Source organism: Nonomuraea helvata, from assembly GCF_039535785.1.
In the GTDB taxonomy this organism is placed as follows: domain Bacteria; phylum Actinomycetota; class Actinomycetes; order Streptosporangiales; family Streptosporangiaceae; genus Nonomuraea; species Nonomuraea helvata.
In genome coordinates this window covers 679,169-736,079 of the sequence record NZ_BAAAXV010000008.1, presented here as the reverse complement: position 1 = coordinate 736,079, position 56,911 = coordinate 679,169, and the positions used below count along the sequence as shown (strand labels likewise).

The 56,911-nt window shown below is 69.3% G+C and carries 47 protein-coding genes, 3 rRNA genes and 1 pseudogene (2 of these 51 cut by a window edge); 20 read left to right on the top strand and 31 right to left on the bottom strand.

What is annotated here, in order from left to right; genetic code table 11:
* On the bottom strand, positions 1–869 hold the 5' portion of the coding sequence (locus tag ABD830_RS30905; protein ID WP_344995032.1) for an HAD-IIA family hydrolase. It extends 103 nt beyond the left edge of the window; 869 of the gene's 972 nt are visible here — the first part of the coding sequence; the start codon lies at positions 867–869; its stop codon lies beyond the left edge, outside the window.
* A gap of 173 nt (positions 870–1,042) precedes the next feature.
* Positions 1,043–1,465: a tetratricopeptide repeat protein gene (locus ABD830_RS30900; protein WP_344995029.1), complete on the bottom strand. Its 423-nt coding sequence runs from the start codon at positions 1,463–1,465 to the stop codon at positions 1,043–1,045.
* 120 nt (positions 1,466–1,585) lie between these two features.
* Between ABD830_RS30900 and ABD830_RS30895 the strand changes: the two genes are divergently transcribed.
* Positions 1,586–3,256 carry a DUF1015 family protein gene (locus tag ABD830_RS30895; RefSeq protein ID WP_378520776.1) on the top strand — a complete coding sequence of 557 codons (1,671 nt, stop codon included), beginning with the start codon at positions 1,586–1,588 and terminating at the stop codon, positions 3,254–3,256.
* A 136-nt stretch (positions 3,257–3,392) separates the two neighbouring features.
* Here the strand turns inward: ABD830_RS30895 and ABD830_RS30890 are convergent, their stop codons facing one another.
* Positions 3,393–3,812 (bottom strand): single-stranded DNA-binding protein, encoded by a 420-nt coding sequence (locus ABD830_RS30890; protein WP_344995023.1) that lies wholly within the window; start codon positions 3,810–3,812, stop codon positions 3,393–3,395.
* Positions 3,813–3,895: 83 nt separating this feature from the next.
* Here ABD830_RS30890 and ABD830_RS30885 point away from each other — a divergent pair, with 83 nt between their 5' ends.
* Positions 3,896–4,855, top strand: a complete 960-nt coding sequence (locus tag ABD830_RS30885) for an MBL fold metallo-hydrolase (protein ID WP_378520775.1) — start codon at positions 3,896–3,898, stop codon at positions 4,853–4,855.
* Between the two features lie 205 nt (positions 4,856–5,060).
* Here ABD830_RS30885 and ABD830_RS30880 read toward each other — a convergent pair whose 3' ends face one another.
* Positions 5,061–6,086 (bottom strand): prolipoprotein diacylglyceryl transferase, encoded by a 1,026-nt coding sequence (locus ABD830_RS30880; RefSeq protein WP_344995016.1) that lies wholly within the window; start codon positions 6,084–6,086, stop codon positions 5,061–5,063.
* Positions 6,087–6,092: 6 nt separating this feature from the next.
* Here ABD830_RS30880 and ABD830_RS30875 point away from each other — a divergent pair, with 6 nt between their 5' ends.
* Complete coding sequence (locus ABD830_RS30875; protein WP_344995013.1) at positions 6,093–6,350, top strand: hypothetical protein; 258 nt, start codon at positions 6,093–6,095, stop codon at positions 6,348–6,350.
* A gap of 1,660 nt (positions 6,351–8,010) precedes the next feature.
* Here the strand turns inward: ABD830_RS30875 and rrf are convergent.
* The 4 genes from rrf to ABD830_RS30855 form a co-directional block, all read right to left on the bottom strand.
* Positions 8,011–8,127 (bottom strand): 5S ribosomal RNA (gene rrf / locus ABD830_RS30870).
* A gap of 80 nt (positions 8,128–8,207) precedes the next feature.
* A 23S ribosomal RNA gene (locus ABD830_RS30865) occupies positions 8,208–11,311 on the bottom strand.
* Between the two features lie 296 nt (positions 11,312–11,607).
* Positions 11,608–13,126, bottom strand: a 16S ribosomal RNA gene (locus ABD830_RS30860).
* Together the 16S, 23S and 5S rRNA genes form the textbook arrangement of a ribosomal RNA operon.
* 663 nt (positions 13,127–13,789) lie before the next feature.
* A complete protein-coding gene (locus tag ABD830_RS30855; RefSeq protein WP_344995010.1) occupies positions 13,790–14,233 on the bottom strand; it encodes a MarR family winged helix-turn-helix transcriptional regulator in 444 nt (147 codons plus the stop codon).
* Positions 14,234–14,309: 76 nt separating this feature from the next.
* Between ABD830_RS30855 and ABD830_RS30850 the strand changes: the two genes are divergently transcribed.
* Both ABD830_RS30850 and ABD830_RS30845 read left to right on the top strand, forming a co-directional pair.
* Entirely contained in the window at positions 14,310–14,693 is a 384-nt protein-coding gene (locus tag ABD830_RS30850; protein ID WP_344995007.1) for a PPOX class F420-dependent oxidoreductase, read from the top strand.
* Positions 14,694–14,897: 204 nt separating this feature from the next.
* Positions 14,898–16,154 (top strand): glycosyltransferase family 39 protein, encoded by a 1,257-nt coding sequence (locus ABD830_RS30845; protein WP_344995004.1) that lies wholly within the window; start codon positions 14,898–14,900, stop codon positions 16,152–16,154.
* A gap of 58 nt (positions 16,155–16,212) precedes the next feature.
* On the opposite strand, the gene tyrS is transcribed toward ABD830_RS30845, so the two are convergent.
* On the bottom strand, positions 16,213–17,481 hold the full coding sequence (tyrS, locus tag ABD830_RS30840) for a tyrosine--tRNA ligase (RefSeq protein ID WP_344995001.1): 1,269 nt from the start codon (positions 17,479–17,481) through the stop codon (positions 16,213–16,215).
* A gap of 92 nt (positions 17,482–17,573) precedes the next feature.
* Here tyrS and ABD830_RS30835 point away from each other — a divergent pair, with 92 nt between their 5' ends.
* Entirely contained in the window at positions 17,574–17,975 is a 402-nt protein-coding gene (locus ABD830_RS30835) for a PH domain-containing protein (protein ID WP_344994998.1), read from the top strand.
* Here ABD830_RS30835 and ABD830_RS30830 read toward each other — a convergent pair.
* From ABD830_RS30830 to argC, 9 genes are all read right to left on the bottom strand, one after another.
* Positions 17,915–18,706: a DNA-3-methyladenine glycosylase gene (locus tag ABD830_RS30830; RefSeq protein ID WP_344994994.1), complete on the bottom strand. Its 792-nt coding sequence runs from the start codon at positions 18,704–18,706 to the stop codon at positions 17,915–17,917. The genes ABD830_RS30835 and ABD830_RS30830 overlap by 61 nt on opposite strands.
* Entirely contained in the window at positions 18,688–20,109 is a 1,422-nt protein-coding gene (gene argH, locus ABD830_RS30825; RefSeq protein WP_344994991.1) for an argininosuccinate lyase, read from the bottom strand. The genes ABD830_RS30830 and argH overlap by 19 nt, the downstream gene beginning before the upstream one ends.
* 113 nt (positions 20,110–20,222) lie before the next feature.
* Positions 20,223–21,416: an argininosuccinate synthase gene (locus tag ABD830_RS30820; protein WP_344994988.1), complete on the bottom strand. Its 1,194-nt coding sequence runs from the start codon at positions 21,414–21,416 to the stop codon at positions 20,223–20,225.
* A 36-nt stretch (positions 21,417–21,452) separates the two neighbouring features.
* Positions 21,453–21,956 carry an arginine repressor gene (locus ABD830_RS30815; RefSeq protein ID WP_344996029.1) on the bottom strand — a complete coding sequence of 168 codons (504 nt, stop codon included), beginning with the start codon at positions 21,954–21,956 and terminating at the stop codon, positions 21,453–21,455.
* Positions 21,956–22,903, bottom strand: a complete 948-nt coding sequence (gene argF / locus ABD830_RS30810) for an ornithine carbamoyltransferase (RefSeq protein ID WP_344994985.1) — start codon at positions 22,901–22,903, stop codon at positions 21,956–21,958. The genes ABD830_RS30815 and argF overlap by 1 nt, the downstream gene beginning before the upstream one ends.
* Positions 22,900–24,066, bottom strand: coding sequence for an acetylornithine transaminase (locus tag ABD830_RS30805; protein ID WP_344994982.1), 1,167 nt, complete (start codon positions 24,064–24,066; stop codon positions 22,900–22,902). The genes argF and ABD830_RS30805 overlap by 4 nt, the downstream gene beginning before the upstream one ends.
* A 70-nt stretch (positions 24,067–24,136) precedes the next feature.
* Complete coding sequence (argB, locus tag ABD830_RS30800; RefSeq protein ID WP_344994978.1) at positions 24,137–25,009, bottom strand: acetylglutamate kinase; 873 nt, start codon at positions 25,007–25,009, stop codon at positions 24,137–24,139.
* Entirely contained in the window at positions 25,006–26,157 is a 1,152-nt protein-coding gene (argJ, locus tag ABD830_RS30795) for a bifunctional glutamate N-acetyltransferase/amino-acid acetyltransferase ArgJ (RefSeq protein WP_344994976.1), read from the bottom strand. Before argJ ends, argB begins: the two co-directional genes overlap by 4 nt.
* Positions 26,154–27,176 (bottom strand): N-acetyl-gamma-glutamyl-phosphate reductase, encoded by a 1,023-nt coding sequence (gene argC / locus ABD830_RS30790; protein ID WP_344994973.1) that lies wholly within the window; start codon positions 27,174–27,176, stop codon positions 26,154–26,156. Before argC ends, argJ begins: the two co-directional genes overlap by 4 nt.
* 146 nt (positions 27,177–27,322) lie before the next feature.
* On the opposite strand from argC, the gene ABD830_RS30785 reads away from it, so the two are divergent.
* Positions 27,323–27,859, top strand: coding sequence for a hypothetical protein (locus tag ABD830_RS30785; protein ID WP_344994971.1), 537 nt, complete (start codon positions 27,323–27,325; stop codon positions 27,857–27,859).
* A 4-nt stretch (positions 27,860–27,863) separates the two neighbouring features.
* On the opposite strand, the gene ABD830_RS30780 is transcribed toward ABD830_RS30785, so the two are convergent.
* The 5 genes from ABD830_RS30780 to ABD830_RS30760 form a co-directional block, all read right to left on the bottom strand.
* Positions 27,864–29,903, bottom strand: a complete 2,040-nt coding sequence (locus ABD830_RS30780; RefSeq protein ID WP_344994968.1) for a bifunctional aldolase/short-chain dehydrogenase — start codon at positions 29,901–29,903, stop codon at positions 27,864–27,866.
* A 6-nt stretch (positions 29,904–29,909) separates the two neighbouring features.
* Positions 29,910–31,067 carry an L-rhamnose isomerase gene (gene rhaI / locus ABD830_RS30775; protein WP_344994965.1) on the bottom strand — a complete coding sequence of 386 codons (1,158 nt, stop codon included), beginning with the start codon at positions 31,065–31,067 and terminating at the stop codon, positions 29,910–29,912.
* Positions 31,068–31,078: 11 nt separating this feature from the next.
* Positions 31,079–31,396: an L-rhamnose mutarotase gene (locus ABD830_RS30770; RefSeq protein WP_344994963.1), complete on the bottom strand. Its 318-nt coding sequence runs from the start codon at positions 31,394–31,396 to the stop codon at positions 31,079–31,081.
* A 158-nt stretch (positions 31,397–31,554) separates the two neighbouring features.
* Positions 31,555–34,251: an exo-rhamnogalacturonan lyase family protein gene (locus ABD830_RS30765; RefSeq protein ID WP_344994960.1), complete on the bottom strand. Its 2,697-nt coding sequence runs from the start codon at positions 34,249–34,251 to the stop codon at positions 31,555–31,557.
* A 67-nt stretch (positions 34,252–34,318) separates the two neighbouring features.
* Positions 34,319–36,250 carry a beta-galactosidase gene (locus ABD830_RS30760; RefSeq protein ID WP_344994958.1) on the bottom strand — a complete coding sequence of 644 codons (1,932 nt, stop codon included), beginning with the start codon at positions 36,248–36,250 and terminating at the stop codon, positions 34,319–34,321.
* A 338-nt stretch (positions 36,251–36,588) separates the two neighbouring features.
* Between ABD830_RS30760 and ABD830_RS30755 the strand changes: the two genes are divergently transcribed.
* Genes ABD830_RS30755 through ABD830_RS30745 form a run of 3 tightly spaced genes read left to right on the top strand, consistent with a single transcriptional unit; the run spans position 36,589 to position 39,563 of the window.
* Positions 36,589–37,590 carry a LacI family DNA-binding transcriptional regulator gene (locus ABD830_RS30755; RefSeq protein ID WP_344994955.1) on the top strand — a complete coding sequence of 334 codons (1,002 nt, stop codon included), beginning with the start codon at positions 36,589–36,591 and terminating at the stop codon, positions 37,588–37,590.
* Entirely contained in the window at positions 37,587–39,005 is a 1,419-nt protein-coding gene (locus tag ABD830_RS30750; RefSeq protein WP_344994952.1) for a rhamnulokinase, read from the top strand. Before ABD830_RS30755 ends, ABD830_RS30750 begins: the two co-directional genes overlap by 4 nt.
* A gap of 45 nt (positions 39,006–39,050) precedes the next feature.
* A complete protein-coding gene (locus ABD830_RS30745) occupies positions 39,051–39,563 on the top strand; it encodes an SET domain-containing protein (RefSeq protein ID WP_344994949.1) in 513 nt (170 codons plus the stop codon).
* 15 nt (positions 39,564–39,578) lie between these two features.
* Here the strand turns inward: ABD830_RS30745 and ABD830_RS30740 are convergent, their stop codons facing one another.
* Complete coding sequence (locus ABD830_RS30740; protein ID WP_344994946.1) at positions 39,579–40,355, bottom strand: nucleotidyltransferase family protein; 777 nt, start codon at positions 40,353–40,355, stop codon at positions 39,579–39,581.
* Between the two features lie 93 nt (positions 40,356–40,448).
* On the opposite strand from ABD830_RS30740, the gene ABD830_RS30735 reads away from it, so the two are divergent.
* Positions 40,449–41,312: a class I SAM-dependent methyltransferase gene (locus tag ABD830_RS30735; protein WP_344994944.1), complete on the top strand. Its 864-nt coding sequence runs from the start codon at positions 40,449–40,451 to the stop codon at positions 41,310–41,312.
* Positions 41,313–41,316: 4 nt separating this feature from the next.
* Here ABD830_RS30735 and ABD830_RS30730 read toward each other — a convergent pair whose 3' ends face one another.
* A complete protein-coding gene (locus ABD830_RS30730) occupies positions 41,317–41,460 on the bottom strand; it encodes a hypothetical protein (protein WP_344994941.1) in 144 nt (47 codons plus the stop codon).
* 121 nt (positions 41,461–41,581) lie between these two features.
* Here ABD830_RS30730 and ABD830_RS30725 point away from each other — a divergent pair, with 121 nt between their 5' ends.
* A complete protein-coding gene (locus ABD830_RS30725) occupies positions 41,582–42,019 on the top strand; it encodes a nuclear transport factor 2 family protein (protein WP_344994939.1) in 438 nt (145 codons plus the stop codon).
* Positions 42,020–42,045: 26 nt separating this feature from the next.
* Here ABD830_RS30725 and ABD830_RS30720 read toward each other — a convergent pair whose 3' ends face one another.
* On the bottom strand, positions 42,046–42,609 hold the full coding sequence (locus ABD830_RS30720) for a dihydrofolate reductase family protein (protein ID WP_344994936.1): 564 nt from the start codon (positions 42,607–42,609) through the stop codon (positions 42,046–42,048).
* Between the two features lie 213 nt (positions 42,610–42,822).
* Between ABD830_RS30720 and ABD830_RS30715 the strand changes: the two genes are divergently transcribed.
* Positions 42,823–43,359 carry an NUDIX hydrolase family protein gene (locus ABD830_RS30715; RefSeq protein ID WP_344994934.1) on the top strand — a complete coding sequence of 179 codons (537 nt, stop codon included), beginning with the start codon at positions 42,823–42,825 and terminating at the stop codon, positions 43,357–43,359.
* 503 nt (positions 43,360–43,862) lie between these two features.
* Here the strand turns inward: ABD830_RS30715 and ABD830_RS30710 are convergent.
* The 4 genes and pseudogenes from ABD830_RS30710 to ABD830_RS30695 form a co-directional block, all read right to left on the bottom strand.
* On the bottom strand, positions 43,863–44,402 hold the full coding sequence (locus ABD830_RS30710; RefSeq protein ID WP_344996026.1) for an RNA-guided endonuclease TnpB family protein: 540 nt from the start codon (positions 44,400–44,402) through the stop codon (positions 43,863–43,865).
* Positions 44,399–45,064: a helix-turn-helix domain-containing protein gene (locus ABD830_RS30705; protein WP_344994932.1), complete on the bottom strand. Its 666-nt coding sequence runs from the start codon at positions 45,062–45,064 to the stop codon at positions 44,399–44,401. Before ABD830_RS30705 ends, ABD830_RS30710 begins: the two co-directional genes overlap by 4 nt.
* Positions 45,061–45,634 (bottom strand): annotated as a pseudogene (locus ABD830_RS30700) (IS607 family transposase). The gene ABD830_RS30705 and the pseudogene ABD830_RS30700 overlap by 4 nt, the downstream one beginning before the upstream one ends.
* A gap of 160 nt (positions 45,635–45,794) precedes the next feature.
* Positions 45,795–46,679, bottom strand: a complete 885-nt coding sequence (locus tag ABD830_RS30695; protein ID WP_344994929.1) for a MurR/RpiR family transcriptional regulator — start codon at positions 46,677–46,679, stop codon at positions 45,795–45,797.
* Positions 46,680–46,764: 85 nt separating this feature from the next.
* On the opposite strand from ABD830_RS30695, the gene ABD830_RS30690 reads away from it, so the two are divergent.
* The 7 genes from ABD830_RS30690 to ABD830_RS30660 all read left to right on the top strand — a co-directional run bounded on the left by ABD830_RS30690 (position 46,765) and on the right by ABD830_RS30660 (position 54,397).
* Complete coding sequence (locus ABD830_RS30690) at positions 46,765–48,306, top strand: ABC transporter substrate-binding protein (RefSeq protein ID WP_344994927.1); 1,542 nt, start codon at positions 46,765–46,767, stop codon at positions 48,304–48,306.
* The gene (locus ABD830_RS30685; RefSeq protein WP_344994925.1) at positions 48,306–49,259 is read left to right on the top strand and encodes an ABC transporter permease; all 954 of its coding nucleotides are present in this window, start codon (positions 48,306–48,308) and stop codon (positions 49,257–49,259) included. Before ABD830_RS30690 ends, ABD830_RS30685 begins: the two co-directional genes overlap by 1 nt.
* On the top strand, positions 49,256–50,074 hold the full coding sequence (locus ABD830_RS30680) for an ABC transporter permease (protein ID WP_344994922.1): 819 nt from the start codon (positions 49,256–49,258) through the stop codon (positions 50,072–50,074). Before ABD830_RS30685 ends, ABD830_RS30680 begins: the two co-directional genes overlap by 4 nt.
* A gap of 64 nt (positions 50,075–50,138) precedes the next feature.
* A complete protein-coding gene (locus tag ABD830_RS30675; protein WP_344994919.1) occupies positions 50,139–51,302 on the top strand; it encodes an anhydro-N-acetylmuramic acid kinase in 1,164 nt (387 codons plus the stop codon).
* Complete coding sequence (locus ABD830_RS30670; protein WP_344994916.1) at positions 51,299–52,333, top strand: serine hydrolase domain-containing protein; 1,035 nt, start codon at positions 51,299–51,301, stop codon at positions 52,331–52,333. The genes ABD830_RS30675 and ABD830_RS30670 overlap by 4 nt, the downstream gene beginning before the upstream one ends.
* Positions 52,330–53,919: an ABC transporter ATP-binding protein gene (locus ABD830_RS30665; RefSeq protein WP_344994913.1), complete on the top strand. Its 1,590-nt coding sequence runs from the start codon at positions 52,330–52,332 to the stop codon at positions 53,917–53,919. Before ABD830_RS30670 ends, ABD830_RS30665 begins: the two co-directional genes overlap by 4 nt.
* Before the next feature lie 49 nt (positions 53,920–53,968).
* Positions 53,969–54,397 (top strand): winged helix-turn-helix transcriptional regulator, encoded by a 429-nt coding sequence (locus ABD830_RS30660; protein WP_344996024.1) that lies wholly within the window; start codon positions 53,969–53,971, stop codon positions 54,395–54,397.
* A gap of 90 nt (positions 54,398–54,487) precedes the next feature.
* Here the strand turns inward: ABD830_RS30660 and ABD830_RS30655 are convergent, their stop codons facing one another.
* On the bottom strand, positions 54,488–56,911 hold the 3' portion of the coding sequence (locus tag ABD830_RS30655; protein WP_344994910.1) for a S8 family peptidase. 1,305 nt of this gene lie beyond the right edge of the window; only the last 2,424 of its 3,729 coding nucleotides appear in the window; its start codon lies off the right edge, out of view — the gene reads right to left on this strand; it ends in the stop codon at positions 54,488–54,490.

The following is a 56,911-nucleotide window of genomic DNA, read 5'->3' as shown; positions in this document are numbered from 1 at the left end:
CGGCTCCCGTCACCGTCGAGGCGCAGAACACCGTCCTGCCACCGGGCCTGCCATCCTCCGCAGGCCCCGTCCCGCACCTCGGGATACGGGAGGAGCACGGCGCTCAGGTCATCACCGACATAGGTGGGCCGATGCCGCGGAGCGGCCGTCAGCACATCGACGGCCGTGGCCACCCCGGTCAGCACCAGCAGGCTGCCGACGCCCGCGTTGGACGCCCCCTCGATATCGGTGTCCAGCCGATCCCCCACGACCAGCGGCCGCCGCGCCCCCGTTCGGATCATGGACTCCCGATGCAGCGGCGGATCGGGCTTGCCCGCGTAAACCGGCTCGACCCCGGTGGCAGCGGCGATCACCCGGACCATCGCGCCGTTCCCCGGCAGCTCCCCCCGCTGGGTGGGCATCGTGCTGTCCCCGTTGGAGGCCACGAACCACGCCCCCTGCCGCACGGCCAGCGCCCCTTCCGACAGCAGCCCGTACGACAGGCCGGGGGCGATCCCCTGCACCACGGCGACAGGCGACTCGGCGGCGGTCGAGACAGGCCGCAACCCTCGATCCCGTACGGCCAGCCGCAGCCCCGACCCGCCGACGACGAGCACGTTCGAGCCGGGTGACACCCTTTCCGCGATCAGCCGGGCCGCCGCCTGCGCCGAGGTCACCACGTCATCGGCCGTGGCGGGCGCCCCGAGCTCGCGGAGGTGGGTGGCGATGGCGGCGGGCGTACGGGAGGCGTTGTTGGTGACGTACGCGAGCCGAGCCCCACGCCGCTGAGCCTCCTCCAACGCCGCAGGCGCACCTGGCACCGCATGACTGCCGAGGTAGACCACGCCGTCGAGGTCGAGCAGCAGGGTGTCATAGCCGTCGATCAGCACAGTGCCGCCTCTCCCCGTTCGCCTTTCACGCCGCGTGTGACTCTAGCGCCGTGCTCACGTCCACCTGCAGGAGGCCCGACCATGAACGATCCACCGGGATCGTGGACGCTACGCGGCCACGAGAGCAAGAACAACAACGGGAACGACATCACAGGGCGAAAGAATCGGCCCGCCTACATTTCCCGGCGGGCCCGCAAGGTAGCGCGAACACTCTTCAAGGCCGAAACATAATGCCGCTCATCCGGACGCATGGCCACCGCGATCGCCAGTGGCTCCTGGGCGCCCTCCACATCCCCGGTCCGCCACAACGCCAGCCCCAGCCCGAAGTAGGCATAATCCTCAGCCGGATTGGCATCGACGATCTGCCGGAAGCTGGCCGCTGCCTCCGCGTACTGCCGTGAGTTGAACTGCGCCCGCGCCAACCCCTCCAGGATGCTGCGCGACTCCGGTTCGGCCGCGGCGGCACGCTCCAGCAACGCGGCAGCGGCAGCCGGACTGCCTTCCTTGAGCAACTTCATCCCACGCTGATACCAATCGTAAATATTTCCTCTAGGAGCGCCAGAGTTGTCGTCGTGAACGTTTCCATCGTGGGTCATGCGCGAGGACTCCTTCGGCGCTGAGGGGGCGGTCCCGCTCCGCCCTGCTGCGGAACGGGCACGACTGCAACCAAGGGGCGACTTCCGGAAGGCACAAGCATTTATGGGAGCATGCCCGGTATGGGGATTCCTGAACTGCCGTTGCCGGATGGACTCGTGCTACGGCCCTTCCGAGGCGTACGTTTCGCTGTCGAAGATCCCGCCAAGGTGACCTCCCCACCGTACGACCTGATCTCCGATGCGGACGTGGACGCCCTCCTGGACTCCCATCCGAACAACGTCGTCCGTCTCATCCTTCCCCGCTCGCCCCGCGGCGACTCCCCGGCCCAGGACCCGACCGCCCGCCGGCAAACCCCGCCTCAGCACACCCCTTCCGCACCGGCCCCCACGCCACCGGCCGCCGCGCCCCATCGCGTCGCTTCCCCACCGGCCGAGGCGGCGGTCGCAAGCCGATACATCGAGGCCAGGGACACGCTGAGAGCGTGGCTGGACTCGGGCGTCCTGGTCCCGGACAAGGCGCCGGCGCTTTACGTGTACGAGCAGAGCGGGCCGGGTGTCCTGCAACGCGGCCTGATCGGCGATGTGGGCCTCGCCGACCCGGGGCAGCGCATCATCCTGCCCCACGAGGATGTCGTGCCGGGACCCATCGCCGACAGGCTCGCCCTCATGAGCACCACCCAGGCCAACCTCGAACCCATCTTCCTCCTCTATGACGGCGACCAGGGCACGGCCACCCGCATGGTGGGCGAGGTGGCCTCGACGCGGCCTCCCCTCGTGTCCGCGCACACGGAAGACGGGCTCACGCACCGTCTCTGGGCAATCACGAACACGTCCGAAATCGAGGCCATCAACGCCGACCTCCACCACCGCCAAGCTCTGATCGCCGACGGCCACCACCGGTACGCGACGTACCGCGTACTCCAACGCCAGGAGCACGCCACCCGCCACCGCGCGCACCCTGAGCCACTGCCCCACCCGGAAGAGCCATCCCCCAGCCCGACCTCCACCGCTCGGCAAACACCGCCACCGCGCACCGCCACACCCGGGGGTCGCCCTCTCGCTGAGGGACCCGACACTGGGGGAAGCGCCGATCCTGTCGGAGGGTCCGCCCCCGAGCGCCCCACACCGGAGCGCCCCGCACGCGAGCCCGCCACGGCGGAGGGCGCCGCTGCTGGGGGCGCCGGGAGGGACGATTCGGCTCCGGGGCACGCGGGGCCGGCCGTCGGGCCGTGGGACTTCGGGTTGGCCTTGCTCGTCGACTCCACCGCGTACCCGCCCAATCTCCAGGCCATCCACCGCGTGATCCCCGGGCTTCCCCTGTCCGAGGCCGCCGCCAAGGCGAAGGGCGCGTGGCGGGTCCGCGACTTCGACGACCTGGCGCAGGGCTTGGCGGCGCTCGAGGAGGCTCCGGAGCCGGCCTTTCTGCTCGCCGGCGGAGGCGGCTCCCACCTGCTCACCGACCCCGATCCGATGCAGCTCGCCCACGCCATGCCGCCCGACCACTCCGAGCGTTGGAACTCCCTCAACACCTCCGTCCTCACAGAGTTCGTGCTGCCCAAGGTGTGGGGCATGCACGACGACGAACAGACCGTACGGATCGTGCACCACGACACGGATGCCGCGGTGCGGCTGGCCATCCGTACCGGCGGCACCGCGGTGCTCATCAAGCCCCTGGCGGTCGACGACGTGCTGGCCGTCGCCGCCGGCGGCGAACGAGTGCCCCGCAAATCCACCTCCTTCGGCCCGAAGCCCAGAACCGGCCTGGTGCTCCGTACGTTCGCCATCGACTGACGCGCAACCGCTCTCCCCTGCCGACAGACGCCATGGTCCACAGCGCCCACTGCCAGCACATCCCTCGTAGTAGCCCGCAACGCGCATCCCGGTCGTAAACCCTCGGGACAACGGACCCGCGCACGAGCGACGGAGGTCAGATCGCTGGTGCCAGGTAGGCCACCTGGCGGGGGATCAGGGCGGCGAGGCCCCCATGAGGGCTGAGGGTAGGGTCGTCGGGGAGGGCGTCGGGTTGGGGCAGGTCGGCCTCGTACGGCTTGGCGGAGCTCACTTCCACCTCGTATCGCCAGGTCTTGGCCGCGGACGGGCCGAACACGCGGCAGCGGAAGGAGCCCGCCACCTCCATGTAATCGCGCGGCTTGAGACTGCGCACTATGGCGGCCGTCTCCGGGTCGAAGGTGACGCACGGGATGCTGTCCGTCAGGGCGGCTCCGCGTCTGTGGCGACGGCGGCGCACGATGATGCGCCACTTCGTCACGGTGTCGCCGCTGGGCAGGGGCTGCTCCTCGACTGCCGCCGAGAGCCGGCCCACCAGCAAGACTTCGTTTCGGTCCACTGTCGTCCTCCTGTCGGTGCTCTGGTGGAGATCACTCTCTACGATGAGGAGGAGCCCGGATCGGCTCGAATGCCGTTCTGGGGATGACGGCTGGACGCTCGGGAGTTCCTGTGGACAACATCACCGCGCTGGGCGGCGACGTCTATGAAATCGACACCAAAATGGCGGGATACACAGGCATCACCGCCGGTTACCTGATTCTGGGTGATCGGCCGTGCCTGGTGGAGACGGGTACGTCGACGTCGGCACCCGTGGTCCGTGACGCACTCGCCTCGCTCGGCGTCGGACCGGAGGACCTGGCCACCGTCGTGGTGACCCACATCCACTTGGATCATGCGGGCGGGGTGGGCGACATCGCCAAGTTCTTCCCGTCCGCGCAGATCGTCGTACACGAGAAGGGCGCCCGCCATCTGGCTGATCCGTCACGGTTGATGGCCAGCGCGCGGATGGTGTGGGGTGACAAGCTCGACGTGCTTTTCGGCGAACTGTCCCCCACCGAGGCCGAACGCATCGTCGCCCTCGGCGACACCGGAGCCATCGACCTGGGCAACGGCCGTACGCTGAACAGCCACTACTCGCCCGGTCATGCGAAACATCACGTGGGCCTCGTCGACTCCGTCACCGGCGATCTGTACGTCGGCGACGCGGCCGGCGTCTACCTGCCCGAAACAGGCGATCTTCGCCCCGCGACCCCTCCGCCGGACTTCGACCTGCAGACCGCACTCGACTCGATCGCGCTGTTCGAGGCTCTTGGGCCGCAACGGCTGCTGTTCAGCCACTACGGGCCGGTCGACGCCGTACAGGAGACTCTCGAACGGTCCGCGGAGGAGCTCCGCGTCTGGGTGGATCTCACCAAGCAGGCGCGTTCTGAGGGGATGGACCTGGACCACGCCGTGGCCATGGTCAGGGACCGTACGAAGGAGCGTTACAGCCCGGTGCAGTCCGATGCGGACGCTGGGATGAACGAGCAGCTCGAGCTGCTGAGCGGTGCTCCCTCGAACGTCGCGGGAATCCTCCACTGGCTGGACCGCGTCTCACCGTAGGCCGCGCGGTGTCGTCTCGCCGCCCACGCGCACACCGCCGCATCACCGGTTCCGTTGGAAGGGGAGCCGGCACCTCGCCGTCCCCAATGTGATCCCTCTACGAGGAGCGCCGCGAGAGGCCGCGCCCGCCACGTCCCGCCGTACCGAGCGCCGCGACAGCAGCGGCAGTACGGCGGGACGTGCGGAAGCCCTCGAGCCTCGGGCGTCAGTTGTCGGTCTTGGGCTTGTCGTCCGAGGCCGGGTCGTCGGGCTCATCGGGCTCGTCGAGCACGTCACCGAAGTTCGGCTCGATGAACGCGGGGTTGATGCTCGGCGCCTGGAGCTGAGGCGTCACCTCGGGCGTGTCCTGCTGTCCGGCCGAGCCCTCGTCGGCCTCCGTCAGGCTCTCCTCGACGCCGGCCGGGCCGTCCTGCTGCTCGAAGCCCTCGTCACGCACCGCGGCCGCGCCGGCCTGCTGCGGCTCCTGATCCGGTACGGCAGCCGAACCTTCCCGGTCCGGGACAGCGGCTGAACTCTCCTGATCCGTTGCGGCAGCCGGGCTCTCCTGATCCGACACCTCAGCCGGACCCTCTTGCTCCGGCCCGTCGGACGGCTCCTCTGCTGCCGGCTCTCGATCGAGCACGTCGGCAGGCTCTTCCGCGACCCTGCCCTCCGAGACCGGCGCGTCCTCCAGAACGTCACCCGTCTCGTCGGCATCGGCGTCGTCGAAGTCCTCCTCGACGTCCTCGATGACGGCGCCGGTCAGCTCGGCGTAGCGCTCCGCCGCGTCCGTCTCCCCGTCCTCGTCGAACGCCATCGCCCTTCCGAACCAGGCCGCGGCCGCCTCCTGCTGCCCCGCGTCGGCCAGCGCGTCGGCGTACGCGAACGCCAGCCGCGCCGACCAGGGCTTCGGCTGCGGATCCCGCAGCTCGGGGAGCCGCTGCAAGGTGATCACGGCGGCGTCGTGCTGGCCGAGGTCGCGGCGGGCGCCGGACTCGACGATGGTCAGCTCGATGCGTCCGGCTCGGTCGAGGCGCTCGGCCTCCGGTGAACGTACGAGGTCGATCGCCCGCTCGGGACGCCCGAGGCCGCGTTCACAGTCGGCCATGACCGGCAGGTACGCCTCCGAACCCGTCATCCTCCTGGCCGCGCGCAGATCGCTCAGCGCCTCGGAGAAGTGCCCGGCGCGGTAGGCGACGATGCCGGCGGCCTCGCGTACGACGCCGATCCTGGCCGCGAACCTACGCGCCACCTTCGTGTGCTCGTGCGCCCGGTCCGGGTCGTCGTCCTCGAGCGCCCGCTCGGCGGCGACGAGGTGCCGGCCCACCAGCTCGGCGAGGTCGCCGGGGAGGGAACGCAGCTCTTCGCGGACCTCCTTGTCGAGCTCCTCCGCGGTGACGTCGGCCGGGACATCGGGCAGCTTCTCGCGCTGCGGAGCGTCCGACTCGCGATCGGGCCTGCCGTACCTGGCGCGGGTGCCGGAGGAGCCAGGACGCTCGGCGCGGTCGTCGCGTGAGAACGGGCGGCCGGCGCCACCTTCGCGGCGGGGACCCTGGTCGCCCTCACGACGGCCACCGTAGCCACCCTCACGGCGCGGACCCCGATCATCGCGGAAACCACCCTCACGACGGCCACCGAAGCCACCCTCGCGACGCGGACCCCGATCATCGCGGAAACCACCCTCACGACGGCCACCGAAGCCACCCTCACGACGCGGACCCCGATCATCGCGGAAACCACCCTCACGACGGCCACCGGAGTCGCCTTCGCGACGCGGCCCACGATCGCCGTAGCCGCTGTCGCGACGCGGCCCACGATCACCGTAGCCGCCTTCCCGGCGGGGACCGCGGTCGTCGCGCGAGCCCGGGCGTGCGGGGCCACCCTCGCGGCGGGCGCCGAACCCACCCTCACGACGGTCGCCGTAGCCACCCTCGCGACGCGGACCACGATCATCCCGATCCCGGAACGAACGACGCTCGTCACCCTCAGGGCGCGGACCCCGATCGTTGCGGAAGCCACCTTCGCGGCGGTCCCCGAACCTGCCCTCACGACGGTCCCCGTATCCGCCCTCACGGCGCGGCCCACGATCACCGTAGCCGCCTTCCCGGCGCGGACCCCGATCGTCGCGGAAGCCACCCTCACGGCGCGGACCACGATCGTCCCGGGAACCACCCTCACGCCGCTCCCCGAACCTGCCCTCACGACGGTCGCCATAGCCACCCTCGCGACGATCGCCGAAGCTACCCTCGCGACGCGGACCACGATCATCCCGATCCCGGAACGAACGACGCTCATCGCCCTCACGGCGCGGACCGCGATCGTCGCGGTCCCGATAGGTACGACGATCGTCACTACGAGGTCCGCGATCGTCACCTTCGCGCCGAGGGCCACGGTTGTCCCGGTATCCGCCCTCACGGCGCGGCCCACGGTCCCCCTGGTCGCTGTCGCGGCGCGGCCCACGATCGCCGTACCCGCCTTCCCGGCGCGGACCCCGATCATCCCGGGAACCACCCTCACGCCGGTCCCCGAACCTGCCTTCACGACGGTCGCCGTAGCCGCCTTCACGACGGTCGCCGTAGCCACCTTCGCGACGGTTGCCGAAGCCACCCTCGCGTCGAGGGCCACGATCGTCCCGATCCCGGAACGAACGGCGCTCGTCACCTTCGCGACGCGGGCCGCGATCGTCCCGATGGCCCTCGTCCCGCCGGGGCGCCCGGTCTCGGTCGTAGGAGCGCGACCTGTCGTCGGAACGGAACGGACGGTCGCCGCCGGAGTCTCGCCCACGAGAGCTGTACCCGCCGCTCCTGCCGTCTCCGCTGGAGCGCCTATCCCCGTAGTCGCCGCGCCCGCGCTGTCCGCCGTCCGATCCGTTATCTCTGTTCACTTCTGGTCCATTTCGTTGGCTCACCCAGCGGACTCACAATGACGGTCCACCGTGGCTGGGTCGCCGCCCGTCCTCGGGCCTTACGCGACGAAGGCCACCTGTGGGGTGGCCCGGTTCCTCCAGCCTAGCAAGCCCAGCAGCGTCCATGAGCCCAGATGAAAGCCGCTTCCCCGGTGGAGGGCCGGTTCACGGCGCCCAGGAGCCGGCGTGGACGTCGGCAAGATCTTTCTCAGCGTGCGGAGGAAAACAAAAAGAGGGGGTCCGACGCCGTCGGACCCCCTCCATAAGTATTGTGCGGCGGTGACCTACTCTCCCACACCCTCCCGAGTGCAGTACCATCGGCGCTGGGAAGCTTAACTTCCGGGTTCGGAATGTAACCGGGTGTTTCCTTCCCGCCATAACCGCCGCAACCCCTCGAGCAGCAACTGTTTGCTGTCTCAGAATTGCCTAGTGGACGCGAGCAAGAACGACTTTCAAAAAGTCTGCTTTGTGGTCAAGTCCTCGGCCTATTAGTACCGGTCAGCTCCACACGTTACCGTGCTTCCACCTCCGGCCTATCAACCCGGTCGTCTACCGGGAGCCTTACCCACTCTCGTGGTGGGAGACCTCATCTCAAGGCAAGCTTCCCGCTTAGATGCTTTCAGCGGTTATCCCTCCCGAACGTAGCCAACCAGCCGTGCACCTGGCGGTACAACTGGCACACCAGAGGTTCGTCCGTCCCGGTCCTCTCGTACTAGGGACAGCCCCTTTCAAGTCTCCTGCGCGCGCAGCGGATAGGGACCGAACTGTCTCGCGACGTTCTAAACCCAGCTCGCGTACCGCTTTAATGGGCGAACAGCCCAACCCTTGGGACCTACTCCAGCCCCAGGATGCGACGAGCCGACATCGAGGTGCCAAACCATCCCGTCGATATGGACTCTTGGGGAAGATCAGCCTGTTATCCCCGGGGTACCTTTTAGCCGTTGAGCGACACCGCTTCCACACGCCGATGCCGGATCACTAGTCCCAGCTTTCGCTCCTGCTCGACCCGTCAGTCTCACAGTCAAGCTCCCTTGTGCACTTACACTCAACACCTGATTGCCAACCAGGCTGAGGGAACCTTTGGGCGCCTCCGTTACTCTTTGGGAGGCAACCGCCCCAGTTAAACTACCCACCAGACACTGTCCCCGATCCGGATCACGGACCAGAGTTAGACATCCAAAACGACCAGAGTGGTATTTCACCAATGACTCCACCCGAACTAGCGTCCGAGCTTCCCAGTCTCCCACCTATCCTACACAAGCCGTTCCAAACACCAATGTCAAGCTGTAGTGAAGGTCCCGGGGTCTTTCCGTCCTGCTGCGCGAAACGAGCATCTTTACTCGTACTGCAATTTCACCGGGTCTGCGGTTGAGACAGCGGGGAAGTCGTTACGCCATTCGTGCAGGTCGGAACTTACCCGACAAGGAATTTCGCTACCTTAGGATGGTTATAGTTACCACCGCCGTTTACCGGCGCTTAAGTTCTCACCTTCGCGTGATCACTCACACTAAGCGGTCCCCTTAACGTTCCGGCACCGGGCAGGCGTCAGTCCGTATACATCGTCTTACGACTTCGCACGGACCTGTGTTTTTAGTAAACAGTCGCTTCCCCCTGGCCACTGCGACCCCCACCAGCTCCGAGTGCAAAACTCATCACCAGCAGAGGTCCCCCTTCTCCCGAAGTTACGGGGGCAATTTGCCGAGTTCCTTAACCACAGTTCACCCGATCGCCTTGGTATTCTCTACCTGACCACCTGAGTCGGTTTAGGGTACGGGCCGCCACAACACTCACTAGAGGCTTTTCTCGGCAGCATAGGATCATCCACTTCGCCACAATTGGCTCGGCATCACATCTCAGACATAAAGAACGCGGATTTGCCTACGTTCCGCCCTACATGCTTACCCCAGGACAACCATCGCCTGGGCTGGACTACCTTCCTGCGTCACCCCATCGCTTACCTACTACCCGATCGGTTCGAGCGTTCACTCTGACCCCAAGCCCGAAGGCTCAAGCGAGTTAAGGACTCTTAGCATCACGAGGTTCAGTATGGGCGCATTGAAGCGGGTACGGGAATATCAACCCGTTGTCCATCGACTACGCCTGTCGGCCTCGCCTTAGGTCCCGACTTACCCTGGGCGGATTAGCCTGCCCCAGGAACCCTTGGTCATCCGGCGCGAGGGTTTCTCACCCTCGATTCGCTACTCATGCCTGCATTCTCACTCGCACAGCTTCCACAACTAGATCACTCTGCTGCTTCACCAGCTGCACGACGCTCCCCTACCCACCAACAGCTCATAGCTGTCAGTGCCACGACTTCGGCGGTGTACTTGAGCCCCGCTACATTGTCGGCGCAGAATCACTTGACCAGTGAGCTATTACGCACTCTTTCAAGGGTGGCTGCTTCTAAGCCAACCTCCTGGTTGTCTCTGCGACTCCACATCCTTTCCCACTTAGCACACGCTTAGGGGCCTTAGTCGGTGATCTGGGCTGTTTCCCTCTCGACTACGAACCTTATCGCCCGCAGTCTCACTGCCACGCTCTCACTTACCGGCATTCGGAGTTTGGCTGACGTCAGTAACCTTGTCGGGCCCATTAGCCATCCAGTGCTCTACCTCCGGCAAGAAACACGCGACGCTGCACCTAAATGCATTTCGGGGAGAACCAGCTATCACGGAGTTTGATTGGCCTTTCACCCCTACACACAGATCATCCCCCAGGTTTTCAACCCTGGTGGGTTCGGTCCTCCACCCAGTCTTACCTGAGCTTCAACCTGCCCATGCGTAGATCACTCCGCTTCGGGTCTACAGCATGCGACTCAAACGCCCTATTCAGACTCGCTTTCGCTACGGCTCCCCCACACGGGTTAACCTCGCCACACACCATAACTCGCAGGCTCATTCTTCAAAAGGCACGCAGTCACATCACACAACAGCAAGCTGCTGTAAGCTCCTACGGCTTGTAGGCACACGGTTTCAGGTACTATTTCACGACCCCTCACCGGGGCACTTTTCACCTTTCCCTCACGGTACTCGTGCACTATCGGTCATCAGGGAGTATTTAGGCTTACCAGGTGGTCCTGGCAGATTCACACAGGATTTCTCGAGCCCCGTGCTACTTGGGATCCCCTCCAGCAGTCGACAAGGTTTCGCCTACCCGGCTCTCACGGTCTACGGCAGCCCTTCCCAGAGCTTTCAACTACCCCATCGATTTATCACTGCTTGCAGTTCCGGCAGAAACCACCAGAAGGTCCCACGACCCCGGACATGCAACGCCTGCCGGCTATCACACACGCCCGGTTTAGCCTCATCCGCTTTCGCTCACCACTACTCACGGAATCACATATTGTTTTCTCTTCCTACGGGTACTGAGATGTTTCACTTCCCCGCGTTACCACCAACCGCCCTATACATTCAGGCGGAGGCAACACCACATGACTGGTGCTAGGTTTCCCCATTCGGACATCCCCGGATCAACGTCTGGTTGGCGACTCCCCGAGGCTTAACGCAGCCTCCCACGTCCTTCATCGGCTCCTGATGCCAAGGCATCCACCGTGTGCCCTAAAAAACTTGGCCACAAAGATGCTCGCGTCCACTATGCAAATCTCAAACAACAAACAGCAACCGCATCCACAACTCCGAAAAGCTGCTTCAGCGGCCCTGTCATCCAAGAAGAACCAGGCACGCATGCCCGTTCCTTCAGGACCCAACAGTGTGTTCAGACCCGAACCAAAACCCCGCAACCACGTTCCCACTCCCTTACGGGCGGTACTAGCGGCCCGGCAACCCGGTCCGACTGACTAGCCAGTGCTCCACTAGTGAGCTGTCGCCCCACCGATCGTGCGCCGGTGACGGGCGAGTGTGCTCCTTAGAAAGGAGGTGATCCAGCCGCACCTTCCGGTACGGCTACCTTGTTACGACTTCGTCCCAATCGCCAGCCCCACCTTCGACCGCTCCCCCCCTTACGGGTTGGGCCACGGGCTTCGGGTGTTGCCGACTTTCGTGACGTGACGGGCGGTGTGTACAAGGCCCGGGAACGTATTCACCGCAGCATTGCTGATCTGCGATTACTAGCGACTCCGACTTCATGGGGTCGAGTTGCAGACCCCAATCCGAACTGAGACCGGCTTTTAGGGATTCGCTCCACCTCACGGTATCGCAACCCTCTGTACCGGCCATTGTAGCATGTTTGCAGCCCAAGACATAAGGGGCATGATGACTTGACGTCATCCCCACCTTCCTCCGAGTTGACCCCGGCAGTCCCCCATGAGTCCCCACCACCCCGAAGGGCGTGCTGGCAACATGGAGCAAGGGTTGCGCTCGTTGCGGGACTTAACCCAACATCTCACGACACGAGCTGACGACAGCCATGCACCACCTGTCACCCAGTCCGAAGAGGGCCCCATCTCTGGAGCTTTCCGGGTGATGTCAAACCTTGGTAAGGTTCTTCGCGTTGCGTCGAATTAAGCAACATGCTCCGCCGCTTGTGCGGGCCCCCGTCAATTCCTTTGAGTTTTAGCCTTGCGGCCGTACTCCCCAGGCGGGGCGCTTAATGCGTTAGCTCCGGCACGGAGATCGTGGAAGACCCCCACACCTAGCGCCCAACGTTTACAGCGTGGACTACCAGGGTATCTAATCCTGTTCGCTCCCCACGCTTTCGCTCCTCAGCGTCAGGTAAGGCCCAGCAAGCCGCCTTCGCCACCGGTGTTCCTCCTGATATCTGCGCATTTCACCGCTACACCAGGAATTCCACTTGCCCCTACCTACCTCTAGCCGGCCCGTATCCACCGCAGACCCGCAGTTAAGCTGCGGGCTTTCACGGCAGACGCGACCAGCCACCTACGAGCTCTTTACGCCCAATAATTCCGGACAACGCTTGCGCCCTACGTATTACCGCGGCTGCTGGCACGTAGTTAGCCGGCGCTTCTTCTGCAGGTACACGTCAACTTCGTCCCTGCTGAAAGAGGTTTACAACCCGAAGGCCGTCATCCCCCACGCGGCGTCGCTGCGTCAGGCTTCCGCCCATTGCGCAATATTCCCCACTGCTGCCTCCCGTAGGAGTCTGGGCCGTGTCTCAGTCCCAGTGTGGCCGGTCGCCCTCTCAGGCCGGCTACCCGTCGTCGCCTTGGTAGGCCACTACCCCACCAACAAGCTGATAGGCCGCGAGCCCATCCCCAACCGAAAAACTTTCCACCACCACCCGATGCCAGGGGCGGTCATATCCGGTATTAGACCCAGTTTCCCGGGCTTATCCCAGAGTCAGGGGCAGGTTGCTCACGTGTTACTCACCCGTTCGCCGCTCGAGTACCCCGAAGGGCCTTTCCGCTCGACTTGCATGTGTTAAGCACGCCGCCAGCGTTCGTCCTGAGCCAGGATCAAACTCTCCAAACAATGTCTCGTCTGGATTGTGAATCCAAGCAATAACCGTCAATCATGACGGGGTCATGCATGTGTATCTCATGCACTGGCTTTTAACACACTGTTGAGTTCTCAAGAAACGGACGCGTACATCCTTGCTCAAGCCTGCTGGCCCTCGCTCGGAGGCGTACCGTTCGTTTTCCTAAACTTTACTCAGTTTGCCAGTTGCCTGTCAAATCCAAGGATTTGCTAGGAGCTGGTCATGCCGAGCTAGGATGTTGCACCCCGTCTCCGGGGCAACCCTCACAACTTACCGTGTCATCCAGAGCTTGTCGAATCAACCGATTTTCCGGTGACTTCGGCATGCCCGACGATGACCTCGATGCCAGAGCACGCCGAAGCAGCTCCGCCGAGTGGCTCGTTAATTCAAGGGGCTTGCGCGGGGGCCCGTCCGCCTCAGCGGCGTCCGGCTCACTCCCGGCGCGAACAGAAACATTAGGTCGCGATCCGCGACACGTCAAATCGTCGCGCGAAGCGGCCCGTCACGGCCCGGCTGAGGGCCGTCCGTCCACGCCTAGCAGTCGGGCAGGCACCCGGAAGCGGACAGGCAGCAGGCACGCCGGACATACGGCCGGCAAACCGCACCCATCGGGCGGGCACACCAGACGGGGCCCGCTGCGCAGACGGGTAGGCATGTCACAGCTCCCGGGCGGCACGGGTGATGGCCTCGCCGCATCGGGCCAGCAGGTGCCGCAGCGTCTCCCGCTCCTCCGTACTGAACTCGGCCGCGATCGCCCGCTCGACCACCACGGCCCGCTCATCCGCCGCCTTCAGCGCCGCATGCCCGGCCTCGGTCAGCCGGCTCTCCAGGACCTTGCGGTGCCAAGGGTGCGGTGAGCGCGTGACGAGACCCTGCTCCTCCAGGTTCTTCAGCACGACGGTCATGGCCTGGGGCGTGACCAGGCACGCCCGAGCCAGCGCCGCGCCCGAGATCCCGGGGCTGCCGGCCAGCGCGAACAGCGCCGCATACTGGGGAACGGTCAACCCTGCCGGCCGGACGGCGGCCTGTTTCGCGGCGATCAAAGCCTGCTCGGCGCGCTTGATGTCCAGTCCGAGGCGTTCCTCCGCAGGCATCCCCATGTCGGGAATCGTACAACATTGATAGCTATAAAAGCTTTGATATGTTGAAGGCAACCGTTGTCGAGAAGGAGACGTGATGATTCCCGAGAGCCACTTGGACCTGCTGCAGCGGCCGCTGTTCGCCCACCTGGCGACGATCGGACCGGACGGAGCGCCCAACGTGAACCCGGTCTGGACGATCTGGGACGGAGAGTACTTGCGGTTCACGACCACGACGGACCGCCGCAAGTACCGAAATGTCGTGGAAAATCCGCAGGTGGCGGTCTCCATCAACGACCCGGAGAAGCCGTACCGCTATGTGGAGATCCGTGGCGTGGTCGAGCGGGTCGACCCCGACCCCTCGGGCGACTTCTTCGACGTCCTGGCCAACCGCTACGGCCTGGAGTACGAGCGCCCGGTCGGCGACGCCGAGCGGCGGGTGGTGATCGTTATGAAGCCGACACGCACCACCCAGCAGTAGCCCGCCGAACGCGTATCCTGCCCCGGTGACCACTGCCGCCACACTCGCTCCCCCGGCCCGTCCCGCCGAACGGCTCCGCACGTCCACCCCGTGGTGGATGGCATTGATCGCAGGGGCCGCGGCTTTCACGGGGACGGGCTCCGCCACCCTGAACGGCGACGAGCTGGCCACCATCAGCGCCGCCCCCCCCGGTCGCTGCCGGGCATGTGGGAGCTGGCACGTCACATCGACGGGCATTTCCTCCCGTACTACCTGTTCATGCACCTCTGGGTGAAGGCGGGCACGGCGGAGCTGTGGCTGCGGCTGCCGTCGGCGGTGGGGATCGGTGTGGCGGCCTGGTTCCTGGTCGATCTCGGCCGGCGGCTGCACAGCACCCGCGCCGGGGTGATCGCCGCCGCGATCTTCGCGATCTTGCCCTCGGTGGCTTACTTCGGGGCCTTCGCCAGGCCGTACGCGTTCGCCGCGGCCGCCGTCGTGTTCTCGTTCTGGGCGCTGCACCGGGCGATCGAGCGGCCGGACGGAAGACGGTGGGTGGTGTACGGGGTGGCGGTCGCGCTCGTGTGCTGCACCCATCTCTTCGCCGTGCTGGTGCTCCCCGCCCAGCTGGCGCTGGCGCGCCGGGGCCGGGTGGTGCCGATGCTGGCGGCGCTCGCGGTCGGCTGCCTGCCCGCTGTGGTGCTGGGGCTGGTGGGGTTCGGGGAACGGCATGCGATCAGCTGGATCCCGCAGCGCGGGCCCGAGGTGTGGCTGAAGTTCCCCAAGATGGCGGCGGGGGCGACCGGGCTCGGGGTGATGCTGTTCGCGATGGCGCTGGCCGGCGCGGTGCTGCTGTGGAGAGCGTCGCGCGACGACCGGCGGGCGTGGGTGTTCGCGCTGGCCGGATGGCTGCTCCTGCCTCCGGTGCAGCTGCTCGCGGTGTCGCGGCTCGTGACGCCCGTCTATGTGGATCGATACCTCTTCGTCACCGCCCCCGCGCTCGCCCTGCTGGCCGGGCTCGCCCTGGCGTCTCTCCCCCGGCTCCACGTGGTGGCCGCGGTGGTGGTCGTGCTGCTGGGATGCGCACTTTCGTTCCAGGAGCATGTGACGGTGCGCGAGGAGAACGGGCGGTTCGAGAACATCCCCTGGGCGCTGCGCGTCATCAAGGCCGAGCCCGATGACGCGATCGTCTACGGGCAGAGCCAGCTCCGCATCGGCTTCGAGTACTACGCCGACTCGCTGATGCCCGTCGACGTGCTCAAGGCCGGCGACGCGCCCTCGCCCGACGGGTTCGGATATCCCGAGCGGCCCGACGTGAACGCCGCCTTGAAGGGGCGCGAACGGGTGTGGGTGGTCTGGCGCGGGAGCAAGCAGTCGGCGATCCCGCGGGCGGCGGAAGTGGAGAAGGCGGGGTTCGAGCTCAGCATGGCCAAGCACTCCACCGACCTGCCGGGGCTGACGGTGGCGCTGTTCACCCGCCGCTGAACGCGGAAGCGGGCCCTCCCCCCTGGAAACCGGAAAGGCCCGCTTCAACCAAGACGACCTATGAGGCGACCTCGACGCCGCCGATCGACTTCTTGCCGCGCCGCAGCACCATGTAGCGCCCCTGCAGCAGGTCGTCGGAGGTCGGGACGTACGCCTCGTCGGTGATCTTGACGTTGTTCAGGTAGGCCCCGCCCTCCTTCACGGCACGCCGGGCCGCCGACTTCGACTCCACCAGCCCGCTGTCGGCCATGAGATCCACGAGCGGCGTGCCGAGCGCGGGAATCGTGGCCTTGGGCACCTCGGCCAGCGCCGCTCCGAGCGTCGAGGCGGGCAGGTCCTCCAGCGCACCCTGGCCGAAGAGCGCCTTGGAGGCGGCCACGACCGCGTCGAGCTCCTGCTTCCCGTGCAGCAGCTCGGTGAGGTCCTCGGCCAGCGTCCGCTGCGCCTCGCGGGCGAAGGGCCGCTCGGCGACGGCCTTCTCCAAGGCCTCGATCTCCTCGCGGCTCTTGAACGTGAACACCTTGAGGTAGTGGATCACGTCGCGGTCGTCGGAGTTGAGGAAGTACTGGTAGAAGGCGTACGGCGAGGTCATCTCGGGGTCGAGCCAGAGCGCGCCGCCCGCCGTCTTGCCGAACTTGGTGCCGTCGGCCTTGGTGATCAGCGGCAGGGTGAGCGCGTGGACGTGCGCGCCCTCGATGCGGCGCACCAGGTCGGCTCCCGCCGTGATGTTGCCCCACTGGTCGCTGCCGCCGATCTGCAGCGTGCAGTTGTAGCGGCGGTGCAGCTCCAGGTAGTCGTTGGCCTGGAGGATCTGGTAGCTGAACTCGGTGTAGCTCAGCCCCTCACCCTGCAGCCGCGCGGAGACCGACTCCCTGGCCAGCATGCGGTTGACCGGGAAGTGCTTGCCGATGTCGCGCAGGAAGTCGATGGCGCTCAGCTCTCCGGTCCAGTCGAGGTTGCTGACCATGAGGGCGGCGTTCGGCTGAGCGTCGAAATCGAGGAAACGGCCGACCTGCCCGCGCAGGCGCTCCACCCATTCGGCCACGACCTCGCTGGCGTTGAGCGAGCGCTCGGTGTTGCGTCCGCTCGGGTCGCCGATCAGGCCGGTGGCGCCGCCGACCAGGCCGATCGGGCGGTGCCCGGCCAGCTGCAGGCGGCGCAGCGTCAGCAGGGGTACGAAGTGGCCGACATGCAGGGAAGGGGCGGTCGGGTCGAAACCGGAATAGACCGTGATCGGTCCCTTGGCCATGGACGCGCGCAGGGCGTCGAGGTCGGTGGACTGAGCGATCAGCCCTCGCCACGCGAGGTCATCGAGAATGTCGGTCACGGTGCCGGCTTTCCATTGAGACGTTGGACATTAAGTATGACAAGCGTGCCCGATCGCCTGGGTTGACCGCCACTTGGATACGCTCTGTCTCCATGTGGAAGGTCCGTCGCGAGCTGGCCGTTTTCAAGATCTTAGGGGCTGTTGTGTGTGCCGGGCTCGCCGTCTACTGGTGGCTCGAGAGCGACCTGCGCGGCGTGATCCTGGCCGTTCCCGCGGCCGTGCTGGTCGGCGGGATGGGGCTGCGCGACCTCATCGCCCCCGTACGGCTGGCCGCCGACGAGAGCGGGATCACCGTGGTGCACGGGTTCGCGGGCAGGCGGCACGTGCCCTGGGAGGCGATCCAGGACGTCAAGGTGGACGTGCGCAGGCGCTGGGGGCTGCGGAGCGAGATGCTCGAGATCGACACCGGCGACTACCTGCACATCTTCAGTCCTCACGAGCTGGGCGCCTCTCCCACGGAGGTGGCCGCGGCGTTGCGGCGGCGCGGAACGTGAGGGCGGTACGGCGACACGGTCGGGTCGCCGTCGATCCAGAACCGCCAAGGGGTCTCCTTGGCCGTCGAGATGCCGGTACGCGGGCCTGACCTGATCGACGCCGGGTCGGCCGGCAGGCCCTCCAGGACGGCGGCCGCCCCGTGGGGCACGCCGGTCAGCCGGCGGCCGACCGCGAAGGGCGCGTCGCCGGGGAGCGCCCGCGAGGAGTCCACGATCGCGTCGAGGCCGTTGTGCTCGCGGAGCAGACCGAGGACGACGGCCAGCCTGGCGGGGCCGCGCGCGAGGTCCCGGTCGGGGATCGTCCTGCCGCGCGCCCCCGTACCTTTGCCCGTGCCTTTGCCCGTGCCTTCGCCCGTGCCGTTGCCCGTGGCGGAGCGCCGGGCGCGGGCCTCCTCGATGCCCGCCACCACCTCGCCCGCCCGCAGCAGCACGGCCGAGCCGAAGTCCTCGGGCAGGCAGACGAGGTTCGCGCAGAAGTGCATGCCGTACGTGAAGTACACGTACAGGTGTCCCGGCGGGCCGAACATGACGGCGTTGCGCGGCGTCTTGCCCCGGTAGGTGTGCGCCGCCGGGTCCTCGCCGGGGCCGCCGTACGCCTCGACCTCGGTCAGGCGTACGGCGACGGGTCCGTGTACGAGCACGCGCCCGAGCAGGTCGGGCGCCACCTCGTGCGACGGCCGGTCGAAGAAGCTCCGCGGCAGCGCGGCGGGGCTCAGCTCCCCGCTGCCCATGCCGCCTGTGCGTCGACCGCTTCCCTGAGCGCGACGAGCTGGTCGCGTACGCGGTCAGGGGCGGTGCCTCCGTGGGCCTTGCGGGCGGCCAGGGCGCCGGGCACGTTGAGCACGTCGCGGACGTCGGGCGTCAGGTGCGGCGACACCTTGGCGAGCTCGTCGTCCGTGAGCTCGCCAAGGTCCTTGTCGTTGACCTGGCACCACACCACGAGGTGGCCGACCGCCTCGTGGGCCTCGCGGAAGGCGACCCCTCGGCGTACGAGCAGCTCGGCCAGGTCGGTGGCCAGCGCGAACCCGTCAGGGGCCGAGGACTCCATGCGGGCGGTGTTGACCCGCATGGTCGCGACCAGCCCGGCCATCGCGGGCAGGACCAGCAGCAGGGTGTCGACCGCGTCGAAGACGGGCTCCTTGTCCTCCTGCAGGTCGCGGTTGTAGGTCAGCGGCAGGCCCTTGAGCGTGGTCAGCAGCGACATCAGGTTGCCGATCAGGCGGCCGGACTTGCCGCGGGCCAGCTCGGCGACGTCGGGGTTCTTCTTCTGGGGCATGATCGACGAGCCGGTGGAGTAGGCGTCGTCCATCTCGATCCAGCGGAACTCCTGCGAGGCCCACAGGACGATCTCCTCGCCCAGCCGCGACAGGTGCACGCCGATCATGGCCGCGTCGAACAGGAACTCCGCCGCGAAGTCGCGGTCGGCGACGGCGTCCATCGAGTTGGGCGCGGCGGCCGAGAAGCCCAGCTCCTCCGCCACGGCCTGCGGGTCGAGCGGCAGCGACGAGCCCGCGAGCGCGCCCGCGCCGAGCGGGGAGATCGCGGCGCGCTTGTCCCAGTCGGTGATCCGGTCGATGTCGCGGGTGAAGGCGTGGACGTGGGCCAGCAGCTGGTGGCCGAAGGACACCGGCTGAGCGTGCTGCAGGTGCGTCATGCCGGGCGCGGCCGTCTCGGCGTGCTGTTCGGCCTGGGCCATGAGCGCGGTCTCGAGCTCGACCAGGCGAGAGACGACCGTGCGGGCGTGGTCGCGCAGGTAGAGGCGCAGGTCGGTGGCGATCTGGTCGTTGCGTGAGCGCCCTGCGCGCAGCTTGCCGCCGAGCGAGCCGAGCCGCTCCAGCAGGCCGCGCTCCAGCGCGGTGTGCACGTCCTCGTCGGCGACCGTCGGCCGGAACTCGCCCTCCTTGCAGGCGCGCTCCAGGTCGTGGAGCGCGCCGATCATGCGCTCGAGCTCGTCGTCGCTCAGCAGCCCCGCCCTGTGCAGCACGCGCGCGTGCGCCCTGGACGCGGCCAGGTCGTACGGCACGAGCCGCCAGTCGAAGTGCACGCTCACCGACAGCCGGGTCAGCGCGTCGGACGGGCCTCCTTCGAAGCGTCCGCCCCACAGCCGCATCGGCTTGCCATCACTCACCGTCATCTCCTTCTTGTCCGTTCCAATGGTCGCACCCGCTTCGGGACTCGTTGGCATCGCTCGCTCGCTCTCTCGCCCCGAGCTCCTGTGCTCCGGCGCGGCCATAGTGCACGTCACCCCTACTTGGCGTCCCGCGCGGCGGCGATCTTAGCCGGTAGCGAGAAGAGCTGGACGAACCCCTTGGCCAGGGACTGATCGAACGTGTCGCCGCTGTCGTACGTGGCGAGCGAGAAGTCGTACAGGGACTGCTCGGACCGGCGGCCGGTGACGGTGGCCTTGCCGGCGTGCAGAGTCATGCGGATGTCGCCGGAGACGTGCTTCTGCGCGTCGGCGATGAGCGCGTCGAGGGCGCTCTTGAGCGGCGAGAACCACAGGCCGTCGTAGACCAGCTCGCTCCACCGCTGGTCCACGCCGCGCTTGAAGCGGGCCAGGTCGCGCTCGACGGTGACGTTCTCCAGCTCCATGTGCGCGGTGATGAGCGCGATGGCGCCGGGCGCCTCGTACACCTCCCGCGACTTGATCCCGACGAGGCGGTCCTCGACCATGTCGATCCGGCCGACGCCCTGCGCACCCGCGCGCCTGTTGAGCTCGTCGATGATCTGGTACGGCGTCAGCGCACGATCGTCGATCTTGACGGGTACGCCCTGCTCGAAGGTGATGACGAGCTCGTCGGCGTCGCGCGGCTGGGACGGGTCGGCCGTGTAGGAGTAGACCTCCTCGGTGGGGCCGTTCCAGATGTCCTCGAGGAAGCCGGTCTCGACGGCGCGGCCCCAGAGGTTCTGGTCGATCGAGAACGGGTTCTTCTTCGACGTCTCGATGGGCAGGCCCTTGGCCTCGGCGTACTCGATGGCCTTGTCGCGCGTCCAGGCGTAGTCGCGGGCGGGCGCGACGATCCTGAGGCCGGGGGCGAGGGCGGCCAGGCCGGCCTCGAAGCGGACCTGGTCGTTGCCCTTGCCGGTGCAGCCGTGGGAGACGACCGTGCCGCCGAACTGCTTGGCCGCCGAGACCAGGTGCTTGACGATGAGCGGGCGCGACAGCGAGGAGACCAGCGGGTAGCGGTCCATGTAGAGGGCGTTGGCCCGCAGGGCGGGCACGCAGAAGTCGGCGGCGAACTCCTCCTTGGCGTCCACCACGATCGACTCGGCCGCGCCGCAGTCCATCGCCCGCTTCTGGATCACCGCCATGTCCTCGCCGCCCTGGCCGAGGTCCACGGCGACGCAGATCACCTCGGCGTCCATCTTCTCGGCGAGGTACGGGATGGCGACCGAGGTGTCCAGGCCGCCGGAGTACGCGAGAACCACTCGTTCCGGCATGTCACTATCTCCAGGTACAAATCTCGATGCGGAGCGCTAACCGCGCCGGACGGCCACCCTCAGCAGCGCCTCCGCGACGGCCTGGCCGCCTGTCGGATCGCGGCTGATGACGAGGATCGTGTCGTCGCCGGCGACCGTGCCGAGGATCGACTCCCAGTCGGCGTGGTCGATGGCGGAGGCCAGGAACTGGGCCGCGCCCGGAGGGGTGCGCACGATGACCAGGTTGGCCGAGGCTTCGGCGCCGACCAGCAGCTCCTCGGCGATGCGGTGCAGCCGCGCCGCCGGGGACTCGCCGGTGCCCAGCCTCGTGAGCGGGATCCGGCCGCCGCCCTCGCCGGGCAGGGCGTACACCAGGGACCCGTCGTCGGCGCGCAGCTTGAGCGCGCCCAGCTCGTCGAGGTCACGCGAGAGCGTGGCCTGGGTGACCTCGACGCCGCTCTCCGCGAGCAGCTTGGCGAGCTCCGGCTGGGAGCGCACGGCCTTCCGCATCAGCAGGTCGGTGATCTTCGCCTGCCGCGCGGCCTTGGTCATCGGGATCATCACCGGCGTGTCACCAGCCAGTGGAGGAGTGCCTTCTGGGCGTGCAGGCGGTTCTCCGCCTGGTCCCAGACGACGCTCTTCGGGCCTTCGAGCACCTCTTCGGTGATCTCGTAGCCGCGGTAGGCCGGCAGGCAGTGCAGCACGATCGCGTCCGGCGCGGCGTGCTCGAGCAGCTCGGAGTTCACCTGGTACGGCTTGAGCACGGCCACCCGCTGCTCCTTGCCGTCCTGGCCCATCGACACCCAGGTGTCGGTGGCGATCACGTGCGCCCCCTGGACGGCGGCGACCGGGTCGGACAGCGCGATCACCGAGCCGCCGGTCCTGGCCGCGATGGCGGCCGCCTGGTCGAGGATGACCGCGTCCGGCTGGTAGCCGGCCGGGGCGGCGATGCGCACGTGCATGCCCGCGGTGGCGCCGCCGAGCAGGTAGGAGTGGGCCATGTTGTTGGCGCCGTCGCCCAGGTACGTGAGCGTGACCCCGGCGGTCCTGCCCAGCTTCTCCTGGACGGTCTGCAGGTCGGCGAGGATCTGGCAGGGGTGGAACTCGTCGGTGAGCGCGTTCACGACGGGCACCCGGGAGTGGGCGGCCATCTCGTCGATGAGCTCCTGCCCCGTGGTCCGCCAGACGATGGCGGCGACCTGCCGGTCGAGCACCCTGGCGAGGTCGGCGGTGGGCTCGCCGCGGCCCATGAGGACCGAGACGTTGTCCACGATCAGCGGCAGCCCGCCGAGCTCGCCGATGCCGGTGTGGAAGGAGATCCGGGTGCGGGCCGACGGCTTGTCGAACAGGACGGCGACGCTCTGCGGGCCCTCGAACGGGCGGTAGCCGAAGCGGTCCTTCTTCATCGCCGCGGCGAGATCGAGGACCTCGGCCTGCTCGGCGGGCGTGAGGTCGTCGTCGCGCAAGAAGTGTCTGATTTGCGCCGAGTCCGCGCCATGTCTGGTCATTTGGCCGCCTCCGTGAGGATCGCCGGGTACGCGGCCACGAAAGCGTCGATCTCCTCCGCCGTGACGACGAGCGGTGGCGCGAGGCGTACCGCGTCCGGCTGGAGGGCGTTGACCAGGAAGCCGGCGCTCTGCGCGGCCTTCTGGACCTGCGCCGCGCGGGGCTCGGTCAGCACGGTGGCCAGCCACAGCCCGCGCCCGCGCACGCCCTTGAGCAGCGGATGGCTGATCGACTCCAGGCCGGCGCGCAGCCGCGCGGAGGCCGACCTGACGTGGCCGAGGTCGAGGTTGTCGAGCACGGCCAGCGCCGCGGCGCACGCCACCGGGTTGCCGCCGAACGTCGAGCCGTGGTCGCCCTTGGCGAACAGCTTGCCCGCGTCGCCGAACCCGATGCACGCGCCGATCGGCAGCCCGCCGCCCAGCCCCTTGGCCAGGGTCAGGATGTCGGGGGTCACGCCGTCGGCCTGGTGGGCGAACCAGTGACCGGTACGGCCGATCGCGGACTGGATCTCGTCGGCCACCAGCAGGGCGCCGGTCGAGTCGCAGATCTCGCGGGCCGCCTCGAAGTAGCCGTCGGGCGGCGGCACGACGCCGGCCTCGCCCTGGGTCGGCTCCAGGAACACCGCGATGCAGTCGCCGGTCACGGCGTCCTTGAGCGCGTCGGCGTCGCCGTACGGGACGAAGCGGACGTCGATCGGGAACGGGCCGAACTGGTCGCGGATGGACGCCTTGCCGGTCAGTGACAGGGCGCCGATCGTGCGGCCGTGGAAGCCGTTCTCGGCGGCGACGAAGTAGGAGCGGCCCTCACGCTTGCCGTACTTGACGGCGAGCTTGTACGCGGCCTCGTTGGCCTCGGTGCCGGAGTTGGCGAAGAAGATCTTGGCCGGGGAGTCCAGCAGGGCGAGGAGCTTCTCGGCGAGCAGCACCTCCGGCTCGTGCAGGAACAGGTTGCTGGTGTGCGCGATCTTGGCGACCTGTGTGGAGACGGCCTCGACCAGGGCGGGGTGCGCGTGACCGAGCGAGCTGGTCGCGATGCCGCCGATGAAGTCGAGGTACTGGCGGCCGTCCACGTCCCAGACGCGAGTGCCCTCGCCTCGTGCCAGTGCGACCGGCGGGACGCCGTAGTTGGGCATGAAGGCTTGTTCGAACCTGTCGAAAATGCTCATGCGGCCGACTCCGTTGTCCGCATGACCCTAAGGCTGCTGTGCTTATGGATTCGCACGCAAGACTCGCTCATCAGGGCACCACCATCGTTCCGATTCCCTCATTGGTGAAGATTTCCAGCAGCAGTGGGTGTGGCACGCGGCCGTCGAGCACGTGGGCCTGCGGGACGCCGCCCTGGACCGCGGTCAGGCAGGCCTCCATCTTGGGGACCATGCCGCTCGACAGCGTGGGCATGAGCGTCTCCAGCTCGTCGGCGGAGAGCAGGTCGATCACGTCGGTGTCGTCGGGCCAGTTGGCGTACAGGCCCTCGACGTCGGTGAGGACGATCAGCTTCTGCGCCTCGAGCGCGACGGCCAGCGCGGCGGCGGCGGTGTCGGCGTTCACGTTGTAGATCTCCCCGTCGTCTCCGCGCGCCACGCTGGAGATGACCGGGATGCGGCCGTCGTCGATGAGGGCCCGCACGGCGCCGGGCTCGACCTTGATGATCTCGCCGACCTGGCCGATGTCCACGGGCTCGCCGTCCACGATCGCCTGCTTGCGCACGGCGGTGAACAGGTGGGCGTCCTCGCCGGACATGCCGACGGCGAACGGGCCGTGCCGGTTGACCAGGCCCACGATGTCGCGGTTGACCTGGCCGGTGAGCACCATCCTGACGACCTGCATGGCCTCCGGCGTGGTGACCCGCAGCCCGGCGGTGAACGTGGACTCGATGCCCAGCTTGTCGAGCGCGCTGCTGATCTGCGGGCCGCCTCCGTGCACGACGACCGGGCGCAGGCCCGCGTGGCGCAGGAAGACGATGTCCTCGGCGAAGCCCTCCTTGAGCGACTCGTCGGTCATGGCGTTGCCGCCGTACTTGATGACGACGGTCGCGCCGTGGAAGCGGGTCAGCCACGGCAGCGCCTCGATCAGCGCGCCGGCCTTGGCCTGTGCGGTGGTGGCCCTCATGAGGAGTACGCCGAGTTCTCGTGGACGTACTCGGCCGTCAGGTCTGTGGTGTGGACGGTCGCGGTGTGCGGGCCGGCCGACAGGTCGATGGTGATCGTCACGTCCCTGGGGCGCATGTCGACCTTGGAGCGGTCGTCGCCGACCGCGCCGCCGCGGCAGATCCAGATGCCGTTGATGGCCACGTTCAGGCGGTCGGGCTCGAACACCGCGTCAGTGGTGCCGACGGCGGCCAGGACGCGGCCCCAGTTGGGGTCCTCGCCGTGGATGGCGCACTTGAGCAGGTTGGAACGGGCGACCGTGCGGCCGACCTTGACCGCGTCGTCCTCCGAGGCGGCGCCGATCACCTCGATGGCGATGGCCTTGGAGGCACCCTCGGCGTCCACCAGGAGCTGCCTGGCGAGGTCGGCGCAGACCTCCTGGACCTTCTGCTCGAACTCGGCGAGGTCCGGCTTGACCCCGGCGGCGCCGCTGGCCAGCAGGAGCACCGTGTCGTTGGTCGACATGCAGCCGTCGGTGTCGAGGCGGTCGAACGTCGTGGCGGTGGCCTTGCGCAGCGCGGCGTCGAGCTCCTCATCGGTCAGCTCGGCGTCCGTGGTGATCACGCAGAGCATGGTGGCCAGGGCCGGGGCGAGCATGCCGGCGCCCTTGGCCATCCCGCCCACCATGTAGCCGCTGCCCCGGCGGAACGAGATCTTGGAGACGGTGTCCGTGGTGCGGATGGCGTCGGCGGCGGCCAGGCCGCCGTCGCGGGAGAGCTGGGTCGAGGCCGTCTCGACACCGGACAGCAGCGCGTCCATGGGCAGCCGCTCGCCGATCAGGCCGGTCGAGCAGACCGCGACCTCGCCGGCGGAGTCCTGGAGCACCTCGGCCACCTTCTCGGCGGTGGCGTGGGTGTCCTGGAAGCCCTCGGGGCCGGTGCAGGCGTTGGCGCCGCCGGAGTTGAGCACCACGGCTCGCACCCGCCCGCCGGCAAGGACCTGCTGGGACCAGAGCACGGGGGCGGCCTTCACGCGGTTGGCGGTGAAGACGCCCGCGGCGGCCCTGCTGGGCCCGTCGTTGACGACGAGGGCGAGGTCGCGGGCGCCGCCGGACTTGATCCCGGCGGCGACGCCCGCAGCTCTGAATCCGAGTGGTGCCGTTACGCTCACGGTGCGACTCCTGTCAGGGGAAGGCCCAGCTCTTCCGGCAGGCCGAGTGCGATGTTCACGCTCTGCACGGCGCCTCCGGCCGTGCCCTTGGTGAGGTTGTCGATGGCGATGACGGCGACCACGCGGCCCGCGCGCTCGTCGAGCGTCACTTGCAGGGCGGCGGTGTTGGCGCCGTAGGTCATGGAGGTGGCCGGCCAGACGCCCTCGGGCAGGAGCTTGACGAACGGCTCCTCCTTCAGCGCGACCTCGTACGCCGTCCGCAGCGACTCCTTGGTGACGCCCCGTGCGGCGGGAGCGCTGCAGGTGGCGAGGATGCCGCGGCTCATGGGGGCCAGCGTCGGCGTGAACGAGACCCGCACGGGGGTCCCGGCGACGGCCGACAGGCCCTGCTCCATCTCGGGGGTGTGCCGGTGGACGCCGCCCACGCCGTACGCGCTGACGGAGCCCATGACCTCGCTGCCGAGCAGGTTGGGCTTGAGCGACTTGCCGGCGCCGCTGGTGCCGCTGGCGGCCACCACGACCACGTCCGGCTCGGCCAGCCCCGCGGCGAAGGCGGGCGACAGGGCGAGCAGGACGGAGGTCGGGTAGCAGCCGGGCACCGCGATGCGGGTGGCCGATGTGAGAATCTGCCGCTGACCGGGCAGCTCGGGCAGGCCGTAGGGCCATGAGCCGGCGTGCTCGCCGCCGTAGAACTCCTGCCAGGCCGCCGGGTCGGTGAGCCGGTGGTCGGCGCCGCAGTCGACCACCACCGTCTCATCGCCCAGCTGGGCGGCGACGGCGGCCGAGTGGCCGTGCGGCAGGGCCAGGAAGACGACGTCGTGGCCGGCCAGTGTCTCGGCGGAGGTGTCCTCGATGACCCGGTCGGCCAGCTGCGGCAGGTGGGGCTGGTGGGCGCCGAGACGGCTGCCCGCGCTCGATGCCGCGGTGAGCGCGCCGATCTCGAATTCGGGGTGGCCGAGCAGGATGCGCAGCAACTCACCGCCTGCGTAGCCGCTGGCTCCCGCGATCGCTGCCCTCATCAAACCCCTCCTGCATGTTCATGCATCACATCTCATGACCTTGCTGTTGAAGATAATGCACTGCAGAGGATGAACATGCAAGTCAGGGTGCACTACCCCCAGTCCGTTGCAAGTGAACGACAAATGGACTGGGACAGGATCGGCGCATGACCGAGTACTTGCCCGATCTCTCATTTGTGACCCCTGACAGAAGGGGTCGCGGCCCCGGGCCGGTGGGCCGGGTCGTCCTGGTGCTGCTCTGGCTGGCGATCGGCGTGCTGCCGTCGGTCCTCGCGGTCCCGGACCTCCGGCTCGCCACCGGCCGGACGGGGACGCCGGGCACGTTGCGGGTCGTCTCGTGTGCGGACCTGGGCCACGGCAGGTACGACTGCAGGGGGCGGTTCACGCCCGATTCGGGCGGGCCGGTCGTGAAGGTGGCGGCCTCGCCCGACTCTGACGCGGGCGACGTGACGCGGGCCCGGCTCACGCCGGAGGGCGACCGCGCGGTACCGGCCGGGACGAAGGGGGTGCTGGCGGCGCTGACGTTGCCGGCGGTCGGGTTCGGCGGGCTGGGATTCCTGCCGTACGTGATCATGTACTGGGCGGGCGCGCGCAGGCGTCGGGCCGCCGTGGCCGGGGGTCTCCTGGTCACGGCGGCCGGAGCCGCGCTGGCGGTGATCGGGATGGTGGCGGCTTACTCCTGAGTCGTCAGCGCAGGAAGGCCGCGGCCACGCCCGCGTCCACGGGGATGTGCAGGCCCGTGGTGTGGGTGAGGTCGTTGCCGGTGAGGGCGAAGACGGCGGCGGCCACGTGCTCGGGCAGCACCTCGCGCTTGAGCAGGGTCCGCTGCGCGTAGAACTCGCCGAGCTTCTCCTCCTCCACCCCGTAGACGGCCGCCCGGTTGGCGCCCCAGCCGGAGGCGAAGATGCCGGAGCCGCGTACGACGCCGTCGGGGTTGATGCCGTTGACGCGGACGCCGTGCGGACCGAGCTCGGCCGCCAGCAGCCGCACCTGGTGCGCCTGGTCGGCCTTGGCGGCGCCGTAGGCGACGTTGTTCGGGCCGGCGAAGACGGCGTTCTTGGAGGAGATGTAGACGATGTCGCCGCCCATGCCCTGGTTGATCAGCACCCGGGCCGTCTCGCGGGAGACCAGGAACGAGCCCCTGGCCATCACGTCGTGCTGCAGGTCCCAGTCGTCGAGAGTGGTCTCGAGCAGCGAGCGGGACAGCGACAGACCGGCGTTGTTGACGACCAGGTCGACGCCGCCGAACGCCAGCACCGCCGCGCGTACCGCCTCGGCGATCTGCTCCTCCGAGGTGACGTCCACCCCGACCGCCACCGCGACGTCCGACACCCGGTACGCGGCCGCGCCGATCTCGGCGGCGATCTTCTCCGCGGCGGCCACGTCGCGGTCGGCGACCACCACGCAGGCGCCCTCGGCGGCCAGGCGGCGGGCGGTGGCCGCGCCGATGCCCGAGCCGCCGCCGGTCACCAGCGCGACGCGGGTCGCGAGGGGCTTGGGCCTGGGCATGCGGCGGAGCTTGGCCTCCTCCAGCTCCCAGTACTCGATGCGGAACTTCTCCGACTCGGGGATGGGCGCGTAGGTGGAGACGGACTCGGCGCCGCGCATGACGTTGATGGCGTTGACGTAGAACTCGCCGGCCACGCGGGCGGTCTGCTTGTCCTTGCCGAACGAGAACATGCCGACGCCCGGTACCAGCACGATCGCCGGGTCGGCGCCCCGGATGGCCGGGGAGTCAGGGGTGGCGTGCCGGTTGTAGTAGGCGGTGTAGTCCTCGCGGTAGGCGGCGTGCAGCTCGCGGAGCCGTTCGACGGCCTGCTCCAGGGGCGCGTCCGGCGGCAGGTCGAGCACCAGCGGCGCGACCTTGGTCCGCAGGAAGTGGTCGGGGCAGGACGTGCCCAGGGCCGCCAGGCGCGGGTGCTCGGCGCGGGAGACGAAGTCCAGCACCTCCGGCGTGTCGGTGTAGTGGCCGACGACGCGGACGTCGGTGGAGGCCAGGCCCCTGATGTAGGGGAACAGGGCGGCGGCGCGCTCGCGGCGCTCCGCCTCCGGCAGGGTCTCGTAGATCACCGAGCCGAACGGGTCGGGGCGGCCGTGCTCGGCCAGGTACGCCTCCGCGGCGCGGATGATCTCCAGCGAGCGCGACTCGCACTCCTCCGACGTGGCGCCCCAGGCGGTGATGCCGTGGCCGCCGAGGATGCAGCCGATGGCCTGCGGGTTGGCCTCCTTGATGGCGGCGATGTCCAGGCCGAGCTGGAACCCGGGCCGCCGCCACGGCACCCACACCACCCGGTCGCCGAAGACGCGCCTGGTCAGCTCCTCGCCGTCGGCCGCGGTCGCGAGCGCGATCCCGGCATCCGGGTGCAGGTGGTCGACGTGCCCGGCCTCGACCAGGCCGTGCATGGCCGTGTCGATCGACGGCGCGGCCCCGCCCTTGCCGTGCAGGCAGTAGTCGAACGCGGCGACCATCTCGTCCTCGCGCTCCACGCCCGGGTAGACGCCCTTGAGCGCGCGCAGCCGGTCGAGGCGGAGCACGGCGAGCCCCGACTCCTTCAGCGTGCCGAGGTCGCCGCCGGAGCCCTTGACCCAGAGCAGCTCGACCTCCTCGCCGGTGACCGGGTCGGGCGCGGCGCCCTTGGCCGAGGTGTTGCCGCCCGCGTAGTTGGTGTTGCGCGGGTCGGCGCCCAGGCGGTGAGAGCGTTCCAGCAGTTCCCTGATGACTTCCATGATTGCTCAGGCCCCCCAGCCGGCCTGGTTGCCGCCGACGCGCTCGGCGGCGATCTTCTCGAAATATCCGGACTTGGCGTACGCGGCCATCGGGTCGGGCGCGAGGCCCGACTCCTCACGCAGCTCGGCGAGGAGCGGCCGCACGTCGGTGTTGAAGGCGTCCATGAACACGGCGTTCGCGCCCAGCACGTCGCCCTCGGACTGGGCGGTGGCCAGCGCCTCGCGGTCCACGAGCAGGGCCTTGGCGGTGGCCTCCTGGACGTTCATGACCGAGCGGATCTGGCCCGGGATCTTGGGCTCGATGTTGTGGCACTGGTCCAGCATGAACGCCACCCCGGTCTCGGGGTCGAGGCCGCCGCCGCGTACCACCTCGAACATGATGCGGAACAGCTGGAACGGGTCCGCCGCCCCCACCATGAGGTCGTCGTCGGCGTAGAAGCGGGAGTTGAAGTCGAACCCGCCGAGCTTTCCTTCGCGGAGGAGGAAGGCGACGATGAACTCGATGTTGGTGCCCGGCGCGTGGTGCCCGGTATCCACCACGACCTGCGCCTTGGGGCCGAGCTTGACGCAGTGGGCGTACGCGGTGCCCCAGTCGGGCACGTCGGTGGCATAGAAGGCGGGCTCGAAGAGCTTGTACTCCAGCAGGAAGCGCTGGCCCTCGCCGAGCCGGTCGTACACCTCGGCCAGCGACTCGGCCAGGCGGTCCTGGCGGGCCCTGATGTCGTCCTGGCCCGGGTAGTTGATGCCGTCCGAGAACCAGAGCTTGAGCGTGTCGGAGCCGGTGGCGTCCATGATGTCCACGCACTCCAGCAGGTGGTCGGTCGCCTTGCGGCGCACCCGCGCGGAGGGGTTGGTGACGCTGCCGAGCATGTAGTCGTCGTCCTGGAAGACGTTGGAGTTGATGGCTCCGATGCCCACTCCCAGGTCACGGGCGTGCCTGGCCAGGTCGGCGTAGTCGTCCACCTTGTCCCACGGGATGTGCAGGGCGACCGTGGGGGCGATGCCGGTGAAGGCGTGCACCTGGGCGGCGTCGGCAAGCTTCTCGTACGGGTCGCGCGGCACACCCTGCTGCGTGAACACCTTGAACCTCGTGCCGCTGTTGCCGTACGCCCAGGACGGCGTCTCGATGTGCTGCGCCCGCAGCGCGGCCTTGATGTCAGTCATTACTCCCCCGTTCAGTCCAGGTGGAAAACTTCGTCCAGCGGGTGCATGCCCTCGTCGGGCCGCCCGTCGAGGCTCTCGAAGAACGGCGCCATCTCGGCCTGCCAGCGGGCGTTGACCTCGGTCTCGGCCATCGCCTTCTTGGCGGCCTCGAAGTCCTCGGTCTCCAGGTAGCCGACGAGGAGGCCGTCGTCTCTGAGGAAGAGCGAGTAGTTGTGCCAGCCGGTACACGCGAGCGCCTCTCGCATCTCCGGCCAGACGTCTCGGTGGCGTTCGCGGTACTCCGCCAGCCGCTCTGGGCGGACTTTCAGCAGGAAGCAGACGCGTTGCACTGACACTCCCTTCAAAACGTTTTAATCCTTCGTGCAGGAAACTATGATTCCTGGTGCTCGCTGTCAATGCGCCGCCGGGTCGGCCGCGACCGGCCCGGCGCGCCGCATCGATGACACGTTTTAATCCCGATCTTGGCCCGGGAGCGCCAGGCGCCGGGTCATGTGGGGAGTTTGTCGCCGACGAGGGCGAGGTTCTGGATGGCGGCCAGGCCGTACAGGGCCGTGGTGTTGGTGGAGACCCAGGACGCCTCGTCCGTCGGGTTGAGCGTCGTCGTGACCTTCTCCGACTTCCACGGCAGGGAGGGCGCGTACCCGTCCCCCGTGGCGAACTCCGTCCAGGCTCGGGACGCGAGGTCGTCGCGCTTGAGCCGGACCGCCGCGTACGCCGTCAGCCTGGAGTGCCCCTGCTTGAGTATGAGGTTGCCGAAGTCGGCGCCCGTCTCGGCGGCCTGCTCGGCCTTGGTGGCGTTGAACAGGCGGCAGTACTGGAGCCAGGCCCGCTCGAAGTCGGGCATGTCCACGAGGTCGATGAGCTCGGCGCAGATCTCGACCTGGCCGAACATGGCCGACAGATGCGACACCGACACCTTGCGGGCGGCCGGGGCGAACTCGCCGGTGTTGATGTTGTAGAGGCCCTCCCCGGTGACGAAGCCGTTGGGCATCGCGGCGATGGTCCGCATGGTGGCCTTGAGCTTCTTCTCCGCCACCGGGTCCCCGCCGCGTTCCCATTCGGTCAGCCAGGCGGCGGCCAGGCCGCTCCAGTCGGTGCCCAGCCCGATCGCGAGGGCCGTGGGGTCCGGCGTGTACGGCTCCGTGCGGATCTTGCGGAGCGGGTCGATGGCCAGGAACGTCTTGTCGGAGTCCACCAGCGCCCGCATGAGGTCCCCGGTGCGCTCGTCGGCCGTCAGGAAGTAGAAGAACCGGCGGTAGACGGCGGTCGAGATGCGCTGCTGCTTGGCGCTGCACCCCCAGTGCTGCACGTTGTGCCTGCTGCCGAGCCCGGCCCACGGCCCGAGGTGGTAGACGTCCACCTCGCCGGTGTGCCGGGTCATCGCCTCCGCGAACCTGAAGATGTCGGAGCGTCCCGAGCGCAGGTACGCGTACCAGAGCCACAGGTCCGGCGACAGCTCCGAGTTGTCCCAGGCGTAGCCCCCGACGTCGTAGCGCCACACATGCCGGTCCTCGTCGAAGGTGTGCATGATGTCGCCATAGTCCCAGAAGCCGTACCAGTGACGCTGCTCGACCTGCTTCCTGTAGTAGTCGAAGAGGAAGTCGAGATGGTCCTCGACGGTCTTCTGCTGCGGCGTCGAGCGGTCGACCGGGCTGAACAGGCCGCCGAACACCTTGGCCACCGCCAGGTGCGCGGGCGGCGCGACGATCAGCGGCGGCGTGCGCACGGCGTCCGCCATCGCCCCGAGCCGGGCGGCGTCAGGGGTGGCGGCCAGCGCCCAGAACGTCAGCTCCGTGGTGCGCGCGATGCCGAGGGGCGTGCCGAAGCCCGGCTCGTAGTCCTCGTACGTGATGTTGAGGCCCTCGAGCTGCTCCGGGTACGTGTCCTGGCCCATGCCGTCGTGGTAGAAGCGGGTGTCCATCGGCCCGGCCTCCGGCGACCAGAGCCAGACCGTGACCTCGGCCTCCTCCGAAGCGGCGCCCCTGATGTCGAGCTGGGTGGGGTGACGCTGCCAGAAGTCGCGCATGCCGAACGCGAGGCCGCCGCTCGCCCCGCCGGCGTACCCGAAGCCGGAGGCCCGCCTGCCCTGGTCGACGGCGACCCAGCCGTACCCCTTCCTGGTGCGCTTCTTGAGCGTGAAGCCCTCCGAGGAGAGCTGGGCGAGCGTGTAGTCGCCCCAGTCGGGGATGAGGTGGACGCGGCTGCTGACGCGGGTGTCCCAGGTGGCGATGTCCGGCAGCCGCTGCCCGGCCACCTGCGCCTTGCGCACGGCCGCGCCCGGGTCGCGGCGCAGGCCCGTGATGCCCTTGACGGCCTCGGCGAGCAGGCCGTGCCCGTCACCGACGAACCGGATGTGCCGGTTGTACGGCTCGTCCCGCATGGGGACGCGGAAGCGCACGCCCAGCCCGGCGATGAAGTCGTGCTGCCCGTCGCGGTCGAACACGAACGTGTGGACCATCCGCACGTTCTCCGCCCCGGCGTAGAAGTAGAGCCGGATCGTGAACGGCAGCCACGACCTGCCCTTCTTCGAGGTGTGGCGGCCCTCGACGCGGACGACCGCGCGCACCGGGCCGGACTGCTCGACCTCCACCTTGGAGATGTCGCTGAGGTAGGAGTCGATCTCGACGGTCCGGTCGTCACCGTCGTCGATCTTGCCCTGCCGGAGGCTGACGAGCTGTCCCTTGCGGGCGATCTCGGTCTCGCCGCGCCAGATCTGGCTGATCAGCTCGCTGCCGCTCTTGCGTACGCGGGCGCGGATCACGCCGGTGTCCACGTCCACGTACTGCTTCTCGTCCTTGACCGTGACCGGCCTGGCGGGGGCAGCTGCCGTACCCGCCCGCAGCGTGTACTTCTCCGCCGCGGGCGTCCCCGGGCCGAGCGCGTGGGCCGTCCACTTCAGCGTCCCGTCCGGCCAGTACGCCAGCGGCCACGTCTGCACCGGCACGGCCGTGCCGTCGGCCGCCGTGAGCGCGAACGCCTGCTCCTTGGCCACCGCGCCCTTGGGCCACGGCACACCCCAGGTGGTGCCGGGGACCTCGGCGGGCTTGTCCTCGAGCCAGCGCAGGGTGACGTCGGGGGTAGCCAGGGCGGCCACGGCCGGCGAGTCCAGCACCGAAGCCAGTGGGACGGCGGCTCCGGCCGCGGCTAACCCCTTCAACGCGTCGCGTCGTGATATTTCGGACATGGTGCTGTACCTCCGTGGTGAGACTGGGGGGTGACGGGGTGGTACCGCTTGCCGATGGCTCAGTGCGTCACGTGGGGATCACGCGCACGTCGCCCGCCGCCACCGTGACGGGCTCGCCCCCGGGCGGGGTCACGACGGCGTCCTCGCCGGTGTGGTTGATGGCGAACAGGTAGGAGCGGCCGTCCGAGTGCGAGCGTTGTACGACCTCCACCCCTGCGGGGGCGTCGGCGGCGGGCCCGACCCCGGCCTCGGCCGCGACGGCGGCGATGACCTCGGCCAGACCGTCGTCGTCGAGCCTGGTGGTGAGATAGTGCGCGAACCCCTCGCCCCACTCGTTGCGGGTCCAGGCGGGCTCACCGGTGGCGTACGTGTCGAGCACCTTCGCGCCGGTGGCCTGCGCCACCTCGCTCCACACGCTCCCCGACCACCCCGAGGCCAGCCGGATCGGCCCGTCGAGCGGGAAGAACTCCTCGACGCTCACCCCCAGCAGGTCGCGCCACGCCCCGGGGTAGCCCCCGAGCCGCACCCGGTCGTGCTCGTCGACGATCCCGCTGTACGGGCCCACGAGCGCGACCCCGCCCCGTTCCACGAACCGGACGAGGTTGGCCGCCCCCGCGTCGCTCACCAGGTAGAGCGCGGGCACCAGCACCAGGCGGTAGCCGGTCAGGTCACCCTCCGGGTGGGCCAGGTCGCAGGTGACGCCGGCCCGCCAGAGTGCGGCGTGCCAGCGTTTGGCCTCCTCCACCGGGTCCATCTCGGTGCTGGGCTGTGCGGGGTGGTCCTGGGCCCACACGCTGGAGTGGTCGACGAGGATCGCGACGTCGGCCTGGACCGTGCTGCCCGTCACGCCCTCCAGCCCGGCCAGCTCGGCGCCGAGCGCGCGCACCTCGCGCCAGACCTTGGTGTTCGTGCCCGCGTGGGGCACCATCGCCGAGTGCCACTTCTCCGCGCCCGCGCGGGAGGCCCGCCACTGGAAGAACATGATCCCGTCCGCTCCCCTGGCCAGGTGGGACAGGGAGTTGCGGCGCAGCTCGCCGGGCTTCTTGGCGAGGTTGCGCGGCTGCTGCCAGTTGACCGCGCTGGTCGAGTGCTCCATCAGCAGCCAGGGCCGGCCGCCGTTGAGCGAGCGGGCGTAGTCGGCGGCGAAGGCCAGGTCGATGTGCGGCTCCGCGCGGGCGCCGATCAGGTAGTGGTCGGTGGAGATGACGTCCATCTCGGCGGCGAAGGCCCAGCAGTCCATGTCCCAGTGCGCGCCCGCCATCAGGTTCGTGGTCGCGGGCACGTCGGGGGTGATCTTCCTGAGCAGGTCGCGCTCGGCGGTGTAGAGCTCGATCAGCGCGTCGGAGCTGAAGCGCCGGTAGTCGAGCTGCTGGCCCGGGTTCGGGAAGGTGGGGGTGGCGCGCGGCGGCAGGATCTGGGCCCACTCGCTGTAGCGCTGGGACCAGAACGCGGTGCCCCACGCCTCGTTGAGCGCGTCGAGCGAGGAGTAGTGCGAGCGCAGCCAGGCGCGGAAGGCCGCGGCCGAGGTGTCGCAGTAGCAGCGCGCGTTGTGGCAGCCGTACTCGTTGTGCACGTGCCACAGGGCCAGCGCCGGGTGGTCGCGGTAGCGCGTGGCCATCTGCTCGGCGACGCGCAGCGCCTTCTCGCGGTAGATCGGCGAGCTGGGGCAGAAGCCCTGTCTGCTGCCGTGGTACAGCCGCCGCCCGTCGGCGTCCACCGGCAGCGCCTCCGGGTAGGTGTCCCCGAACCAGGGCGGCGGCGCGGCGGTCGGCGTGGCCAGGTTGGCCTTGATCCCGTTCGCGGCCAGCAGGTCCATCACGCGGTCGAACCAGCCGAACTCGAACACGCCCTCCACCGGCTCGAGCAGCGACCAGGAGAAGATGCCGACGCTGACCCGGTTGACGCCGGCCTCGCGCATCAGCGCGACATCCTGCTCCCACGTCTCCTCGGGCCACTGCTCGGGACTCCAGTCCCCACCGTAGGCGATGACGTCCGGCATGAAGCCTGCCTTTCGATTAACTGTTAGCGCTCACAGCGTGTCACGCCTGCGTTCACCGGGATTAAAACGTTCCTCAACAGCGTCGCACAAGGCCTTTCCTGGTGCCGCCAGCGGGTTCGCGCTGATCAACCAGGGTGATTGCCCAGGCAGACAGGGCGAATCGAGGGGCTACCCGTGATGTCGCTGTTACTTGAACGTTATGAAACAAGGGGACTTGCGCGCACATACGAAGGCGGATACAAACGTTTTACTAACTGCGCCGCACCGAGACAGGCTGATCGGGGCTCCACCCCTGCACGACTGGCACAAACATGGTTTGTACGTTTTAATAGACCCTCATGGCCCTGGTCAGCATCAAGGACGTCGCCGCGCATGCCGGCGTCTCCCCAGGCACGGTCTCCAACGTACTCAACCGGCCCGGCAAAGTCGCCCCCGCCACCCGGGAGCGGGTGGAGGCGGCGATCAGCGAGCTGGGGTTCGTCCGCCACGGCTCGGCCTCGACGCTGCGCGCCGGGCACAGCAGGACGATCGGCCTGAGCGTGATCGACATCGGCAACCCATTCTTCACCGAGGTCGCGGCCGGGGTCGAGGACGTGGCCAGCGAGCTGGGCTACGCGGTGATCCTGGGCAACTCGGCGGGCTCGCAGGACAAGGAGGACCGCAACCTGCGGGTGCTGGCCGAGCACCGGGTGCGCGGGGTGCTGATCACGCCGTCCGGTGAGGACCCCGGCCGGCTCGACCGGCTGCGCGAGCGCGGCATCAGCGTGGTGCTGGTCGACCATCCGGCGCACCGGCCCGACCAGTGCGCGGTGGCCGTGGACGACGTCGCCGGCGGCCGGGCCGCCGTCACCCACCTGCTGGCCAAGGGCGCGCGCAGCGTCGCCTACGTGACGGGGCCGCTGACGATCAGGCAGTGCGTCGAGCGCCGGGAGGGCGCGAAGGGCGCGATGCGGGCGGCCGGGCTCGACCCCGACGACCTGAAGGTCGCCGAGGCCGCCACGATGACGGCCCGCGCGGGCGAGAAGGCCGCCGCCGACCTGATCGCGGGCGGCCTGCCCGAGGCCGTGTTCTGCGCCAACGACCTGCTCGCGCTCGGCGTGCTGCGCGCGCTGCTGCGGTCCGGGGTGCGGGTTCCTGAGGACGTGGCGCTGATGGGGTACGACGACATCGACTTCGCCGCCGCCTCCACCGTGTCGCTCAGCTCGATGCGGCAGCCGACGTACCAGCTCGGCCGGATCGCCACCGAGCTGCTGCTGGACGAGTGCGACAACCCGGACACGCACGCGCACCAGCACATCATGTTCCAGCCGGAGCTCGTCGCCAGGGAGTCCACTGAATGAGCCGCCGTTTCGCCGCCGTCGACCTCGGAGCCTCCAGCGGCCGGGTGATGCTGGCCGATCTGTCCGACGGCCTGGAGCTGACCGAGGTCCGCCGCTTCCCCAACGGGCCGATCGACCAGGCGGGCCGCCTCTACTGGAACATCACCGAGCTCTACGAAGAGATCATCGCCGGCCTGCGCGACGCGGGCCCGGTGTCGTCCATCGGCGTGGACTCGTGGGCGGTCGACTACGGGCTGCTCGACGAGGCGTACCGGCTGCTGGGCAACCCGGTGCACTACCGCGACGACCGCACGCGAGGGGTGTCCGAGCGGGTGGCCGAGCAGGTCGGGGCGGAAGCGCTTTACGACGTGTCCGGGCTGCAGGTGCTGCCGTTCAACACGATCTACCAGCTGCTGGCCGACGACCGGCTCGGCGAGGCTGAGACGATGCTGCTGATCCCCGACCTGATCGGCTACTGGCTCACCGGCGAGGTGGGCGCTGAGGTGACCAACGCCTCCACGACGGGGCTGCTCGACGTGCGCACCAGGTCGTGGGCGTTCCCCCTGATCGAGCAGCTCGGGCTGCCCGCCGGGCTCTTCCCGCCGCTGCGGCAGCCCGGCGAGGCGGTCGGCAAGCTGCGGCGGCACGTGGCCGACGTGGTCGGCGGCTGGTCCGCGCCCGTCATGGCGGTGGGCTCGCACGACACCGCCTCGGCCGTGGCCGCCGTTCCCGCGTCCGGTTCCGCGTTCGCCTACATCTCGTGCGGCACCTGGTCGCTGGCCGGGGTGGAGCTGCCGGAGCCGGTGCTGACGCCCGAGAGCCGGGCCGCGAACTTCACCAACGAGGCGGGCATCGACGGCACCGTCCGCTATCTGCGCAACGTCATGGGGCTGTGGCTGCTGCAGGAGTGCCTGCGCGCCTGGCCCGGCTCCGACCTGGGCGAGCTGCTGAAGGCCGCGGCGGGCGAACGGCCGTTCACGGCCGTGGTGAACCCGGACGAGCCCGCGTTCCTGCCCCCCGGTGACATGCCGGCCAGAATCGCCGCCGAGTGCCGCCGCACCGGCCAGGAGCCTCCGTCGTCCCCGGCCGCGTACGTGCGGTGCGTGCTGGAGAGCCTGGCGCTCGGGCACCGGCTGGCGGTGCGGCAGGCGATAGAGCTGTCGGGGCGCGACGTGGAGGTCGTCCACCTGGTGGGCGGCGGCTCGCGTAACGAGCTGCTGTGCCAGCTGACCGCCGACGCCTGCGGGCTGCCGGTGGTGGCCGGGCCCGGAGAGGCGACCGCGCTCGGCAACGTGCTCGTGCAGGCACGGGCGGCAGGTCTCGTCTCGGATCTGGAGGAGATGCGCGCGCTGGTCGCCTCCTCCCAGCCGCTGCGCCGCTACGAGCCGTCCGGCGACTCCCAGGCGTGGGCAGAGGCGGCCGCGCGCATCCTCTGATCTCCCGCTCCAATCTGCGGGTTTCGCCTCTTGAGAGGACGTCCCATGATGAGCTGGACTTACCCGACGGAATGCTGGCTCACCCCGAGCGCTCAGCCCCGGCTCTCTCCGATCGACGGCACCGGCCTGTTCGCCATCGAGCAGATCCGCCAGGACGAGGTCGTGATGCGGTTCGGCGGACGGATCATCAGCGACGAGGCTCTGACGCGCCTCACACCGCCCTACAGCAGCCTTACCGTCGAGGAAGGCGTCCACCTGCTTCTCGACCCCGCCCACCCGGTGCGCTACGGCAACCATTCCTGCGATCCCAACCTCTGGCACCGCGACGCGACAACGGTGATCGCACGACGCGACATCGGCCCAGGCGAGGAACTCACCATCGACTACGCCACGCTCACCGGCGTCGAAGCCTGGTCGATGGCCTGCCGTTGTGACTCGCCTTCCTGCCGTCGCGTCGTCACCGGGGACGACTGGCGACTGTCACGACTGCAGGCCGCCTACGGCACCCACTGGAGCCCGCCCCTACTCGAACGCATCAAAGCCGCCGCGCCTGAGTGAGCGGCGGGAGGCGGGTCAGGGCGTCGTGTCCTTCATGCGGAAGGCAGCCAGTTCCTTGGCGGCCTCGTTCAGGTCCTTGGCCGTGTCGATGGCTCGCCAGTACACCCCTTGCGGCAACTCGTAACCCGCCAGGCGGCGCTCGCGGGCAAGGCGGGGGAACGTGCTTCGCTCGTGGTCGCCGAGATCCGGGAGCATCGAGGTGAACGAGGCGGAGAAGACGTAGACGCCGGCATTCACCGGATAGGGCGACGGCGGAGCCTCGACGAAGTCCAGGACGTTGCCGAAACGGTCGACGTCGACGGTCCCCCAGGGGAGTCGAGGGCGGGCCAGGGCAAGGGTGGCATGGGCGTCACGCGCATGGTGGAAGTCCGCCATGGCGCGCAGGCTGAAGCGGGTCCAGATGTCGCCGTTGGTGGCGTACCAGGGCTCGCTCGGGCGGGGTAGCGAGGCGGCGGCGAACTTCAGCCCGCCACCGCGTCCGAGCGCCTCGGCCTCGACCACGGGGATCGCCTTGAGCGGCAGGTGTGCCGTGCTCAGCCAGTCGAGCACCACCTCGGAGAGGTAGCCGCAGGAGATGACGGCGTCGGTGACTCCCTCCGCCGCCAGCCATTCCAGCTGGTGGCCGATGATGGGAAGACCGGTGCCCGGGATCTCGACCATCGGCTTGGGCCGGGTGTCGGTGTAGGGGCGCAGGCGTGATCCGTGCCCGCCGGCGAGGATTACGGCCTGGGTCACCGGCCGCGATACCAGCGGCGACTCACCAGCGGACGGAATGAGATCGTCGGAAGTCATGTCCGCAATCTAGACGCGGACGAGCCCGGCACCGAATCTGCCCGGCGGTTTATTGGATGGCTCGGACCCGGCCGTGTTCCTTACTGTTCCCGCATGCCCTCTTACGTTCATCCGCTGGCCTGGCTCCTGGCGCTTGAAGGCGTGGCACTGCTGCGTGCACAGGCCGGTGATCTCGGCGACGAGGAGTACGTGGCTCGGCGGATCGCCGAGATCCGCAGGCTGACCGCCGACCGGGACCTGGCGCTGAGCGCGGGAGCCGTCGTCGGCCACGTCTCCACGGTGGAGGGATACGCGCAGTGGGCCGATCGGTACGACTCCGAGGAGAACCCGCTGATCGCCGCGGAGGAGCCGCCGGTCCGGCGCATCCTCACCACCCTGCCGCCGGGCCGGGCACTGGACGCCGCGTGCGGCACCGGAAGGCACGCCGCGTTCCTGGCCGGGCTGGGGCACGAGGTCGTCGGAGTGGACTCGTCGGCGCAAATGCTCGCCCTGGCCCGGGCCAAGACGCCGAACGGCACGTTTCACCAGGCGGACCTCCACGACCTGCCGGTGGAGTCCGCGAGCTTCGACCTGGTGGTCTGCTCGCTGGCACTGACCCACCAGCCGGCTCTTGGGCCGGCACTGCGCGAGTTCGCCCGGGTGACCCGACCCGGCGGCCACATCGTGCTGTCGGACATTCACGTGCTCTCGCTCTACCTGGGCGGCGTGGCCATGGTGGGCGGGTCGGACGGCGGCCTCCGGGCGATGCCGGCCGGCCGCTTCCTGGCCGGCGACTACATCGCCGCGATCCACGGGGCCGGGCTGGAGATCGTGGCCTGCCACGAACCCAGGTGGGGCGAGGTGCCCGGCGGGCACGGCGGCCCGCTCGCCCAGCAATGGTGCCCCGAGGCGGCCGCGGCCGCCTACCACGACACCCCCGCCCTGATCATCTGGCATCTCCGCCGCCCCCACCGCTGAGATCTCAGCCTGAACGTGCCGGCCACTTCACCATGATCGGCAAGGGTTGCCCGGCCAACGCGGTGATGTCCGCCAGCTGGGCCGAGCCCGTGACCGGAGCAATCTGGAAGGCCGTGGCATCGTCCACGGCCTTCCAGAGCATGTCCATCTGATCCGCACCGGACGCACCTCATGCGCGGGCCGATTACGTCGGAGGTAATCGCCGCGGTATAGGAGGCGCTGGCAAGGTGGGTTCGTCCAATCCGGTTGTGGGTCTGAGGAGGCCGGCCATGTCGGTAGTCGCCACGTCCATGAGCACGCGTGCCGTGGTGGAGGAGTTGCTGCGCCGGATCGGTGAAGGCGACCCGGAACAGATCGCTGAGATGTACGCCGAGCACAGCGACTGGAAGCTGGACTGGCCCGAGGCGGAGCACGGCCGCACCGCCACACCGTGGATCCGGCACCGGTCCAGCCGTGCTGATGCTGCTGCCCACTACCGGGAGATCGCCGAGCACCACGTTCCTGAGCAGGTGGACACTCAGGTTGAGCGCATTCTGGTCGACGGTGATGACGCGGTCGTTCTGGGTGAGATCCGGCAGACTGCCCGATCCACCGGGCGCGCCTATCGCGCCCGGTTCGCCTTGCACCTCAGCGTCGAGAACGGCCTCGTCACACGGCACCACGTCTATGAAGACAGTCTTGCCGTCGCCCAGGCCTTCGCACACTGATCGTCATGTGCATGTCGGCTGCTGGATCAGCGGTGTCGACGGTACCGCAGATATACGACCCCGCTGCCGGAGGCGGTGCTTGAGACCAGGTCGAGCTGGTAGGACTGGGGGACGCCGTCGAACAGCCGAGTGCCCTCGCCTGCAATGTAGGGGAACATGCTCAGCCGGAGCTCGTCGATCAGGTCGAGCCGCATGAGCGACCGCCAGAGGCTGACGCCGCCCCAGACCACGATGTGGCCGTCGCCGCCCAGCCTGAGCTTGTCGATCTCTTCTGCCGTGTCGCCGGCGGCGATCGTGGTGTTGGCCCAGTCGGCCGTCTTCAGGGACCGGGAGAAGACGACCTTGCGCCCGGCGGTCAGGATGCCGGAGAACGGGTGATCGGTGGCCGTCGTCATCCCCTCGGCGATTCCCTCGTAGGCGGTGCGACCCATGACGTGCGCGTACGCGCTCTGGAGAAAGTCGAGGTGCGCCGGGTCGTCAGGCTGACGGTTCTCGGGCAGGTCGAAGCAGAACTTCCAGAACTCGGTGCCCTCGTCGGCGAGAAGGCCGTCGAGGGAGTAGTTGAACACTGTCGCTATCAGCTTCCGCATGATCGAATCTCCGTGGTCTCGGATCCTCTGGGGACCGTGCTTGCTGGGTGGGACGTGCATGTCCCGGGTCGCAGCGCTCGCGTCGCCGCGGCGTCTGTGGCCTGTCGCCAGTGCTTCAGACACCGATGCCGGCCGGAAATCATCGGTGCCCGGTCAATCGACCGGCTGCGGTCAGGTACCGGGGCGCGGGCCCCGGGGACGTACGATCGGCAGATGACCGAAAAGACCGAAACCACGCCTGGGTGGCTCTCGCCGGAAGAACTCGAATCGGTGCGGGGACAGCTGCCGATCCTCTACGTCGACGCCGTGCCGGTGCGGGTCGACGACACCGGCGTGGTCACCCGCGTCGGCCTGCTGCTGCGCATCTTGTCGGACGGCACGGTCAGCCGGGCGCTGGTCTCGGGGCGGGTGCTCCACCACGAGCGCATCCGCGACGCGCTCCTGCGCCACCTTGAGAAGGATCTCGGGCCCGTGGCGCTTCCGCGCATCCCCGCCTCGCCGCAGCCGTTCACCGTGGCCGAGTACTTCCCCACTCCGGGGGTGACCCCGTACCACGATCCGCGCCAGCACGCGGTCTCCCTGGCCTACATCGTGCCGGTGGCGGGTGACTGCCGGCCCCGGCAGGACGCCCTTGACCTGGAGTGGTTCACGCCTGAGGACGCCGTGTCGCCGTCGGTGCAGCAGGAGATGTCGGGCGGGCACGGCGTGCTGGTGAAGCAGGCCCTCGCCCACGTGGGCCGCCTGCCCTGACGCGGAAGTCATGCGGGCGGCCGTCGGCCGTGAACCGGGCGCGGGCCGTGATCAGGACCGCGCCCGGGAGCGGAAAGCCCACGGTGATCGACGTTCCCGGGTCCACCACCGGCACGGTGCGGGCCCGCGCGGCGGCGGGCTTCAGCGGCTCCTTCCGCAGCCCGCCGCGAAGCGCGAACGTGTATCCCGTCAGGCCGTTACTGATTCCGTAGTTGGACAGCAGCAATCCCGCCCTTTCGAGCGGGAAGGTCCGTGACATCACCAAAGCATGAGCGCTTCGGCTTGACGACGGTCTCTCGTTTCCTTCCCACGCTGGGCGGGGATTGCGCCACCTGCCCGCCCCGGCCCGGCCGTGCGGCCAGGCCGGGTGGCGCGGGTCTTCTGGTCGGCTCCACGAGGCTTCAACACCGCGCTGGTGTCCTGGTCTCCGGCCACTCCGGTACCAGTCGTGCAGTGCGCCGCCACAGCGGCGAGGTTGCGCGCTGCGTTCTCGTCCCGATCCATCACCAAGGGCACTCGTCGCAGTCGAAGGTGCGGACGTGCAGCGGCAGCTTGGCTTTCACCGCGCCGCAGTCCGAACAGGTCTTGGAAGAAGGATGCCAGCGATCGGCCACGACGATCCGGCCACCGTGCCAGACGGTTTTGTAGGTGAGCTGGCGGCGGATCTCCCCAAACCCGGCATCGGCGACCCGCCGCGCCAGCCGCCGGTTCTTCAGCATCCCGGCCACGTTGAGGTCCTCGACCACGACCGTGCCGTAGTCGCCGGCAAGGCGGGTGGTGAATTTGTGCAACGCGTCGGCGCGCAGGTTGGCCACCCGATGCTGTACCCGGTTACGCTCAGCGTTGGCTCTCTCCCACCGCCTCGACGGCCGGCGGCCGGTACGCCGATCAGGGCCCTGCCGGCGGGAGACCCGCCGCGACAGCCGCCTGAGCAGCTCCAACGCCTCGTCCAGATGCTTCGGGTTCGGCTCGTATCGGACCTCGCCCGCGGTATCGGCGGTGACCGCCAGATGCGTGACGCCGAGATCAACGCCCACCGTCAGGCCGGGTCGGGCCGGAGCCTGTGCCTGACGTTCGGCTTCGACCTGGAAGGAGAGAACCAGTGGCCCCTCTCGTGCCGGACGGTCGCCGACAGGACGCGCGCCGTCCCGGCCTGCAGACGGGCGAGCAGCTTGCCGGTGGGCTCGTGGGTGCGGATCGTGCCTAGCCGGGGCAGCGTGACGTGCTTGCCGTCCGGCTCGATGCGGACCGTACCGGTGGTGAACCGGCAGGCGAGCCGGGCCTTGCGCTTCGACTTGCGACGGGGCATCCCCATGCGCGCGCCCTTGCGCTTGCCGTTCTTCGACGTGGCGTAGTTGTCGAACGCCGCCGCCGCATTGGCCAGGCCGGTGTTGTATGCCTCTTTGGAGTTGTCCCGCCACCACGACGCAAAACGCGGGTCGGTGTGCTTGACCTTGTTGAACGCCTTGCGTAGCGCGGGAAGCGACCAGGGTCGCCACGGCGTCAACTCAGCTGGGGGAACGCCGTAGGTCTGCTCGGCCTGACGTTGCCACCAAGCGGCGCTCACCCAGGACACCGCCCAGTTGAATGCAGCACGCGCGGCACCGCAATGGGAGCGCAGCGCCCGCTGTTGGCCGGCGTTCGGATCCAGGGCGAACCGGTATGCCTGCACCACACAACCAGGCCGCGGCTTGAACTTCTTCACTGGGCCGTCCCGCCGGTCGCGGCGGACACGGCCAGTTCGGCACGGCGTCTGGCCGAACGGCGCCCGTACAGGCGGGCACACAGACAAGTGAGCACCTCGGTCACGTCGCGTACAAGGTCATCGGTGCTCTCATCGGAGTTGAGGACGACCAGGCGGCGGCCTGTCGCGGCCAGAGCCGCTTGCAGGTGCTCGACGCCGAAGTGGGCCAGCCGGTCACGGTGCTCGAGCACGATCACGGCCGCGGACGGGTCGGCGAGGATACGGTGCAGCTTGCGGCGTCGGCTGCTCAGCCCTGACCCGATCTCTTTGACGATCTCGCCTACCGCCAGACCGGCCGCGTTCGCACCCTGCACCACGCGAACGGCCTGCCGGTCCAGGTCGCCGTTCTGGTCACCGGAAGAGACCCGGCAGTAGGCGACCACCCGGCCCCGGGGAAGCCGGGGTTTCTTCCACGATCCACGTGCCGGAGGGCGCCTGGCGGACCGGGACCGGCATCTTGCCGGCCTCCACCCACCGCCAGGCGGTCTGATAGCTCACGCCCTGCTGGCGCGCCCACTCCGAAAGCTTCACGCTCCGAGTATATTCGACTACAAAAAGCTATGCATGCCCATGTTCGCGGAGCAGATGCAATGCCAACCCTCCAGCGTCGTGTTGGCCCGTTACCTCCAGCTCATGGGCTCACAAGGTAGAGACAGCCCGTGAACCCCAGGTGAATCCCGCCTGTGAACCTCTACCCGCGTTTGTGGACGACGCGTTCGTGCACGACCGCGTACGTGTTGCGCAGCGCCGCCATCGACTCGTCGTAGGACGCCTGCGCGACCCCCGTGAACAGGCAGTCGACCACCATGAGCTGCGCGATGCGGCTGCCCAGCGCGCCCGAGCGGAACTTCGTCTCCCTGGCGGCCGTCGTGAGCACCACGTCGGCCGCGCGGGCCAGCGGCGAGTCGCGGAAGTTTGTGATCGCCACGGTGGCGGCGCCGGACTTGCGGGCGATCGACAGGAACTCGACGCTGTCCACGGTGGCGCCGGTGTGCGAGACGGCCACGGCCACGCAGGCGGAGTCGAGCGTGGCCGCCGACGTCCAGGCCGAGTGGGAGTCGTGCCAGTTGATGGCGGTACGGCCGATGCGCGACAGCTTCTGCTGCAGGTCGAGCCCCACGAGAGAGCTCGCGCCCACGCCGAAGCTGTCGATCCTGCGCGCGCCCAGCAGCAGCGAGACGGCGGCGGCGAGCGCCTCCATGTCCAGTGCGCGGGCCGTGTCGGCGATGGACAGCGTCTCGTTCATCGCCACCTTGGAGACGATGCCCTCCAGGCTGTCGTCGCGGTCGATGTCGCCGGACGCCTCCGGCAGGCTCGACGTGGTCAGCTCCTCGCGCGCCACGGCCCTGGCCAGGTCGATCCTGAGGTCCTTGTAGTGGGCGTACCCCATGCGCTGGTAGAAGCGCACCACCGAGGTCGTCGAGGTCGCGCAGCGGGCGGCCAGCTCGGCGATGGACAGGTTGGCCGCGCCGGCGGGGTCGCCGACGAACTCCTCCGCGATCCGCCGCTCCGACGGCCGCAGCGCGGGCATGGCGGCCCGGATGCGGATCAGTATGGTGCCGTCGTCCTCGGCCATCCCCGCCCATCCCCGCAAAGGAAAAGAAAGTACCTCGGTGGTAAGGTCTGCGTAATTTTATGACCCACACCCCCGAGGAGACCACATGCCCCGTGGCGCCCTCTCCGCAGCCGGCGTCGCCGCCGTGCTGTCCATCGCCCTCACCAGTTGCTCCTCATCCTCCGGTCCGGCCCCGAGCACCGGCGGCGGCGCCTCCGGCAAGACCCTCGTGGTCGGCGTGACCTCCGACCCGGACACGCTCTTCCCCTGGAAGGCCACCCAGTTCCAGGCCGTGAACGTGCTGCAGAACCTGTACGGGACGCTCACCGAGTTCGACAAGGACCTGAACGTGGTGCCCGGACTGGCCGAGTCGTGGCAGGCCTCGGACGACGGCAAGAAGCTCACACTCAAGCTCCGGCAGGGCGTCACGTTCGCCGACGGCAGCGCGTTCGACTCCAAGGACGTCAAGTCGTCCCTGGACAAGATCATGGACGAGAAGACGGCGGCCGTGGCCCGGGCGTCGCTGTCGTCGGTGAAGTCGGTCGAGGCCCCCGACGCGGGCACCGTGGTGCTGGAGCTGACCGGCCCCGACGCCGCGCTGCCCGCCAACCTGGCCACGGTCAACATGGCGATGCTCTCCTCCGACGACACCGAGGACAAGCTCAACACGACCCCGAACGGCACGGGCCCGTTCAAGCTCAAGAACCGCGTGGCGAGCCAGTCGATCACGCTCGCCAAGAACGACGCGTACTGGGGCGAGAAGCCGAAGGCGCCGGCGGTCGAGTTCCGGGTCATCCCCGACGAGTCGTCCATCGTGTCGGCCATGCAGTCGGGCAACGTGCAGCTGGCGGTCTTCAACGACCCGCTCGTCGCGCAGACCGCGCAGGGCGGCGGCACGATCACCGTGGCCAAGACGCCGCAGCTCAACTACCACGTGCTGCAGCTCAACGCGCAGCACGGCGACCTCAAGGACGTCAACGTGCGGCTGGCGATCCAGTGCGCGATCGACCGCAAGCAGGTGCTCGACACCGCCGCGCTGGGCGAGGGCGAGGTGACCGGGCCGATCACCGCCCCGCTGTTCAAGTCGGACCCGAACAAGCGCCCCTGCCCGGCCCGTGACCTGGCCAAGGCGGCCGAGTATCTCGGCAAGGCGGGCAAGTCCGGCGGGGTGACCGTCAAGACGATCGTCTCCCAGGGCGAGTACGCGACCTCGGTCAACGAGGCCCAGAACCTCAAGGCCCAGCTCGCCGAGGCCAAGATCAACCTGGATCTGGAGGTGCTGGAGTCAGGCGCGTTCGTGGACCGCTGGGTGGCCGCCGACTTCGACGCCGCGGTCGCGCTCAACGGCGGACGTCCCGACCCCGACGGCTCCTACGGCCGCTACTTCACCAGCAAGGGCAACCTGAACAAGGTCGCCGGCTACAGCTCGCCCGAGCTGGACAAGCTCTTCGCCGACGGCAAGGCCACCACCGAACAGGCCGCGCGCAAGGCGATCTACGACCAGGTCTCGGCCAAGCTGGAGGAGAACGCCCCCTGGATCTGGCTGTTCTCCGGCTACACCTACACCGCCACGACGGCAGGTGTGCAGGGGTTCGTGCCGATGGCCAGCGGCTCGCTGCAGTTCCTGCGGACCACCTCCGTCAGCTGATGAGGCGTACGCGCAACCGCGTCATCAGCACGGTGGGGACCCTGTTCGGGGTGGCCGTGCTCGTGTTCGTCATGCTCAGGGCGATCCCCGGCAGCCAGATCACGGCAGGGCTCGGCACCGAGGCCGCGGCGCTCACCCCCGCCCAGCGGCAGGCCCTGGAGCAGTACTACGGGCTCGACCAGCCGCTGTTCACGCAGTTCTTCTCGTGGCTCGGCAACATGGTCACGGGGAACCTCGGCTACTCGGCCCGCCAGCAGCAGAGCGTGCTCGACCTGACCCTGCACTCGCTGCCGGTGACGGTCGAGCTGGCGGTGCTCTCGATCGTGCTGGCGCTGCTGATCGGGGTGCCGCTCGGCATGCTGGCGGCCTCCAGGACGAATTCACCCAGGGACGCGCTCGGCCAGCTGGTGAGCCTGGCGGGGCTGTCGGTCCCGGCGTTCCTGCTGGCCACCACGCTGCTGTCGGTCTTCGCGGCGTCGTTCGGCTTCAACCCCAACGGGCAGGGCTTCGCCACGCTCTTCGAGGACCCGCTGCTCAACCTGGAGCAGATGCTCCTGCCCGCGCTGGTGCTGGGCTTCGGCATCGCGGCGCCGATCCTGCGCACCACCCGCACGGCGGTGCTGGAGGTCCGCTCGAACGACTTCGTCCGCACCGCCCGCGCCAAGGGCGTGCCGGAGCGGCGGCTGCAGGTCAAGCACGTGCTCGGCAACGCGCTCGTGCCGATCGTGACCATGACCGGCCTGCAGTTCGGCTACCTGCTGGGCGGCGCGGTCGTGGTGGAGCAGATCTTCTCCGTGCCGGGCATCGGCAGGCAGGTGCTGCTGGGCATCCAGCAGAAGGAGTACGCGGTGGTGCAGAGCACGGTGTTGGTGATCGCGCTGGCGTTCGTGCTGGTGAACCTGCTGACGGACGTGCTCTACCGGATCATCGACCCGCGGGTGAGGGCGTCGTGAGGCGAAGTCCGGCCCTGCCGGCGGGAGCGGCGATCCTCGTGCTGCTGGCCGTCGTGGCGGCGCTGTCGTACACCGGGCTGCTGCCGTACGACCCGATCGCGCAGCACCCGCCGTCGCGCTTCATGGCGCCCTCGGGCGCGCACCTGTTCGGCACTGACCAGTTCGGCCGGGACGTCTTCTCGCGGGTGGCGGCCGGGGTGGGCAACTCGGCCCTCATCGCGGTCGTCGCGGTGGCGTTCGCGACCGTGGTGGGCACGCTGGGCGGGCTCGTGTCCGGCTTCTACCGCGGCTTCGCCGACGGGGCGATCGGCGGGGTGACGAACGTGCTGTTCGCGTTCCCGCCGCTGCTGCTGGCGCTGTCGCTGGCGTCGGTGCTGGACCGCAACTGGTTCACGATCGCCGTGGCCATCGCCATCGTGTACGTGCCCATCTTCATCCGCGTCACCCGGGGCCCGGTGCTGTCGCTCAGGGAGATCGAGTACGTCAGGGCGGCCGTCTCGACCGGCATGAGCCGCTGGCAGATCATGCTCCGGCACGTCCTGCCGAACATCACCTCGATCGTCGTCATCCAGATCGCGCTGTCGCTGTCCTGGGCGGTGCTGACCGAGGCGTCGCTGAGCTTCCTCGGCCTGGGCACGCCGCCGCCCGCGCCGTCGCTCGGCTCGATGATCTTCGAGGCGCGCAGCCTGGTCCGCATCGCCCCGTGGACGCTGATCGCGCCGGGCGCGGTCGTCGTCCTGCTGGTCGTGGGCCTGAACCTGCTCGGCGACGGCCTGCGTGACACTCTCGACCCCCGGAACCGAGGCAAACGGTGAATCTCACTCTGGTGGCTCAGGCGCGGACGGGCAGGCTACGGGGGACGGCTTTCGGGGAGTTGACATGAGAGTTCTGGGGATGATCTCCGGCACGTCGCACGACGGGATCGACGTGGCCGTGGTGGACTTCCGTCTCGTCGGCGGCCTGCTTGAAGGCCGCGTCGGCCACACGGCGAGCACGCCGTACCCGGCTGAGCTGCGGGCCCGGCTGATCGCGGCGCTGCCGCCGGCGCGGACGACGCTGGCCGAGGTGTGCGTGCTCGACACGCTCATCGGGCAGAGCTTCGCCGACGCCGCGGCCTCGGCCGTCGCGCTGGGCGGGCCCGTGGACCTGATCGTCTCGCACGGGCAGACCGTCTACCACTGGGTGGAGGGCACGCACGCGCTCGGCACGCTGCAGATCGGGCAGCCCGCGTGGATCGCCGAGCGGACCGGCGTCCCCGTGCTGTCGGATGTGCGCATCAGGGACATCACGGCCGGCGGGCACGGGGCGCCGCTGGTGTCGGTGCTGGACGGGCTGCTGCTCGGCGCGCACCAGGGCGGCGCGGCGGCGCTCAACCTGGGCGGCATCGCGAACATGACCGTGGTCGGCGGCGGCGAGCTGTACGCCTACGACATCGGGCCCGCGAACGCGCTGATCGACGCGGTGGTGACGAGCCGGGGGCTGAACGAGCGCGGCTTCGACGAGGACGGCCGGATCGCGGCCTCGGGACGGGTGGACGAGCGGCTGCTGGAGGTGCTGCTGGACGAGCCGTACTACGGGCTGGCCGCGCCGAAGAGCACCGGCAAGGAGCTGTTCCACCTCGGGTACGTGGACGGAGCCCTGGGCAGGGCGGGACGCGAGATCGCGGACGCCGACCTGGTCGCCACGCTCACCGAGCTGACCGTGCGCACGGTCGCCGGGGACGTGCGGGCCGCCGGGGTGGGCGCGCTGGTCGTCTCGGGCGGCGGCTGCCGCAACCCCGTGATCATGGACGGGCTGCGGGCGGCGCTGCCCGGCGTGGACGTGGCGCCGTCCGACGACTACGGAGCTCCCTCCGACGACAAGGAGGCCATCGCGTTCGCGCTGATCGGCTGGCTGACCGCGCATGGGCTGCCGGGCACCGTGCCGGGCGGGACGGGCGCCCGGGCCGCCCGCATCCTCGGCACGCTGACGCCGGGCGCGGGCCCGCTCGTGCTGCCCGCGCCGGTGGCCGAGCCGCCGCGCTCGCTGGTGCTCACGCGATGAACGCGCCCGCCGGGGTGGTCATGGCCGCGCGGACGCCGTGGTTCGACCTGACCGAGTGCACCGGCCACCGGACCGTGCGCTGGGAGGGCGGCGAGCGCGCCGGCGATGCGCCGATGACCCTGGAGACCTTTCACGACCTCGCCTCGGTCACGAAGGTCGTCGCGACCACGACGGCGCTCATCCGGCTGGTGTCCGACCGGCTCGTGGACCTGGACGCGCCGTTGAACACGTACGTGTCGCGCTCGTACGAGGCGATCACGGTGCGGGACCTGCTCCTGCACCGGGGCGGGCTGTGGGAGTGGTGGCCGCTCTACATCCAGGCGGACCCGCCACCGCCGCGCTACCGGCCCGGACGCGCACGCCACTACTCCGACCTGGGCTTCGTCATGCTCGGCCGGATCGTCGCGGCCGTCACCGGGCTCAGCCTGGACCAGGCGGTGGCCGAGCTGGTCACCGGGCCGCTCGGCCTCACGTCCACCACGTACGCCCGCCCCGCGGGCCCGGAGGTGGCCATGAGCGCCCTGGACGACCGGGTCGAGATGACCATGCTCGACACCGGCCGGCCGTACCCCGTCCCGTACCGCAGCTCCGACTTCGCGGGCTGGCGGCGCGGGCCCGTGCTCGGCGAGGTCGCCGACGGCAATGCCTTTCACGCCTTCGGCGGGGTGTCCGGGCACGCCGGGCTCTTCTCGACCGTGCCGGACCTGCTCGCGTACGGCCTGGCTATGTCCCGGTACGAGGAGCACGACCGGCTGTGGCGGCCCGAGGTGGTCCGGGAGTTCTTCGCCACCGGACCGGATGCCGGGCAGGCCCTGGGGTTCCGTACGTACGAGCTGAGGCTGTGGGACGAGACCGTGACCGTGCTCGGCCACCCCGGCTACGTGGGCTGCGCGGTCGGCTTCGTCCCCGGCCGCGACATCGCGCTGGCCCTGGCGAGCAACCGCCTGCTCGTCCAGGGCGAGCCCACCCCCACCGACGCCCTCTGGGACGACCTCCTCCAGGCCACCACGCAACGATCGAGGACAGCATGACGCCCCTCCTGGAGATCCGTGACCTCTCGGTCGCCTTCCGCACCCGCAAGCAGGACGTCACGGTCGTCAAGGACGTCTCGATGGAGATCCTGCCCGGCCAGACCGTCGCGGTGGTCGGCGAGTCCGGCTCCGGCAAGACCACCACGGCGGCGGCGGTCAACCGGCTGCTGCCTGACAACGGCCGCATCACCGGCGGCCAGGTGCTGTTCGACGGCCGCGACCTGGCCCGGGCGAGCGAGCGCGAGATGACCGCGATCCGCGGCGCCGGCATCGGCCTGGTCCCGCAGGACCCCATGTCGAACCTCAACCCGCTCATGCGCATCGGCGACCAGATCGCCGAGGCGCTCGAGGTGCACGGCGTCGCCACCGGCAAGGCGGCCGGGGAACGCGTGCTCGAGCTGCTCGACCTCGTCGGCATCCCCGACCCGGCGCGGCGGATCGGGCAGTACCCGCACGAGTTCTCGGGCGGCATGCGGCAGCGCGCGCTGATCGCGATGGGGCTGGCCTGCCGGCCGAAGCTGCTCATCGCCGACGAGCCCACCTCCGCGCTGGACGTGACCGTGCAGCGGCGCATCCTCGACCAGCTGGAGCAGCTCACCGCCGAGATGGGCACGGCCGTCCTGCTGATCACGCACGACCTGGCGCTGGCGGCGGAGCGGGCCGACGTGGTGGCCGTCATGCACGACGGCCGGATCGTGGAGACCGGGCGGGCGGCCGAGGTCCTGGCCGAGCCGGAGCACGACTACACCAGGCGGCTGCTCAAGGCCGTGCCGAGCCTGTCGTCGGTACGGGTCGCAGAACCACCACGGGAGGCCGCGGACCTGGTGGTCGTGGAGGGGCTGCGCAAGGTGTTCCCGATCAGGGGCACCGGCGAGGAGCTGACCGCCGTGGACGCGGTCTCCTTCCGCATCCCGCGGGGCCGTACCGTGTCGATCGTGGGCGAGTCGGGCTCGGGCAAGTCGACCACCGCGAACCTGCTGCTCGGCCTCGACGAGGCCACCTCCGGCAGCATCCGCTTCGACGGCACGGACCTGGCGGGGCTCGGCAGGCGGGAGCTGTTCGCGTTCCGCCGGCGGGTGCAGCCCGTCTTCCAGAACCCGTACGCCTCGCTCGACCCCCGCTACCCGGTCGGGAAGTCGATCGCCGAGCCGCTGCGCGTGCACCGCGTCGGCGGCGCGGCGGAGCGCAAGAAGGCCGCGGCCGAGCTGCTGGAGAAGGTGGCGCTGCCCGCGTCCATGGCCGAGCGGCTGCCGCACGAGCTGTCCGGCGGCCAGCGCCAGCGGGTGGCCATCGCCAGGGCGCTGGCCCTCTCGCCCGACCTGGTGGTGCTGGACGAGGCCGTCTCCGCACTGGACGTGCTGGTGCAGGCACAGATCCTGGAGCTGCTCGCCGAACTGCAGCGGGAGCTGGGACTCAGCTACCTGTTCATCAGCCACGACCTGGCCGTGGTGCGGATGATCTCGCACGAGGTGCACGTCATGCGCGACGGCCGGATCGTGGAGAGCGGCACCTCCGGGGACATCTTCGACCACCCGGCGGAGGACTACACCCGCGAGCTGCTCGCGGCGATCCCCGGCAGCAGATAAGTTGGAATTCCGGACGCTGTCGGAAGTTCGGAGGCTTTCGGAGGTGACGATGCCCAGGGAATGCTCGATCGCCAACGCGCTGGCGGTCGTCGGCGAGCGGTGGAGCCTGCTGGCCATGCGGGAGATCTTCCTGGGCGTGCGCCGCTTCGACCAGATCGCCCGCAACACCGGCGCCAGCCGCGACATCCTCACCGCCCGCCTGCGCAAGCTGGAGGAGCTCGGGCTGCTGGAGCGCGAGCTGTACGAGGAGCACCCGCCACGCTACGAGTACGTGCTGACCGAGGCCGGCCAGGCGCTGCACACGGTGCTGCTGTCGCTCATGGACTGGGGCGACCGCTACGTCACGCCGGGCGAGCCGCCGACGGTGTGGCGGCACAGCTGCGGCGAGACGCTGGAGCCGGTCATGGTGTGCGCGCACTGCCGCGAGCCCGTCCGCCAGGAGGACATGGCCGTCGTCCGCGTGCACCAGCCGCAGTAGAAAGCTGGGGGAGGCCGCGCACGGCTCTCCCCCAGCTTCAGATCCTGACGCGCCGGCCACTAGGGTGCTCGACACCCTCATGCACGGCGTTCAGCGCACCGCGTAGGCGCGGATCACCTCCTGCGACAGGGTGCTGCCGTTGACGTCGGAGGCGTTCAGCCGCAGCGAGACGAACCCGGATGTCGAGCGGCCGAGCGTGGTCTCGTAGGACCGCTCACCCTTGGCACGCAGGCGGGTCTTCGTCCAGGTGGCGCCGTCGTCGTACGACACCTCCAGCGAGACGTCCTTGACCGCGCTCTGCGCCGCGCCCTCCTGCTGGTAGAGCGACAGGCCGAGCCGGTGCGACCTGGCCTGGTTCTTCAGGTCCACGGGCGCGTCGAACGAGGCCAGCAGCAGGGGGACCACCGTCGTCTCCGTGGTGTGCTCGGAGCCGAACGTCCACACCGCTTTCGTACGCGTTGACAGCTTCGCCCACTCGGCCTCGTTGGCGAGGTCGTACTCGATCCGGTACGTGGCCCGCTCCGGCGGGAGCATGCCCGACCCCGAGGGCAGGTAGTTCGTCTGCAGCAGCAGCTTGTCGCCCTGGTAGAGCCGGAAGTCGGACTTCAGGCCGTGCTCGAACATGCTGGTGTACCCGTCACCGTAGTTGCGGTCGGCGTCCACGAAGCCCTGCATCGAGATGCGCATCCGGTCGCCGTCCCGGCGCAGCGGGTTGCGCGGGTTGATGCCGGGCATCAGCGGCTGCTTGAACAGCGTCCGGCTGACCCGCTCCCCCACCTCGTAGGGGCGGAACTCCGGCGACGACATCAGGATGCGCGGCGTGTCGGGGTGCGGCCACATGTTGTTGTAGGGCCGCTCCGGGCTGCCCGCCGACGAACTCCACTTCAGCTCGGGGTCGGGGGTGACGTAGTCGGTGCGGATGCGCGGCGTCTTGGCCAGGGGGAGGTTCGTGGAGATGGATGAGGTGTCCCACGGCTCGAAGACGAACCTGGCCTCGTTCATCATCACGTCGTCGGACAGTTGGCTGTGGTAGCCGGTCTCGATCCTGGCCAGCGACTTCGACCGCACCGTGTACGTGAGCGAGTCGCGTACCCGGCCCTTCTCGCGCAGGTACAGGTCGTAGACGTACGGGCTGGCGACGATGCCCTTGGCCAGGACCGGCACCGGCAGGCGGCGCAGCCGCTCCACCAGCTTCAGCCCTTCCTCGTGCGTCAGGCGCACGGTCGGGACGGCGAGCTTGACCTTGTTGCCGCCGGTCGTGACGTCGGCGCCCGGCTGGTCACTGTAGACGGCGATCATCTTCGCCCCCGCCGCCGCGGCCGCATTCGCCTGCGTGGAGACGGGCACCCCGTCGGTGCGCCGGATGACGGCGAGCTTGCCGCGCAGGTCGCGGGCCTTGATCTCCTCGGCGCTGCCCCGGCCCACGTCCACGGCCATGAGGAGCCGGGTTCCGTCCAGGCGCGGGTACTCGGTGGCGAAGTCGCTGAACTGGATGGGGTCGACGTACTGCGGGTCGAGGTCCAGGCCGGGCGTGGACAGGGTGATCTCGGGGGCGGTCAGCCGCCAGCGGGTGGCGACGATGAACGTGCCCTTGGTGACCTTCCTGGTCGGCTGGACGAACAGCCGCTCCTCGATCTGCCCGCCGGGCGAGATCGTGGTGCCGCCGCGCAGCGCGGTGTCGGTCTTGCTCGAGCGGTACCACATGAGGGCGGCGGCGGCCCCGGTGTTCCGCTTGGTCGTGTGGTCGGGCGTCTCGACCTTGACCTCCACGGCCTTGCGGGCGTCCAGCACGACCTCGGTGTTCCCGGTGATCTCCATTTCCGGGTCGCCGACCAGGCTCTCGTTGAGCGGCTTGCCGGAGGTGGTGCTGTCCTGCGTGGCGGGCATGGTGAAGATGTGGCCGAGCACGGAGTAGGTGCCGGGCTTGACGAGCAGGCAGGTGCCGCTGCCGTACTTCTGATCGGTGCAGGGCTGGGACGGGTCGCCGGGGAGCAGGCGGCCGACCAGGGTGCCTTCGTCGAGGTTGAGCACGGTGAAGCCGCCGCGGGCGGTGCGGCCGTCCCTGGCGATGCCACGTACGCGTAGCTCGACCCGCTTCTCGTCGACGCTGCCCGTCAGCAGTGTGCGTACCGTGGCGCCGCCGGTGACGGCAGCCGTCAGTTCCTGGCGCAGCAGCCCGGCCTGGTCCGCCTTGGCGGTGACCTTCACCTCGGCCGTCCCTCCGGCGGGCACCGTGAGCTTCGACGGCTCGACGGTGAACGCGTCGCCGGTCGACAGGCTCAGCTCGGCGGGGGCCTGGCCGAGGTTGTGGTAACCGACGGTGAGGCTCTTCTGCTCGCCGGTGGTCAGCTTGCCGAAGCCGGCCGAGCCGGTCGAGGCCACGACCGTGTCCTTGAGCGCGGCGGCCACGTCGACGCGGCCCGCGCCCTGGGCGTCCACGTCGATGTCCTGGCCCGGCTTGGCGGCGGCCATGAGCAGCGACTTCAGCTCGTTGCCGGCGATCCCCGGGCGGGC

Coding starts and splice junctions, on each gene's coding strand:
- ABD830_RS30900 (WP_344995029.1), bottom strand. CDS start 1,465: ATGACCCACGATGGAAACGTTCACGACGACAACTCTGGCGCTCCTAGA.
- ABD830_RS30895 (WP_378520776.1), top strand. CDS start 1,586: ATGGGGATTCCTGAACTGCCGTTGCCGGATGGACTCGTGCTACGGCCC.
- ABD830_RS30885 (WP_378520775.1), top strand. CDS start 3,896: ATGACGGCTGGACGCTCGGGAGTTCCTGTGGACAACATCACCGCGCTG.
- ABD830_RS30855 (WP_344995010.1), bottom strand. CDS start 14,233: ATGGGGATGCCTGCGGAGGAACGCCTCGGACTGGACATCAAGCGCGCC.
- ABD830_RS30850 (WP_344995007.1), top strand. CDS start 14,310: ATGATTCCCGAGAGCCACTTGGACCTGCTGCAGCGGCCGCTGTTCGCC.
- ABD830_RS30845 (WP_344995004.1), top strand. CDS start 14,898: ATGTGGGAGCTGGCACGTCACATCGACGGGCATTTCCTCCCGTACTAC.
- ABD830_RS30835 (WP_344994998.1), top strand. CDS start 17,574: ATGTGGAAGGTCCGTCGCGAGCTGGCCGTTTTCAAGATCTTAGGGGCT.
- ABD830_RS30830 (WP_344994994.1), bottom strand. CDS start 18,706: ATGGGCAGCGGGGAGCTGAGCCCCGCCGCGCTGCCGCGGAGCTTCTTC.
- argH (WP_344994991.1), bottom strand. CDS start 20,109: ATGACGGTGAGTGATGGCAAGCCGATGCGGCTGTGGGGCGGACGCTTC.
- ABD830_RS30820 (WP_344994988.1), bottom strand. CDS start 21,416: ATGCCGGAACGAGTGGTTCTCGCGTACTCCGGCGGCCTGGACACCTCG.
- ABD830_RS30815 (WP_344996029.1), bottom strand. CDS start 21,956: ATGATCCCGATGACCAAGGCCGCGCGGCAGGCGAAGATCACCGACCTG.
- argF (WP_344994985.1), bottom strand. CDS start 22,903: ATGACCAGACATGGCGCGGACTCGGCGCAAATCAGACACTTCTTGCGC.
- ABD830_RS30805 (WP_344994982.1), bottom strand. CDS start 24,066: ATGAGCATTTTCGACAGGTTCGAACAAGCCTTCATGCCCAACTACGGC.
- argB (WP_344994978.1), bottom strand. CDS start 25,009: ATGAGGGCCACCACCGCACAGGCCAAGGCCGGCGCGCTGATCGAGGCG.
- argC (WP_344994973.1), bottom strand. CDS start 27,176: ATGAGGGCAGCGATCGCGGGAGCCAGCGGCTACGCAGGCGGTGAGTTG.
- ABD830_RS30785 (WP_344994971.1), top strand. CDS start 27,323: ATGACCGAGTACTTGCCCGATCTCTCATTTGTGACCCCTGACAGAAGG.
- ABD830_RS30780 (WP_344994968.1), bottom strand. CDS start 29,903: ATGGAAGTCATCAGGGAACTGCTGGAACGCTCTCACCGCCTGGGCGCC.
- rhaI (WP_344994965.1), bottom strand. CDS start 31,067: ATGACTGACATCAAGGCCGCGCTGCGGGCGCAGCACATCGAGACGCCG.
- ABD830_RS30765 (WP_344994960.1), bottom strand. CDS start 34,251: ATGTCCGAAATATCACGACGCGACGCGTTGAAGGGGTTAGCCGCGGCC.
- ABD830_RS30760 (WP_344994958.1), bottom strand. CDS start 36,250: ATGCCGGACGTCATCGCCTACGGTGGGGACTGGAGTCCCGAGCAGTGG.
- ABD830_RS30755 (WP_344994955.1), top strand. CDS start 36,589: ATGGCCCTGGTCAGCATCAAGGACGTCGCCGCGCATGCCGGCGTCTCC.
- ABD830_RS30750 (WP_344994952.1), top strand. CDS start 37,587: ATGAGCCGCCGTTTCGCCGCCGTCGACCTCGGAGCCTCCAGCGGCCGG.
- ABD830_RS30745 (WP_344994949.1), top strand. CDS start 39,051: ATGATGAGCTGGACTTACCCGACGGAATGCTGGCTCACCCCGAGCGCT.
- ABD830_RS30740 (WP_344994946.1), bottom strand. CDS start 40,355: ATGACTTCCGACGATCTCATTCCGTCCGCTGGTGAGTCGCCGCTGGTA.
- ABD830_RS30735 (WP_344994944.1), top strand. CDS start 40,449: ATGCCCTCTTACGTTCATCCGCTGGCCTGGCTCCTGGCGCTTGAAGGC.
- ABD830_RS30730 (WP_344994941.1), bottom strand. CDS start 41,460: ATGGACATGCTCTGGAAGGCCGTGGACGATGCCACGGCCTTCCAGATT.
- ABD830_RS30725 (WP_344994939.1), top strand. CDS start 41,582: ATGTCGGTAGTCGCCACGTCCATGAGCACGCGTGCCGTGGTGGAGGAG.
- ABD830_RS30720 (WP_344994936.1), bottom strand. CDS start 42,609: ATGCGGAAGCTGATAGCGACAGTGTTCAACTACTCCCTCGACGGCCTT.
- ABD830_RS30715 (WP_344994934.1), top strand. CDS start 42,823: ATGACCGAAAAGACCGAAACCACGCCTGGGTGGCTCTCGCCGGAAGAA.
- ABD830_RS30695 (WP_344994929.1), bottom strand. CDS start 46,679: ATGGCCGAGGACGACGGCACCATACTGATCCGCATCCGGGCCGCCATG.
- ABD830_RS30690 (WP_344994927.1), top strand. CDS start 46,765: ATGCCCCGTGGCGCCCTCTCCGCAGCCGGCGTCGCCGCCGTGCTGTCC.
- ABD830_RS30685 (WP_344994925.1), top strand. CDS start 48,306: ATGAGGCGTACGCGCAACCGCGTCATCAGCACGGTGGGGACCCTGTTC.
- ABD830_RS30675 (WP_344994919.1), top strand. CDS start 50,139: ATGAGAGTTCTGGGGATGATCTCCGGCACGTCGCACGACGGGATCGAC.
- ABD830_RS30670 (WP_344994916.1), top strand. CDS start 51,299: ATGAACGCGCCCGCCGGGGTGGTCATGGCCGCGCGGACGCCGTGGTTC.
- ABD830_RS30665 (WP_344994913.1), top strand. CDS start 52,330: ATGACGCCCCTCCTGGAGATCCGTGACCTCTCGGTCGCCTTCCGCACC.
- ABD830_RS30660 (WP_344996024.1), top strand. CDS start 53,969: ATGCCCAGGGAATGCTCGATCGCCAACGCGCTGGCGGTCGTCGGCGAG.